At 68.3% G+C, this 55050-nt stretch carries 58 protein-coding genes (2 of these 58 running past the window's edge); 30 read left to right on the top strand and 28 right to left on the bottom strand.

All coding sequences use genetic code 11. The features are described from left to right. From BLS74_RS08040 to BLS74_RS08005, 8 genes are all read left to right on the top strand, one after another. A protein-coding gene (locus BLS74_RS08040) for an ABC transporter permease (RefSeq protein ID WP_093104341.1) crosses the window boundary here: on the top strand, positions 1-1207 show its 3' portion. It extends 707 nt beyond the left edge of the window; only the last 1207 of its 1914 coding nucleotides appear in the window; its start codon lies beyond the left edge, outside the window; its stop codon occupies positions 1205-1207. Next, positions 1204-2007: an ABC transporter ATP-binding protein gene (locus BLS74_RS08035; protein WP_093104340.1), complete on the top strand. Its 804-nt coding sequence runs from the start codon at positions 1204-1206 to the stop codon at positions 2005-2007. Before BLS74_RS08040 ends, BLS74_RS08035 begins: the two co-directional genes overlap by 4 nt. Further along, entirely contained in the window at positions 2004-2738 is a 735-nt protein-coding gene (locus BLS74_RS08030; RefSeq protein ID WP_093104338.1) for an ABC transporter ATP-binding protein, read from the top strand. The genes BLS74_RS08035 and BLS74_RS08030 overlap by 4 nt, the downstream gene beginning before the upstream one ends. A 34-nt stretch (positions 2739-2772) precedes the next feature. Then, entirely contained in the window at positions 2773-3498 is a 726-nt protein-coding gene (gene pncA / locus BLS74_RS08025) for a bifunctional nicotinamidase/pyrazinamidase (protein ID WP_093104336.1), read from the top strand. Positions 3499-3501: 3 nt separating this feature from the next. Continuing rightward, entirely contained in the window at positions 3502-4656 is a 1155-nt protein-coding gene (locus BLS74_RS08020; RefSeq protein WP_093104334.1) for an ABC transporter substrate-binding protein, read from the top strand. Then, entirely contained in the window at positions 4634-5134 is a 501-nt protein-coding gene (locus tag BLS74_RS08015; RefSeq protein ID WP_093104332.1) for a (2Fe-2S)-binding protein, read from the top strand. Before BLS74_RS08020 ends, BLS74_RS08015 begins: the two co-directional genes overlap by 23 nt. 65 nt (positions 5135-5199) lie before the next feature. Continuing rightward, complete coding sequence (locus tag BLS74_RS08010) at positions 5200-8916, top strand: molybdopterin cofactor-binding domain-containing protein (RefSeq protein ID WP_244503811.1); 3717 nt, start codon at positions 5200-5202, stop codon at positions 8914-8916. A gap of 63 nt (positions 8917-8979) precedes the next feature. Continuing rightward, positions 8980-10164 carry a fumarylacetoacetate hydrolase family protein gene (locus tag BLS74_RS08005; protein ID WP_093104331.1) on the top strand — a complete coding sequence of 395 codons (1185 nt, stop codon included), beginning with the start codon at positions 8980-8982 and terminating at the stop codon, positions 10162-10164. Positions 10165-10478: 314 nt separating this feature from the next. Here BLS74_RS08005 and BLS74_RS08000 read toward each other — a convergent pair whose 3' ends face one another. Both BLS74_RS08000 and BLS74_RS07995 read right to left on the bottom strand, forming a co-directional pair. After that, positions 10479-11057, bottom strand: coding sequence for an RES family NAD+ phosphorylase (locus tag BLS74_RS08000; protein ID WP_170855538.1), 579 nt, complete (start codon positions 11055-11057; stop codon positions 10479-10481). Between the two features lie 73 nt (positions 11058-11130). After that, positions 11131-11754: a hypothetical protein gene (locus BLS74_RS07995; protein ID WP_093104327.1), complete on the bottom strand. Its 624-nt coding sequence runs from the start codon at positions 11752-11754 to the stop codon at positions 11131-11133. A gap of 363 nt (positions 11755-12117) precedes the next feature. Between BLS74_RS07995 and BLS74_RS07990 the strand changes: the two genes are divergently transcribed. From BLS74_RS07990 to BLS74_RS07955, 7 genes are all read left to right on the top strand, one after another. Next, positions 12118-12924 (top strand): TorF family putative porin, encoded by an 807-nt coding sequence (locus BLS74_RS07990; RefSeq protein WP_093104668.1) that lies wholly within the window; start codon positions 12118-12120, stop codon positions 12922-12924. Between the two features lie 44 nt (positions 12925-12968). Further along, a complete protein-coding gene (gene glnK / locus BLS74_RS07985; protein WP_093104326.1) occupies positions 12969-13307 on the top strand; it encodes a P-II family nitrogen regulator in 339 nt (112 codons plus the stop codon). A gap of 25 nt (positions 13308-13332) precedes the next feature. Next, entirely contained in the window at positions 13333-14871 is a 1539-nt protein-coding gene (gene amt, locus BLS74_RS07975) for an ammonium transporter (RefSeq protein WP_170855537.1), read from the top strand. A 98-nt stretch (positions 14872-14969) separates the two neighbouring features. After that, the gene (locus BLS74_RS07970; RefSeq protein WP_093104324.1) at positions 14970-15890 is read left to right on the top strand and encodes an SMP-30/gluconolactonase/LRE family protein; all 921 of its coding nucleotides are present in this window, start codon (positions 14970-14972) and stop codon (positions 15888-15890) included. Between the two features lie 29 nt (positions 15891-15919). After that, the gene (gene glcE / locus BLS74_RS07965) at positions 15920-17017 is read left to right on the top strand and encodes a glycolate oxidase subunit GlcE (RefSeq protein ID WP_093104323.1); all 1098 of its coding nucleotides are present in this window, start codon (positions 15920-15922) and stop codon (positions 17015-17017) included. Positions 17018-17028: 11 nt separating this feature from the next. Then, positions 17029-18258 (top strand): glycolate oxidase subunit GlcF, encoded by a 1230-nt coding sequence (gene glcF, locus BLS74_RS07960; RefSeq protein WP_093104321.1) that lies wholly within the window; start codon positions 17029-17031, stop codon positions 18256-18258. Positions 18259-18344: 86 nt separating this feature from the next. Further along, positions 18345-18773, top strand: coding sequence for a hypothetical protein (locus BLS74_RS07955; protein ID WP_093104320.1), 429 nt, complete (start codon positions 18345-18347; stop codon positions 18771-18773). Between the two features lie 13 nt (positions 18774-18786). Here the strand turns inward: BLS74_RS07955 and BLS74_RS07950 are convergent, their stop codons facing one another. From BLS74_RS07950 to lplT, 3 genes are read right to left on the bottom strand one after another with little or no spacing between them, the layout of a single operon-like run. After that, positions 18787-19272 carry a glutathione peroxidase gene (locus BLS74_RS07950; RefSeq protein WP_093104318.1) on the bottom strand — a complete coding sequence of 162 codons (486 nt, stop codon included), beginning with the start codon at positions 19270-19272 and terminating at the stop codon, positions 18787-18789. Further along, positions 19269-20177, bottom strand: coding sequence for a DMT family transporter (locus BLS74_RS07945; protein WP_093104316.1), 909 nt, complete (start codon positions 20175-20177; stop codon positions 19269-19271). Before BLS74_RS07945 ends, BLS74_RS07950 begins: the two co-directional genes overlap by 4 nt. 20 nt (positions 20178-20197) lie before the next feature. After that, entirely contained in the window at positions 20198-21502 is a 1305-nt protein-coding gene (gene lplT, locus BLS74_RS07940) for a lysophospholipid transporter LplT (protein ID WP_093104315.1), read from the bottom strand. Between the two features lie 169 nt (positions 21503-21671). Between lplT and alr the strand changes: the two genes are divergently transcribed. Beyond that, entirely contained in the window at positions 21672-22760 is a 1089-nt protein-coding gene (gene alr, locus BLS74_RS07935; protein WP_093104666.1) for an alanine racemase, read from the top strand. Next, positions 22757-23479 carry a hypothetical protein gene (locus tag BLS74_RS07930; protein WP_093104313.1) on the top strand — a complete coding sequence of 241 codons (723 nt, stop codon included), beginning with the start codon at positions 22757-22759 and terminating at the stop codon, positions 23477-23479. Before alr ends, BLS74_RS07930 begins: the two co-directional genes overlap by 4 nt. A gap of 14 nt (positions 23480-23493) precedes the next feature. Here BLS74_RS07930 and BLS74_RS07925 read toward each other — a convergent pair whose 3' ends face one another. The 12 genes from BLS74_RS07925 to hpaR all read right to left on the bottom strand — a co-directional run bounded on the left by BLS74_RS07925 (position 23494) and on the right by hpaR (position 33583). Next, positions 23494-24471, bottom strand: a complete 978-nt coding sequence (locus tag BLS74_RS07925; protein WP_093104312.1) for a 2-dehydropantoate 2-reductase — start codon at positions 24469-24471, stop codon at positions 23494-23496. Positions 24472-24474: 3 nt separating this feature from the next. Next, positions 24475-25263, bottom strand: a complete 789-nt coding sequence (locus tag BLS74_RS07920) for a class II aldolase/adducin family protein (protein WP_093104310.1) — start codon at positions 25261-25263, stop codon at positions 24475-24477. A 19-nt stretch (positions 25264-25282) separates the two neighbouring features. Then, on the bottom strand, positions 25283-26272 hold the full coding sequence (locus BLS74_RS07915) for a Bug family tripartite tricarboxylate transporter substrate binding protein (RefSeq protein ID WP_093104309.1): 990 nt from the start codon (positions 26270-26272) through the stop codon (positions 25283-25285). Between the two features lie 104 nt (positions 26273-26376). Continuing rightward, positions 26377-27186, bottom strand: a complete 810-nt coding sequence (locus BLS74_RS07910; RefSeq protein ID WP_093104307.1) for an aldolase/citrate lyase family protein — start codon at positions 27184-27186, stop codon at positions 26377-26379. 9 nt (positions 27187-27195) lie between these two features. After that, entirely contained in the window at positions 27196-27999 is an 804-nt protein-coding gene (hpaH, locus tag BLS74_RS07905; RefSeq protein ID WP_093104305.1) for a 2-oxo-hept-4-ene-1,7-dioate hydratase, read from the bottom strand. A gap of 9 nt (positions 28000-28008) precedes the next feature. Beyond that, positions 28009-28413, bottom strand: a complete 405-nt coding sequence (locus BLS74_RS07900; RefSeq protein WP_093104304.1) for a 5-carboxymethyl-2-hydroxymuconate Delta-isomerase — start codon at positions 28411-28413, stop codon at positions 28009-28011. A gap of 11 nt (positions 28414-28424) precedes the next feature. Next, positions 28425-29300, bottom strand: coding sequence for a 3,4-dihydroxyphenylacetate 2,3-dioxygenase (hpaD, locus tag BLS74_RS07895; RefSeq protein WP_170855536.1), 876 nt, complete (start codon positions 29298-29300; stop codon positions 28425-28427). Positions 29301-29302: 2 nt separating this feature from the next. Further along, entirely contained in the window at positions 29303-30760 is a 1458-nt protein-coding gene (gene hpaE, locus BLS74_RS07890) for a 5-carboxymethyl-2-hydroxymuconate semialdehyde dehydrogenase (RefSeq protein WP_093104302.1), read from the bottom strand. Between the two features lie 7 nt (positions 30761-30767). Continuing rightward, positions 30768-31745, bottom strand: coding sequence for a Bug family tripartite tricarboxylate transporter substrate binding protein (locus BLS74_RS07885; RefSeq protein WP_093104301.1), 978 nt, complete (start codon positions 31743-31745; stop codon positions 30768-30770). Between the two features lie 37 nt (positions 31746-31782). Next, positions 31783-32535 carry a fumarylacetoacetate hydrolase family protein gene (locus BLS74_RS07880; protein ID WP_093104299.1) on the bottom strand — a complete coding sequence of 251 codons (753 nt, stop codon included), beginning with the start codon at positions 32533-32535 and terminating at the stop codon, positions 31783-31785. Then, positions 32532-33155: a fumarylacetoacetate hydrolase family protein gene (locus BLS74_RS07875; protein WP_093104298.1), complete on the bottom strand. Its 624-nt coding sequence runs from the start codon at positions 33153-33155 to the stop codon at positions 32532-32534. The genes BLS74_RS07880 and BLS74_RS07875 overlap by 4 nt, the downstream gene beginning before the upstream one ends. After that, positions 33152-33583: a homoprotocatechuate degradation operon regulator HpaR gene (gene hpaR, locus BLS74_RS07870; protein WP_093104296.1), complete on the bottom strand. Its 432-nt coding sequence runs from the start codon at positions 33581-33583 to the stop codon at positions 33152-33154. Before hpaR ends, BLS74_RS07875 begins: the two co-directional genes overlap by 4 nt. A 106-nt stretch (positions 33584-33689) precedes the next feature. On the opposite strand from hpaR, the gene radA reads away from it, so the two are divergent. Both radA and BLS74_RS07860 read left to right on the top strand, forming a co-directional pair. After that, positions 33690-35081, top strand: coding sequence for a DNA repair protein RadA (radA, locus tag BLS74_RS07865; protein WP_093104295.1), 1392 nt, complete (start codon positions 33690-33692; stop codon positions 35079-35081). A 14-nt stretch (positions 35082-35095) separates the two neighbouring features. Then, the gene (locus BLS74_RS07860; protein ID WP_348272417.1) at positions 35096-35584 is read left to right on the top strand and encodes a glycerate kinase; all 489 of its coding nucleotides are present in this window, start codon (positions 35096-35098) and stop codon (positions 35582-35584) included. A gap of 16 nt (positions 35585-35600) precedes the next feature. Here the strand turns inward: BLS74_RS07860 and BLS74_RS07855 are convergent, their stop codons facing one another. Continuing rightward, positions 35601-36581: a recombination-associated protein RdgC gene (locus BLS74_RS07855; RefSeq protein ID WP_093104292.1), complete on the bottom strand. Its 981-nt coding sequence runs from the start codon at positions 36579-36581 to the stop codon at positions 35601-35603. Between the two features lie 123 nt (positions 36582-36704). On the opposite strand from BLS74_RS07855, the gene BLS74_RS07850 reads away from it, so the two are divergent. After that, positions 36705-37640, top strand: a complete 936-nt coding sequence (locus tag BLS74_RS07850; protein ID WP_093104290.1) for a branched-chain amino acid transaminase — start codon at positions 36705-36707, stop codon at positions 37638-37640. Positions 37641-37645: 5 nt separating this feature from the next. Then, positions 37646-37852 carry a zinc-finger domain-containing protein gene (locus BLS74_RS07845; RefSeq protein WP_093104289.1) on the top strand — a complete coding sequence of 69 codons (207 nt, stop codon included), beginning with the start codon at positions 37646-37648 and terminating at the stop codon, positions 37850-37852. On the opposite strand, the gene BLS74_RS07840 is transcribed toward BLS74_RS07845, so the two are convergent. The 9 genes from BLS74_RS07840 to BLS74_RS07800 all read right to left on the bottom strand — a co-directional run bounded on the left by BLS74_RS07840 (position 37818) and on the right by BLS74_RS07800 (position 47003). Beyond that, positions 37818-39077 carry an O-antigen ligase family protein gene (locus tag BLS74_RS07840; protein WP_093104287.1) on the bottom strand — a complete coding sequence of 420 codons (1260 nt, stop codon included), beginning with the start codon at positions 39075-39077 and terminating at the stop codon, positions 37818-37820. The genes BLS74_RS07845 and BLS74_RS07840 overlap by 35 nt on opposite strands. A gap of 151 nt (positions 39078-39228) precedes the next feature. Further along, complete coding sequence (locus tag BLS74_RS07835; protein WP_093104286.1) at positions 39229-40413, bottom strand: ATP-binding protein; 1185 nt, start codon at positions 40411-40413, stop codon at positions 39229-39231. Between the two features lie 11 nt (positions 40414-40424). Continuing rightward, entirely contained in the window at positions 40425-41138 is a 714-nt protein-coding gene (locus BLS74_RS07830) for a response regulator (protein WP_093104284.1), read from the bottom strand. Between the two features lie 81 nt (positions 41139-41219). Beyond that, positions 41220-42848, bottom strand: coding sequence for an NAD(P)/FAD-dependent oxidoreductase (locus tag BLS74_RS07825; RefSeq protein WP_093104283.1), 1629 nt, complete (start codon positions 42846-42848; stop codon positions 41220-41222). A 10-nt stretch (positions 42849-42858) separates the two neighbouring features. Then, positions 42859-43662, bottom strand: coding sequence for a beta-ketoacyl synthase chain length factor (locus BLS74_RS07820; RefSeq protein WP_093104281.1), 804 nt, complete (start codon positions 43660-43662; stop codon positions 42859-42861). Further along, positions 43659-44852, bottom strand: coding sequence for a beta-ketoacyl-[acyl-carrier-protein] synthase family protein (locus BLS74_RS07815; RefSeq protein ID WP_170855534.1), 1194 nt, complete (start codon positions 44850-44852; stop codon positions 43659-43661). The genes BLS74_RS07820 and BLS74_RS07815 overlap by 4 nt, the downstream gene beginning before the upstream one ends. Positions 44853-44934: 82 nt before the next feature. After that, the gene (locus BLS74_RS07810; protein ID WP_139191650.1) at positions 44935-45378 is read right to left on the bottom strand and encodes a type II toxin-antitoxin system VapC family toxin; all 444 of its coding nucleotides are present in this window, start codon (positions 45376-45378) and stop codon (positions 44935-44937) included. Further along, complete coding sequence (locus tag BLS74_RS07805) at positions 45375-45647, bottom strand: FitA-like ribbon-helix-helix domain-containing protein (RefSeq protein WP_093104278.1); 273 nt, start codon at positions 45645-45647, stop codon at positions 45375-45377. Before BLS74_RS07805 ends, BLS74_RS07810 begins: the two co-directional genes overlap by 4 nt. A 24-nt stretch (positions 45648-45671) precedes the next feature. Then, positions 45672-47003, bottom strand: coding sequence for an AmpG family muropeptide MFS transporter (locus BLS74_RS07800; RefSeq protein ID WP_093104277.1), 1332 nt, complete (start codon positions 47001-47003; stop codon positions 45672-45674). Between the two features lie 35 nt (positions 47004-47038). On the opposite strand from BLS74_RS07800, the gene BLS74_RS07795 reads away from it, so the two are divergent. Next, a complete protein-coding gene (locus BLS74_RS07795) occupies positions 47039-47872 on the top strand; it encodes a M48 family metallopeptidase (RefSeq protein ID WP_093104275.1) in 834 nt (277 codons plus the stop codon). Positions 47873-47884: 12 nt separating this feature from the next. On the opposite strand, the gene BLS74_RS07790 is transcribed toward BLS74_RS07795, so the two are convergent. Beyond that, a complete protein-coding gene (locus BLS74_RS07790; RefSeq protein WP_093104274.1) occupies positions 47885-48868 on the bottom strand; it encodes an NAD-dependent epimerase/dehydratase family protein in 984 nt (327 codons plus the stop codon). 113 nt (positions 48869-48981) lie between these two features. Here BLS74_RS07790 and BLS74_RS07785 point away from each other — a divergent pair, with 113 nt between their 5' ends. From BLS74_RS07785 to BLS74_RS07750, 8 genes are all read left to right on the top strand, one after another. Next, a complete protein-coding gene (locus BLS74_RS07785) occupies positions 48982-49425 on the top strand; it encodes a nuclear transport factor 2 family protein (protein ID WP_093104272.1) in 444 nt (147 codons plus the stop codon). Between the two features lie 107 nt (positions 49426-49532). After that, positions 49533-50123 carry an SDR family oxidoreductase gene (locus tag BLS74_RS07780; RefSeq protein ID WP_093104270.1) on the top strand — a complete coding sequence of 197 codons (591 nt, stop codon included), beginning with the start codon at positions 49533-49535 and terminating at the stop codon, positions 50121-50123. A gap of 14 nt (positions 50124-50137) precedes the next feature. Beyond that, positions 50138-50509, top strand: coding sequence for an Atu4866 domain-containing protein (locus BLS74_RS07775; protein ID WP_244503791.1), 372 nt, complete (start codon positions 50138-50140; stop codon positions 50507-50509). Between the two features lie 84 nt (positions 50510-50593). Continuing rightward, positions 50594-52324, top strand: a complete 1731-nt coding sequence (gene atzF / locus BLS74_RS07770) for an allophanate hydrolase (protein WP_093104661.1) — start codon at positions 50594-50596, stop codon at positions 52322-52324. After that, positions 52321-53322, top strand: coding sequence for an ABC transporter substrate-binding protein (locus tag BLS74_RS07765; protein WP_093104269.1), 1002 nt, complete (start codon positions 52321-52323; stop codon positions 53320-53322). Before atzF ends, BLS74_RS07765 begins: the two co-directional genes overlap by 4 nt. Positions 53323-53324: 2 nt before the next feature. Further along, on the top strand, positions 53325-54155 hold the full coding sequence (locus tag BLS74_RS07760) for an ABC transporter permease (protein ID WP_093104268.1): 831 nt from the start codon (positions 53325-53327) through the stop codon (positions 54153-54155). Then, positions 54152-54985 carry an ABC transporter ATP-binding protein gene (locus BLS74_RS07755; RefSeq protein ID WP_093104266.1) on the top strand — a complete coding sequence of 278 codons (834 nt, stop codon included), beginning with the start codon at positions 54152-54154 and terminating at the stop codon, positions 54983-54985. The genes BLS74_RS07760 and BLS74_RS07755 overlap by 4 nt, the downstream gene beginning before the upstream one ends. Further along, positions 54982-55050: the 5' end (the start) of an AtzG-like protein gene (locus BLS74_RS07750; RefSeq protein WP_093104264.1), read on the top strand. Its footprint extends 138 nt past the window's final position; the window shows 69 of its 207 coding nt (coding positions 1-69); its start codon is at positions 54982-54984; its stop codon lies off the right edge, out of view. The genes BLS74_RS07755 and BLS74_RS07750 overlap by 4 nt, the downstream gene beginning before the upstream one ends.

Below are 55050 nucleotides of genomic sequence, written 5' to 3'. Positions count from 1 at the left end.
GGGCGGCATGGGCTCGATTCCCGGCGCCTACGCGGCCGCGCTGCTGATCGCCGAGATCAAGGCGGTCTGCATCTGGCTCGGCGTGGTCGATGTCTTCGGCATCAGCGTCTCGTTCTCCAAGCTCACGCTGGTGGTCGACTTTCTCGTGATGGCGGTGGTGCTGGTGTGGCGCCCCTGGGGCCTGTTCGGCCGGCCGCAGGCGCCGAGCCGTTATGTGGGCATGCAGGAGGAGCCGCTGCGCCGCCCGAGCAGGGCTTACCTGATCGCGGCCGCCGTGTTCGGCCTCGTGCTCGCAGCCATGCCCTTCATCACGGCCGACTCGCCCTACACGACGGTGTTGATGATCGACCTCATGATCGCTGCGCTGTTCGCGACCAGCCTGCACTTCATCATGGGCCCGGCCGGCATGCATTCCTTCGGCCATGCGGCCTACTTCGGGCTCGGGGCCTATGGCGCCGCGCTGCTGGTGCGCGCGAGCGGCATGCCGATGGAGCTCGCGCTCGTCGTCGCGCCGCTGGTGGCGGCGGCCGGCGCCTTCGTCTATGGCTGGTTCGCGGTGCGTCTGTCGGGCGTCTACCTCGCGATGCTCACACTCGCGTTTGCGCAGATCACCTGGGCCATCACCTACCAGTGGGACACTTTCACCGGCGGCAGCAACGGCCTCACCGGTGTCTGGCCGGCGGCGTGGCTCTCGGACAAACGCGTGTACTACTGGCTCACGCTCGCACTGGTGGCGATCGGCGTGCTGTGGCTGCGCCGCGTGCTGTTCTCGCCCTTCGGCTATGCGCTGCGCGCCGGGCGCGACTCGACGCTGCGGGCCGATGCGATCGGCATCGACGTCAAGCGCATGCAGTGGGTGGCCTTCGTGATCGCGGGCACCGCGGCGGGCCTGGCCGGTGCGTTGTATGCGTTTTCCAAGGGCAGCATCTCGCCCGAATCGCTGAGCGTGGGCAAGTCGGTCGACGGGCTGGTGATGGTGCTTTTGGGCGGCATCCAGACGCTGGCAGGTCCGGTGGTGGGCGCCGTCACCTTCACCTGGCTGCACGACACGGTGGCGCGCAACACCGACTACTGGCGCGCGATGCTGGGCGGGATCATCCTGCTGCTCGTGCTGCTGTTCCCGCAGGGGATCGCGGGCTTCACCAAGCAGCTGTTCGATCGGCGGCGCGGCGGCGCGGCCGGCAAGCTGAAGGAGGCCGAAGCATGAGCCTCCTCAAAGTTTCGGAACTCGGCAAATCCTTCGGCGGCGTCAAGGCCGTCGACGGCATCAGCTTCGACCTGGCGCCGGGCGAACTGCTCGCGCTGATCGGCCCCAACGGCGCCGGCAAGTCCACCACCTTCAACATGGTCAACGGCCAGTTGAAGGCCGATCGCGGATCGATCCTGCTCGACGGCCAGGAACTCGTGGGCCGCAAGCCGCGCGAGATCTGGCGCATGGGCGTGGGCCGCACCTTCCAGATCGCCGAGACCTTCGCCTCGCTCACGGTGGTCGAGAACGTGCAGATGGCGCTGCTCTCGCACGACCACAAACTTTTCTCCACCTGGCGCCGCGCCGCCGATCACAAGCGCGACGAGGCGCTGGCGTTGCTCGACCAGGTCGGCATGAAGGCGCAGGCCGACCGGCCCTGCAGCGTGCTCGCCTACGGCGATGTCAAGCGCGTCGAGCTCGCGATCGCGATGGCCAACAGTCCCAAGCTGCTGCTGATGGACGAGCCCACCGCCGGCATGGCACCCAAGGAGCGCAACTCCCTGATGGCATTGACCAAGCAACTGGTGATCGACCGCGGCATGGCGGTGCTCTTCACCGAACACAGCATGGACGTTGTGTTCGCGTACGCCGACCGCATGATCGTGCTGGCGCGCGGGCGCCTCATCGCGCAGGGCAAGCCGCTCGAGATCCGCGACCATCCGAAGGTGCAGGAGGTGTACTTCGGCAGCGGCAAGACCTTCGAGAAGATCGCCGAAAAGGCGGCCGCGGTGAACGCGGCGATAGGAGAGGCGGCATGAGTTCGCATGAGCAGTTGTTGGAAGCCAACGCCCTGTGTGCCTGGTACGGCGCCGCGCAGATCCTCTATGACGTCGACCTCGAAGTGCGACGCGGCGAAGTGGTCGCGCTCATGGGCCGCAACGGCGCCGGCAAGTCGACCACGCTCAAGGCGCTGATCGGCATGCTGAGCAAGCGCCGCGGCGCGGTGCGCTTCCTGGGCCACGACATCTCGAAGAGCGAGCCGCACCACGCGGCCAAGCTGGGCCTGGGCTTCGTGCCCGAGGACCGGCGCGTGTTCACCGACCTCACGGTGATGGAGAACCTCGAAGTCGGCAAGCAGGCCGCGCGCCGCTGGGCCGACGGCAGCGACGCGCCGCTGTGGACGCCCGAACGCCTGTTCAAGCTCTTCCCCAACCTCGGCGAGATGCCGAACCGCCCAGGCGGCCGCATGAGCGGCGGCGAGCAGCAGATGCTGACCGTGGCGCGCACGCTGATGGGCAACCCCTACCTGGTGCTGCTCGATGAGCCCTCCGAAGGCGTGGCGCCCGTGATCGTGGAACAGATGGCCAACATGATCCTCGAGCTCAAGGCGCAGGGCGTGAGCATCCTGCTGTCGGAGCAGAACATGCACTTCGCCGAACTCGTGTCCGACCGCGCCTACGTGCTCGAGAAGGGACAAATCCGCTACCAGGCGTCGATGGCCGAACTGGCCGCCAACGACGAGGTGCGCAGGGCGTACCTGAGCGTCTGATCACAGGATTATTTCAACCCGAGGAGCGCACACCATGCACAACACGCACCGCAGAACCTTTCTTCAGTCCGCCGCAGCCCTGGGGCTCGCGGGACTTTCGGCGCCGCTCATCGCTGCGGCGAAGATCAAGCCGGCGGCCAACGCGGCTCTGATCGTGGTCGATGTGCAGAACTGCTTCGTCGACGGCGGGACGCTGCCGGTCAAGGGCGGGGCCGAGGTGGTGCCGGTGATCAACAAGCTCTCCACGGCCTTCGAGAACATCGTCGTCACGCAGGACTGGCACACGCAGGGCCACGCCTCCTTCGCGAGCGCGCATCCGGGCCAGAAACCCTTCAGCAGCATCAAGCTGGCCTACGGCAACCAGGTGCTGTGGCCCGACCACTGCGTGCAGGGCACGGACGACGCGGCGCTGCACAAGGACCTCAAGCTGCCGACCGCGCAGGTGATCATCCGCAAGGGCTTCCACAAGGGCGTCGACAGCTACTCGGCGTTCGAGGAGGCCGACCGCAAGACCGCGACCGGCCTGGCCGGCTACCTCAAGCAGCGCGGCATCAAGACGGTGTTCGTGAGCGGCCTGGCCACCGACTTCTGCGTCGCCTGGACCGCGCTCGACGCGCGCAAGCACGGCTTCGAGGCCTACGTGATCGAGGACGCGACGCGCGCCATCGACCTCAACGGGTCGCTGGCTGCGGCCTGGAAGCAGATGGCGGCCAAGGGCGTCAAGCGCATCCAGTCCACCGACATCGAAGTGGTGGCCTGAGCGATGGCCCGCATCTCCCAACGCGCCGCGGCGGCGTGCTGCGCTGCCGCGCTCGCCTTCTTCTCGACCTTCGCGCACGCCGCCGAAAACGGCGTCACCGACACCAGCATCCGCATCGGCCAATCGGCCGTCTTCAGCGGCGTGGCGCAGGATTTCGGCAACGACTACCGTGCCGGCATCAAGCTCTACTTCGACCGCGTGAACAAGGGCGGTGGCGTCAACGGCCGCAAGATCGAGCTGCTCTCTTACGACGATGCCTACGAGCCCCAGCGCACGGCAGTCAACACGGCCAAGCTGATCGACGAGGACAAGGTGTTCGCGCTGATGGGTTTTGTCGCCACCGGCAACCTGGTGGCGGCCATGCCGCTGGCCGACAAGGCCGGCGTGCCGATGTTCGCGCCGCTGGTGGGCACCACCTCGTTCCGCACCAAGCTCAATCGCAACCTGTTCCATGTGCGCGCGGGCTACGACCTGGAGCTGCGCAAGATCATCAGCCACCTGTCGACCATCGGCATCCACAACATCGCCGTGGTGTTCCAGGACAGCGCCTTCGGCAAGTCGAACCTCGCGACCTGCGAGCAGCTCGCGGCCGAATACAAGGTCAAGGTGGTGCAGGCGCTGCCGATGGCCATTGCGGCGACCGACGCCAAGGACATCGGCGAGAGCCTGGCCAAGGCGAAGCCCGGCGCGGTGGTGATGATCATGGCCGGGCGCATGAGCGAGGTCTTCATCCGCGACTACCGCGCCGGTGGTGCGGCTGCGCCGCTCTACACGCTCTCGGTCGGCATCACCGACGCGGCCGGTTCGGCACAGCGCCTGGGCGGCAAGCTCGAAGGCCTGGTCACCGCCAGCATCGTGCCGCCGCCGCAGTTGGTGCGCGTGCCGATCGTGGCCGACTACCGGCGCGACCGCGCGGAGTTCGGCGAGAAGATCGACAGCTACACCGCGCTCGAGGGCTATATCGCCGCGCGCGTGTTCGTCGAAGGGCTCAAGCGCGCCGGCCGCCACCTCACGCGCGAGAGCTTCGTCACGGCCCTCGAGAGTCTGGGCGACACGCGCATCGGCGAGTTCCCGGTGGCCTACGGGCCGAAGAACCACAACGGCTCGACCTTCGTCGATCTGGAGATGTACACACGTGACGGACGCCTCCAGCGCTGAGACTTTCGCCCTGCAGGTCAACGGGCGCGCGCACGCGCTCGCGGTGCCGCGCGAGGCATCGCTCCTGCATGTGCTGCGCAACGACCTGGGCCTGAACGGTCCCAAGTACGGCTGCGGCCTGGGCCAGTGCGGCGCCTGCACCGTGTGGGTCGATGGCGTGGCGGCGCGGGCCTGCGTGATTCCGGCGCATGGGGTTGCGGGACGGGCCATCACCACGCTTGAAGGGCTGGGCTCGCGGGAGCAATGGCATCCGGTCCAGCAAGGTTTCGAGGACGCGCAGGCCGCGCAATGCGGCTACTGCTTGAACGGCATGGTGATGCAGGCGGCGGCGCTGCTCGCGCGCGAGCCGCATCCGAGCGATGCGCAGATCAGGAACGAGCTCTCGGGCAACCTGTGCCGTTGCGGCACGCATGTCGAGATCATGGCGGCGGTGCAGCGTGCGGCGCAGCTGATGGTGGCAAAGGACGCCGACTCGTGAGCAACCGTGCCGCCGGGCCGCCCCAAGGCGCGGTAGCCCCCTCGGGGGGCGGCGAGGACACGAGAGTGCCGAGCCTGGGGGCACCATTTCGCGCCGAGCTGCCGCGCAACCGCAGCGACTTCCTCCATGCCGAGGGCGTGCTCGTCGTGGTGCGCGAGACGCCACCCGCGCCGCCGGTCGCCAACGGCCAGCCGGCCACGGTGTCGGGCAATCCCGCGGAAGGGCCCGAGATCCTGCTTGCGCTGTGGGACGACGGCAGCGTGACCGCGCTCAACGGCCATGTCGATCTCGGCACCGGCATCCAGACCGCGCTGTCGCAGATCGTCGCCGAAGAGCTCGATGTGCCGCTGGCGCAGATCCGCATGGTGCTCGGCGACACCGCCCGCGCGCCGAACCAGGGCGCGACCATCGCCAGCGCCTCGCTGCAGATCCATGCCGCACCCTTGCGGCTCGCGGCGGCGCAGGCACGCGCCTGGCTTCTCGCGCAGGCTTCGGAACGCTTCGGCGTGCAGCCCTCACTGCTCGCGGTGCGCGAGGGCCGCATCCATGCGGGCGACGACCCCGCGTTCAGCGTCGGCTTCGGGGAGCTGGTGGCGGGCGTGCGCACCGTGCTCCAGCTCGACGGCGGCGCCCGCCTCAAGGATCCGAAGGACTACCGCATCGTCGGCAGCCCGGTGGCGCGCGTCGACATCCCGGCCAAGCTCGCGGGCGAGTTGGTGTTCGTGCACGACATGCGCGCGCCCGGCATGCTGCACGGCCGCGTCGTGCGCCCGCCCTATGCGGGCGCGGACCACGGCGACTACATCGGCAACACGCTCGAATCGGTGGACCAATCCTCGATCGCCCACATCCCCGGCATCCGCGCCGTGGTGGTGATCCGCGACTTCGTCGGCATCGTCGCCGAGCGCGAGGAGCATGCCGAGCAGGCGCTGCGCGAACTGCGCGTGATCTGGAAGCGCTGGCCCGGCCTGCCTTCGCTCGACGATCTCGAAGGCGCGATCCGCGCCAACCCCGCCACGCAGCGCCTGCTGGTCGACGAAGGTGATGTCGAGGGCGCGCTCGCCCATGCGGCCGAGTCGATGCCGCGCACCTACGTCTGGCCCTACCAGATGCACGCATCGATCGGCCCCTCGTGCGCGCTCGCGCATTGGCAACCCGAAGGCGAAGGCGGCGATGTGCAACTGCGCGTGTGGGCCGGCTCGCAGAACCCGCATGTGCTGCGCGCGGATCTGGCCAAGCTCATGGGCGTGGACGATGTCGCGGTCGATGTGGTGCGCATGGAGGCGGCCGGCTGCTATGGGCGCAACGGCGCCGACGACGTCGCGGCCGATGCCGCGCTGCTCGCGCGCGCGGCCGGCGTGCCGGTGCGGGTGCAGCTCACGCGCGAGCAGGAGCATGCGTGGGAGCCCAAGGGTGCCGCGCAGCTGATGCAGGTGAAGGGCGGGCTCGATGCCGAAGGCGGCGTTGCGGCTTACGACTTCGAGACCTCGTACCCGTCGAACGGCGCGCCCACGCTGGCGCTCTTGCTCACCCGCACCATCGAGCCTGCGGCCCAGGCCTTCGAGATGGGCGACCGCACCGCGCGCCCGCCCTATGCGTACGGCAACCTGCGCGTCAAGGTCAACGACATGGCGCCGATCGTGCGCGCCTCGTGGCTGCGCGGCGTGTCGGCGCTGCCGAGCTCCTTCGCGCACGAGTCCTACGTCGACGAACTGGCCACCGCGGCCGGCGTCGACCCGGTCGCGTTCCGCCTGCGCCACCTGAACGATCCGCGCGCGGCCGAGCTGGTGCGCGAGACCGCGCAGAAGGCCGGCTGGCGCATGCGCACCGGGCCGCAGGAGGATGCCGACGGCGGCCTCGGACCCGGTGGTGACGTGCTCTTCGGGCAAGGCTTCGCCTACGCGCGCTACGTGCACAGCAAGTGGCCAGGCTTCGGCGCGGCATGGTCGGCCTGGGTGGCCGATGTCGAAGTCAACCGCAAGACCGGCGAGGTGCACGTGCGCCGCGTGGTGGTGGGGCACGACGCGGGGCTGATGGTCAATCCGGCCGGGGTCGAACACCAGATCCACGGCAACGTGATCCAGACCACGAGCCGCGCGTTGAAGGAGCGCGTGCAGTTCGTGCCGCAGAGTGCGCCCAACCCGGGCGTGGTCGCGAGCCGCGAATGGGGCAGCTACCCGATCGTCAATTTCCGCGACGTGCCGGTGATCGAGGTCATGCACATGCAGCGGCCCGGCGAGCCGCCGCTCGGAGCGGGCGAGTCGTCCTCGGTGCCTGGCACGGCGGCGATCGCAAATGCGATCTTCGATGCGACGGGGGTGCGGTTCAGGGCGCCGCCGTTCACGCCGGAAGTGGTGCGTGCTGCGCTGAACCCGTCTTCACTCCCTCCCCCTTTGGGGGAGGGTAGGGGTGGGGGCAACCCAGCGTTCGATGGTGGCGTCGTCGTGCCCCCATCCCAGCCTTCCCCCAGAGGGGGAAGGAGCAAGGCAGCCAGTGCGATCGCCCTCGTCATCGGCGGCCTCGGCGTCATCGCCGGCCTCATGGGCTGGCGCTCGACGATCGCCCCCGTCACCCTCAGCGCCCCCGTCTACAGCCAATCCACCATCGAACGCGGCCGCACGCTCGCCGCCATCGGCGACTGCGCCGTCTGCCACACCGCGCCGGGCGGAACGCCCAACGCCGGCGGCCGTGCGATGGAGACGCCCTTCGGCACCATCTACACCACCAACCTCACGCCTGATGCCGAGACCGGCCTGGGCCGCTGGTCCTTCAGCGCCTTCCAGCGCGCGATGCGCGAGGGCATCTCGCGCGACGGCCACCATCTCTACCCGGCCTTCCCCTACACCGCCTTCGCGAAGACCAGCGACGACGACCTGCAGGCGCTCTATGCCTACTTCATGTCGCTGCCCGCGGTGCGCGCGCCCACGCCGGAGGCGGGGCTCAAGTTCCCCTTCGGCCTGCGGCCGCTGATGGCAGGCTGGAACGCGCTCTTCCACGATCCGGCGCCAATGCAGCCGGCGTCGCAGCAAAGCGCCGAATGGAACCGCGGCGCCTACCTCGTCAACGGCCTGGGCCACTGCGGCGCCTGCCACACGCCGCGCAATGCGCTCGGCGCGGAGCAGGGCGGCAGCGCTTTTCTTTCGGGCGCGATGGTCGAGGGCTGGGAAGCGCCGGCGCTCACCAGCCTCTCGAAGGCGGCTGTGCCCTGGAACGCCGAGGCGCTCTATCGCTACCTGCGCAACGGCCACAGCCCGCGGCACGGCATGGCTGGTGGCCCAATGGCCGAGGTGGTGCGCGAGTTGGCGGCAGTGCCTGATGACGACATCCGCGCGATGGCCACTTACCTCGCTTCCTTCAATCCGGCCGCCAGCGATGCCGAAGCGAGCGCGCAGGCGCAGCGCGCGGTCGCCGCCGCGGCCGCCGGCCAGGGCCAGTTGCTAGGCTCCGCCCAGCGCATGTTCGACGGCGCCTGCGCCGCCTGCCACCACGACGGCAACGGGCCGACCCTGCTGGGCGTGAACACGCCGCTCGCGCTCAACAGCAATCTCACAAGCGAGCGGCCGGACAACCTGCTGCGCACCATCCTCGACGGCGTGCGCGAGCCGGCCTCGCGTGAGATCGGCTTCATGCCGGCCTTCGGCGAAGCGCTCGACGATGCGCAGATCGCCGAGCTGGCCGGCTACATGCGCGCGCGCTTCGCGCCGCAGGCTACAGCCTGGAAAGACCTGCCGCAGAGCGTCGCGCGCGTGCGCGCGGCGGGGCAGGCCCACACGGCACGCTGACAGTCCCGTACGATCGCCCATGCAGAGGCCGGCTCATCGGCCCGTTCATTCTGGAGACCTTGCATGCCCCCGATCCTCTCGCCCGCCACCAGCCTGCCTCGCGATGCCGAGCGCGCCACCCTGATCGGACGCCTCTGGCAGCCCGGGCTCGGGCCGACGCTGGTGGCCGTGCACGAAGGCGGCCTGCACGACCTCACGCGCATCGCGCCCACCGCGAGCCACTTGCTCGAGCTCGACGATGCCGTGGGTGCCGTGCAGCAGGGCCTGCGCGACAACATCACGCCCCGCATCGCCGCGCTCGACGCGGTGCTGGCCAACAGCGACGAGGCCGGGCGCGATCCCGGCCAGCCCTGGCTGCTCGCGCCCTGCGATCTGCAGGCCGTCAAGGCCAGCGGCGTGACCTTCGTCGCCAGCCTGCTGGAGCGCGTGATCGAGGAGCAGTCGCGCGGCGATGCGTCCAAGGCCGAAGCCATCCGCGCCGCGCTCGGCGGCGTGCTCGGCGACAACCTCGCGGGCATCGTGCCCGGCTCGCCGCAGTCGGCGCAGGTCAAGGAGGTGCTGATCGCGCAGGGCGCCTGGTCGCAGTACCTCGAGGTCGGCATCGGCCCCGATGCCGAGATCTTCACCAAGGCGCCGGTGCTGGCCTCGGTGGGCACCGGCGCCGACATCGGCATCCATTCGGGTTCGGTCTGGAACAACCCCGAGCCCGAGGTGGTGCTTGCGATCAACAGCCGCGGCCAGACGCTGGGCGCCGCCTTGGGCAACGACGTCAACCTGCGCGACTTCGAAGGCCGCAGCGCGCTGCTGCTCGGCAAGGCCAAGGACAACAACGCTTCGTGCGCGATCGGCCCCTTCATCCGCCTCTTCGATGCCCACTTCGGCATCGACGAGGTGCGCCGCATCACGGTGGCGCTGCGCGTCGCGGGCCCTGAAGGCTTCGTGCTCGAAGGCGAAAGCTCGCTCTCGCTGATCAGCCGCGATCCGCTGGACATCGTGTCGCAGGCGATCGGCCCGCACCATGCCTACCCCGACGGTCTGGTGCTCTTCCTCGGAACCATGTTCGCGCCCACGCAGGACCGCCACGGTCCGGGCCAGGGCTTCACCCATGTGGTCGGCGATCGTGTGACCATCTCGGCGCCCGAGCTCGGCGCGCTGGAGAACCGCGTCGTGCATTCGGACCAGGCAGCGCGCTGGTCCTTCGGCATCGGTGCGCTGATGCGCAACCTGGCGGGGCGCGGGCTGCTCTGAACAGTGCTGCAGTGATCGGGGCCACCTGCCAGTCTGCAACGGGCACCGAAACGAGGGTGTACGCCGTGACGTACCAGCTAAAGAGGTGAATTTCAATGGTGCGAGCGTTGTAGGGCCAGCCCAAATGAAGAAGCTGCATTGAATCGAGTGGGCTCGCGTACGCGAGCCACTGGGGCATTTGGCTGAAGGCGCGCCTCAGGCGTGTGGCTGGCCAATCGGGCAGGGCGGCCGGCCGCGGCGTGGATTGTTTCCGTCGATGGGTTCGAACGCGGTGATGGGTGTCCCGACGTGCCTGGCGCGCCTGGCAGGCCTCGTCAGATGCAGGGGTAGGCCCCGGCACCCATCTCATCCAGCAGTTCGATGACAAGGTCCTCGTGCGCCTGCAGCGGCTGTGAACTGCCATCGTCGACGACGTCCGACGGGTTCATCCGATCCCCGAAGAGCATGATCACCTCGCACTGGTTGTCCCGCTTGGACATCCACCGCAATCCTTGGGCGTCCGGCATGTTCTGCCAAATCCATAGCGCCCATTCCTGGGTCCTGGGGTAGTCGTCCTTCTCGCCCTCGAAGAGGTCGATCGGCTTCAGGCCGGCGGCCTGGAGACCCATGGTCGTCATGTTGACCAGCCGGACCGCCTGCGCACGAATGCGGCTCAGGTGAAGGTTGGCGCGGTAGTCGCGCTCAAGGTCATGCAGGTAGCCAGCCGACGGGGTGGGGACGTCGTGCAGGACGATCTCCGCAATGGCTCGGCGCTCACTCTTGGCCGCATAGATCGTCGGAATCGGCTTTTTCGAGACCGGATTGAAAAGGGGGCTGAATCGAGCGTTGCCGAGCTCCGAAGCGTTGAAGGCGGCCGGCGCGTACTTCCCCGTGGTTGCGTCGTACGGATGCACGCGATACCAGACTCCAGCCTTATGCGGCAGGGTGCGGAGCGACTTTGGCGGAGGAGGCAGGAGAGGTGCTGGGCTAGCCATGCACCGCACCCACCTTGTGGTCTTCCGCGGCGGCCACGACGGCATCCGGGGCGCTCGCAATCACCTCGCGCGGACGCTTTCCGCCCAGGGACGAATTGGTGGACTCGAACCATGCCGCAACCCGGAAGGGCGAATAGTCGTCCAGGACCGCCAGGATCTTCTTGACCGCCGGCAAGGGCTGCCAGGTCGCATCGAAAATGTAGGCCGGGTAGATTTTCTTGCCGCGGTGGTCGATGCCGAAAATGCGCCCGCTCTGCTGCCAGCGGCTCACGGCCGCGTGCGGGTTTGCTGCCTTCGCGTCAAGCCGCTGTCCAATTTCGGCGGCCGAGTTCCACTCGGTGCCCTGCAGGACGGCGTCGATGGCGCGCTTCTCGAGATCGATGCGGGTGGCCGCCGGGCGCCTGGGCTCAACCTCATCCACCAACTCCTGGATCGATTGACGCTCCAGCTCGTTGATCGCCTCGCGCACATGGAGGGTCAGCTTCTTGTCCCTGGGCCCGGTGAGGGTCCGGGAAAGCTCGCTGATGATGAGGCGGCTTGCTTCACGCATGCTGTCGATGCGCGCCACGAGCGCCTGGACGGCATCATGCGGTTCTTTGGCGGAGGTTTGGTTCATGACAGCTCCGTGAGATTCGTGAGACGATTTTGCTCCTCACGTTTCTCGCGCGCAAGAAGCCCTGCCTCCGGGCCGATGGCTCCCGTCATCGGCCAGGCCGACCAGCGTAAAGCTGGGCAGCCCCGTTGGCCAGATGCACCTCGACCGTGACATTGGCGGCTTCCAGGCCCAGCAAGGCATGACCTTGCACCAAAGACAAGCTCATTCTTCTCCATTTCCCCAAGATGGTGCGCCCATCTTTTGCTCATTGTTGCAATGTGCACCTGTCCAGGCCCTTCTCAGTGCGGAACGGTCGGTTTGGCACGCTCCCTGCTTTGAGATGGCTTCCATTCCATTCCAAAACCTCCGAGGAGTCTCTCGATGATGCACCGTAAAACCGCCTCTGCCCTGGCCGTTGTCTCGCTGGCTGCCATGCCCCTGATCGCGAGCGCCCAGCTCACGGGCAATGTTGCGCTCACCAGCAACTACAAGTTCCGCGGTCAGGATCAGGACGTGCTCGGTAGCAACGGCTTCGCCAAGACCAAGGGCTTCAAGCCCGCCATCCAGGGCGGCTTCGACTACGCTTTCGGCGAGAGCGGCTTCTACGTCGGTAACTGGAACTCCAGCGTCAACTGGCTCGCCGGCAACGACATCGAGAGCGACATCTATGGCGGCTACAAGTTCAAGGCCGGCGTGTTCGACCTCGACTTCGGCGCGCTCGCCTACGTCTACCCGGGCAACGCCCGCGGCAACACCACCGAGCTGTACGGCGCGGCCACCTATGCCAACGAGGCCATCGGCGCCTTCACCTTCAAGTACTCCCACACCGTCTCGAAGGACTACTTCAACTACGCCGGCGAGCGCGACGGCTCGGGCCTGAAGGGGCGTAACACCGGCTACTTCAATCTCGCCTACACCAAGGAGATCGTGCCCAAGGTCACGCTGAAGGCCGCGCTGGGCTACACGCACATGAGCAGCGACATCCGCAGCCTGGGCTACAAGAGCTACGTCGACTACAACGTGGGCGCTTCCTATGACTTCGGCAACGGCCTGTCGCTGGCCGGCTCGGTGCAGGGCGCCAACAAGAAGAGCTCGTACCTGCTGGTGTCCGGCCCCGACCTGGGCTTCGGCGCACCCACCTGGTCGCCCAACAAGGCGCGCTTCATCGTCACGCTGACCAAGACGCTCTGATCCATACAGCCGCGCAGACCTGTTCCATCCAAAGGAGAAACATCATGAAGCTGGTCACAGCCATCATCAAACCGTTCAAGCTCGACGAGGTGCGCGAAGCGCTCTCGGCGATCGGTGTGCAAGGGATCACCGTGACGGAGGTCAAGGGCTTCGGTCGCCAGAAGGGCCACACCGAGCTCTACCGCGGCGCGGAGTACGTGGTCGATTTCCTGCCGAAGGTCAAGATCGAGGCCGCCGTGGCCGACGAGCTCGTCGAGCGCGTGATCGAAGCCGTCGAAAGCGCCGCACGCACCGGCAAGATCGGCGACGGCAAGATTTTTGTCTACAACCTGGAGCAGGTCGTTCGCATTCGTACCGGAGAAACAGGCCGCGAAGCTCTTTGACTTCAAGGCACGAAAGAAAATCGACATGAAAAAATTGCTCGTCTCTCTCGCGCTCGGCCTGAGCGTGCTCGCTGCCGGCACCGCCGGCTTTGCCCAGACGCCGCCGGCGGCGCCCGCGGCTGAAGCGCCCGCAGCCTCGGCGCCGGCCGCCGCGCCTGCTGCAGCCCCCGCTGCCGCACCGGCCGCGGCCGCACCCGCCGCCGAAGCCGCAGCTGCGCCGGCCGCCGCGCCGGCACCCTCGTTCAACAAGGGCGACACCAGCTGGATGCTGCTGTCCACGCTGCTCGTCATCATGATGACCATCCCCGGCCTGGCGCTGTTCTACGGCGGCCTGGTGCGCAGCAAGAACATGCTGTCGGTGCTGATGCAGGTCATGGTCACCTTCTCGATGATCGTGGTACTGTGGCTCATCTACGGCTACAGCCTCGCCTTCACCGAGGGCAACTCCTTCATCGGTGGATTCGACCGGCTCTTCATGAAGGGCGTCTTCGATTCGGCCGCCGGCACCTTCGCGCCGGGCGCGACCTTCAGCAAGGGCGTCTATATCCCCGAGCTGCTGTTCGCCGCCTTCCAGGCCACCTTCGCCGGCATCACCTGCTGCCTGATCGTGGGCGCCTTCGCCGAGCGCATCAAGTTCTCGGCCGTGCTGCTCTTCATGGCGCTGTGGTTCACCTTCAGCTACGCGCCGATCGCGCACATGGTCTGGTTCTGGATGGGCCCGGACGCCTATGCCAGCAAGGATGTGGTCGATGCCATGAACGCCAAGGCCGGCCTCCTCTGGCAGTGGGGCGCGCTCGACTTCGCGGGCGGCACCGTGGTGCACATCAACGCCGCCGTCGCCGGCCTGGTCGGCGCCTTCCTGATCGGCAAGCGCATTGGCTACGGCAAGGAATCCTTCACGCCGCATTCGCTCACGCTCACCATGGTCGGCGCCTCGCTGCTGTGGGTCGGCTGGTTCGGCTTCAACGCCGGCTCCGCGCTCGAAGCGGGCACCAGCGCCGTGCTGGCCTTCATGAACACCTTCTCGGCCACTTCCGCTGCCGTGCTCGCATGGTGCATCGGTGAAGCGTTGATGAGGGGCAAGGCCTCGATGCTGGGCGCCGCCTCGGGTGCTGTCGCCGGCCTGGTGGCCATCACGCCGGCCGCCGGCAACGTCGGCCTGATGGGCGCGATCGTGATCGGCTTCGTCGCCGGCTTCGCCTGCCTCTGGGGCGTCAATGGCTTGAAGAAGATGCTCGGCGCGGACGACTCGCTCGACGTGTTCGGAGTCCACGGCGTGGGCGGCATCGTCGGCGCGCTGCTCACCGGCGTGTTCAACACCCAGGCGCTCGGCGGCCCCGGCCTGGTGGGCGACTGGGTCACGGCCAGCGTGGTGTCCAACGGCATTGGCGCCCAGGTCTGGATCCAGCTCAAGGCCGTGCTGCTGACCATCGTGTGGTCTGGCGTGGTGTCCTTCATCGCCTACAAGATCGTCGACCTCACCATCGGTCTGCGCGTGAGCGAGGAAGAAGAGCGCGAAGGCCTCGACATCTCGGCCCACGGCGAAACCGCCTACAACCGCTGAAACGAAACGGATCATTTCAAGCAAGCAAGGTCTCCCTTGGATGTTCGGCCCGCGAGCGCTTCGGCGCGAGCGGGCTTTTTTTCGCCTAAGCTGGCGCCATGTGGACCACGCTCGACGACAGCCTCTGCCAGCTCGGTGAATCCCCGTTCTGGCATCCGCACGAACGCTCGCTCTACTGGCTCGACATTCCGGGCCGCGCCGTGCTGCGAACCCGCGGCGAGATCGGTGGCCACACGGTCGAGCGATGGCGTCTGCCCGCCGAGCCCGGCTGCATGGCGCCGGCTGCGAGCGGCGGCCTGGTGATCGCGCTGCGCGACGGCATCTACCGGGCACGCGAATGGGGCGGCCCGCTCTCGGTCATCGTGAACGTCGACCATGACGTGCGCACCATGCGCTTCAACGACGGCAAGTGCGACGCATGGGGCCGCTTCTGGGCCGGCACGCTGAACGAGGCCAAGGACCGGCCGAACGCTGCGCTCTACTGTCTCGACGCGCAGAGCGGCGATGCGCCGCAGCTCACGCAGATGGCGAACGAGGTCACCACCGGCAACGGCCTGGCCTTCTCGCTCGATGCCACGACGCTCTACTGGGCCGACACCGCGGCACACCGCGTGCGCGCCTGGGACTGGGCGGCGGAGGCCAATGCGCTCTCGCGCCCGCGCGTGTTCCGGCAGTTCGATGCCAAACCCGAGGGCTGGACGCCCGAGTCGCCGCTGCGCTACGAAGGCCGGCCCGACGGCGCCACCATCGACGCCGAGGGCCATTATTGGGTTGCAATGTTCGAGGGCGGCCAACTGCTGCGCTTCGCGCCTTCGGGCGAGCAGGTGGATGCGCTTCCCACACCCGTGCAGTGCCCCACCATGCCTTGCTTCGGCGGCGACGATCTGCGGACCCTGTTCGTCACCAGCGCGCGGCGCGGCCGGCCGGCCGACGAGCTCGAACAGCGTCCTGCGTCCGGCCAGGTGCTCTCGATGCGTGTGGAAGTGTCAGGACTGCCCGTCCATTTCTTCACTGATTGAAGGGCATTGCGGGCTGTACGATCGGCCGCATGGATCCAGCCCTTCGCCAGATCGTCGAGCGCATCCGCGCCGCAGCCGTCGACGGCGCGCTTTTGCGCATCCGCGGCGGCGGCACCAAGGACTTCTATGGCGAACCGCCGCAGGGCGAGCCGCTTTCCACCGCCGCGCTCTCGGGCATCACGAGCTACGAGCCGAGCGAACTGGTCGTCACCGTGCGCGCCGGCACACCGCTGGCGCAGCTCGAAGCCCTGCTGGCCGAACAGGGCCAGTGCCTGCCATTCGAGCCGCCGCATTTCGATGAAGGCGCAACGGTCGGTGGCATGGTCGCGGCGGGCCTGAGCGGCCCGGCGCGGGCCAGCGTCGGTGCGGTGCGCGACTATGTGCTGGGCGCCACCTTGATCAACGGCCGCGGCGAACTGCTCAGCTTCGGCGGCCAGGTCATGAAGAACGTCGCCGGCTACGACGTCTCGCGCGTGCTGGCCGGCTCGCTGGGGACGCTGGGCGTCATCGCCGATGTCAGCCTCAAGGTGCTGCCCGTTCCGCCCGCCGAAGCCACCCTCGCATTCGAATGCAACCAAGCCGATGCGCTGCGCCTGCTCAACGGCTGGGGCGGCCAGCCCTTGCCGCTCAACGCGAGCCGCTGGCTGGAAGAGGGCGATACAGGCCGGCTCTGGCTGCGATTGCGCGGCGCGGTGGCGGCGGTGGCGGCCGCCTGTGCCCACCTCGGCGGAGAGCGGCAAGACCCCGCGCAGGCCCAGGCCGAATGGCAGGCTGCGCGCGATCAACGCCTGCGATGGTTCGGCGCGCGCGCCGCGCGCGATCTGTGGCGCCTGTCGGTGCCGCAGGCCGCACCGGTCCTGGCGCTCGAGGGCTCGCCCCTGATCGAATGGCATGGCGCACAGCGCTGGTATCTGGCGTCGCCCGACGAGGGCCCGAAACTGCGCGCGGCAGCCCGCGCGGTCGGCGGGCATGCGACGCTGTTCATGCCCTCGGCCGAGCGTGGCCACCGCGTGCTCGGCCGCTTCGACGCGCTGAGCCCGCCGCTCGCGCGCATTCACCGTGCGCTGATGCGAGAGTTCGACCCCCACGCCGTCTTCGATCGCGCACGGCTCTACCCCGCGGACTGACGCGTAGCCTCATGCAAACCGAACTCGCTCCCGAATTCCAGGGCACCGCCGACGGCCGCGAAGCCGAGGCGATCCTGCGCAAGTGCGTGCACTGCGGTTTCTGCACCGCCACCTGCCCGACCTACCAGCTGCTCGGCGACGAGCTCGACGGCCCGCGCGGACGCATCTACCTGATCAAGCAGGTGCTCGAAGGCAAAGCGCCGACGCGCAGCACGCAGCTGCATCTGGACCGCTGCCTCACCTGCCGCAACTGCGAAAGCACCTGCCCGAGCGGCGTGCAATACGGCCACTTGGTCGACATCGGCCGCAAGATCGTCGACGAGAAGGTGCCGCGTCCGGCCATGGAAAGCGCGCTGCGCTGGACCTTGAAGGAGGCGCTGCCTTCGCCGCTCTTCGGCCCCGCGATGAAGCTGGGCCAGTCGGTGCGCGGCCTGCTGCCGGCCAAGCTCCGGGCCAAGGTGCCGGCGCCTCAACCGGCGGGCGTTTGGCCCATGCGCACGCATGCGCGCAAGATGCTGATGCTGGCCGGCTGCGTGCAGCCCTCGATGGCGCCCAACATCAACAGCGCCACGGCGCGCGTGCTCGACGCGGCCGGCATCGAGGCCGTGATCGCGCCCACCGCGGGCTGCTGCGGTGCGGTGAAGTTCCATCTCAACGACCACGACGGCGGCAAGGCCCAGATGCGCGCCAATATCGATGCCTGGTGGCCCTACGTCGAAGGCGGCGTGGTGGAGGCGATCGTGATGAATGCCTCGGGCTGCGGCGTCACCGTGCGCGAGTACGGCCACATCCTGCGCGAGGACCCGGCCTATGCGGCGAAGGCCGAACGCGTCAGCGCGCTCACGCGCGACCTGAGCGAGCTCTTGCCCGAACTCGTGCCGCTGTTGAAAGAGCGCGTCAACGCGCCGCCCGGCGTCGTCGCCTACCACCCGCCCTGCACGCTCCAGCATGGACAGAAGCTGCGCGGCGGCGTCGAAGCGAACCTGCGCGCACTGGGCTTCGACGTGCAGATCGCGATGAACGAATCGCACCTGTGCTGTGGCTCGGCCGGCACCTACTCGGTACTGCAGCCCGAATTGGCCTACCCGCTGCGCGACCGCAAGCTTGGCCACCTGAACCAGTTGAATCCCGAGACCATCGTCTCGGCCAACATCGGCTGCATCACGCATCTGCAAAGCGGCAGCGAGATCCCGGTGCGGCACTGGGTGGAACTGCTCGACGAGGCGCTTTCGGCGGCTTGATCGCACACGCCGAGGGGCTGTGGTCCGACCCTCCGGCGCACCGCTGGGCGCGACCATCTCCCATCGTTCATTTCGGGAGCTTGTCGATGCATACCTCCTTCCAATCCCTTCTTCTGCGCGGCGCCGTCGTCTGCGCGTGTGCCGCTGCGCCATGGATGGCGCAATCCCAGTCCGTGGACGCCACGGCCATGCCGGCCATGAAGGTGCAGGGCAGCGCGCGCTTCGCGTGCGGCGGCATCGGCTCGGACGAATCCACCGCGATGCGCGCGGCGATGAAGGACCATCCGCTGTCGCTGCTGTTCGCGCGCGCGGACGGTGCCTACCTGGCCGAGATCGCGGTGACGATCAAGGATGCCAATGGCGCGACGGCGCTCGCGATGCGCGCGTCGGGGCCGGTGTGCCTGATCGACCTTCCCGCCGGCCGCTACACCGTCGAGGCAGCCACCGAAGGCATGACGAAGAGCCAGACCGTAACGCTCGGCCGCGGTTCGAAGACCGCGGACTTCCGATTCTGACGGTGCCCGGCGCTCAGGCCGTCAGTGCCGACTCGATGTCGCGCGTCATCGAGGCCGGCGTGTCGAGCGGCGCGTAGCGCTTGATCACCCGCCCGTCCTTGCCGACCAGGAACTTGGTGAAGTTCCATTTGATCGCGGTGCTGCCCAAGAGGCCCGGCGCTTCCTTGGTGAGCCATTTGTAGAGTGGCGTGGCACCGGAACCGTTGACCTCGATCTTCTCCATCATCGGAAAGCTCACGCCGTAGTTCTGGACGCAGAAGGCGCCGATCTCCTCGTTGCTGCCCGGGTCCTGGTTGCCGAACTGGTTGGAGGGAAAACCGAGCACCGCGAGGCCCTTGTCGGCGTACTTTTCGTGCAGCGCTTCGAGCCCCTCGAACTGCGGGGTGAAGCCGCACTTGCTGGCCGTGTTGACGATCAGCAGCACCTTGCCCTTGTACTTGGAGAGCGGCACGGCCTTGCCGTCGATCTGCCGGGCCTCGAAGTCGTAAACGCTGGTCATGGCATGTCCTTCAGGAGGGAAGTGCGTCGATCATCCTCGCCGTTGGGCGTTCGCGCAAACGACGACCACAGCGCCGCCAGCACGATCAACCCACCGCCGATCCAGATGCGGGTGTCCATGGTGCCCGCGCCGAGCGCCACCGACGAGACGCTCGCGAACAGCACTTCCGACAGCATGATGACCGCAGTGGCGCTGGCCGTGAGGCGCGCGGCGCCGTACTGCAGGCAGAAGTTGGCGAAGACGAAGCCCGCACCCAGCAAAGCGGCCCAGCCCAGCCAGCCGGGCGCGGCCGCGAGTGGCGGCGGCGCCGCGATGGCGCCGAGCGCGGTGCCGGCCAGCGCGGTCGCGCCGGCCACCAGCGCACAGCCGCCGAACACGGCAAGCGCGCGCGACTCGGCGGCTGCTGCGCGCAGCCGGCGCAGCAGGATATTGGTCACCGAGAAGCTGAAGCCTGCCGTGACGCCGAGCCAGTCCGCGAGGCTTGCGGGCACCGGCCAGTCGACCTCGGGCGTCTTGAGCACCACCGCCACGCCCACCAGCGCCAGCGCCACGCGCGCGAGCACCGCGGGCGTCGGGCGCTCGCCGAGAAAGATCCAGGCCAGCAGCACGCTCCACAGCGGCATCAGATAGAAAAGCAGCACCACGCGCACCACATCGCCCGCTGTCACCGCCCAGTTGAAGCACAGGTTGGTGAGGCCGGCTGCCAGCCCGAGCAGCACCAGGGCCGGATGCACGGAGAAAGCCTGCCACGCATGCCGGCGCAGCCACCCCATCGCCACGAAGATCAGCACATAGATCAGTGCCGTGGCCCAGACCGGATGCAGGCCGTGGGATGCGATCTGGCGGAAGGGGAACCAGGAAACGCCCCACACGAAGGCGTTGAAGACGAGCGCGAGTGCCGGCAAAACAGTCAGGCCCGGTCAGGTCAATGGTGTTTGTCGCTGCGTGCGATGGCGAGGAGGTGCTCGACCTCCTCGGGGTATTGGCGCAGGTTGTTCTTGTGCCAGCGCTTGATGAGCCACATGAAACCGGCCACCACGAGCCCGAAGGCGGTGATGGCCCAGTAGGCCGAGAGGCCGAAGCCGGTGCAGGCGCTATAGAACGCGCCGAGGATCAGAATGCTGGCGTTCTCGTTGAAGTTCTGCACCGCGATTGAACGGCCGGCGCCCATCAGGTTATGGCCGCGGTGCTGCAGCAGCGCATTCATGGGCACCACCAGGAAGCCCCCGAGTCCGCCCAGCAGAATCAGGAACGGCACTGCCACCCAGAGGTTGCCAATGGCGTTCATCCCGATCAGCAACAGGCCCATGCTGATGCCCAGCGGGATCACGCGGGTCGCCATGTCGAGCCGCATGCGAAGAGAAGCGACGATCGCGCCGATCGCGGTGCCGATCGCGACCACGCCGGTCAACGCGGAGGCTTGCGCCGTGTTGTAGCCGAGCGCCAGCGAGGCCCAGGCCAGCACGATGTACTTGAGATTGCCGCCCGCACCCCAGAACAAGGTCGTCGTCGACAGCGAGATCTGGCCGAGCTTGTCGCGCCAGAGCCGCGAGTTGCAGTGCCAGAAATCGGGCAAGAGCGCGGCCAGATTGCGCACGAAGCCGTGCTGCGGATTGGCGCGCAGCGGCCGCATCTCGACGCCGGTGTGGGGGATGCGGGTGTTGAACCAGGCGGCCAGCATGTAGACGAAGATCAGTGCCGCGATCGCGGCCTCGGGTGCCGTGTCGATGCCGGTGTCCACCACGGGCAGGTCGATCGCGAGCAGCTGGGTCGACAGCGCATGGCCCACCAGCTGCCCGCCGAGCACGATGCCCAGGATGATCGAGGCGATGGTCAGGCCCTCGATCCAGCCGTTGGCCTTGACCAGTTGGGAGGCCGGCAGCAGCTCGGTCAGGATGCCGTACTTGGCCGGCGAATAGGCTGCGGCGCCCAAGCCGACGACTGCATAGGCCAGCAGCGGATGCGTGCCGAACAGCATCATCAGGCAGCCCACCACCTTGATCGCGTTGCTGATGAACATGACCCGGCCCTTGGGCAAGGCATCGGCGAAGGCACCGACCAGCGGCGCCAGCGCGACATAGAAGATGGTGAAGATCGGCACCAGCGCCGCGCGCTGCCACTCGGGCGCGCCGTTGCTCCGCATGAGTTCCACCGCTGCAACGAAAAGCGCGTTGTCGGCCAGCGACGAAAAGAACTGGGCCGACATGATGGTGTAGAAACCGCGCTTCATCGATGGGCTGGCTGGCCAGAGAATGGGGCTGCTGGCGATAGTGGAAAAAGGCCGCGGTACTGGCGGAATGCGCGGTTATAGCATGGGGGTGCAGTGTCAAAATGACGCCACACGCCGGCTTTTGCGGCGTGGTCGTGCGAATGTTTTCAGCTCAGCCATCGGGTTCATCGTGCCTCGTCCCATCCTCGCCACCATCCATACCGCGGCCTTGCGCCACAACCTCGATCGCGCCCGCCGCTCGGCGCTCGAAGCCCGCGTCTGGGCCGTCGTCAAGGCCAATGCCTACGGGCACGGCATCGAGCGCGTGTTCGACGCCTTTCGCGGCGCCGACGGCTTCGCGCTGCTCGACCTGGCCGAGGCGGAACGCGTGCGCGCGCTCGGTTGGCGCGGGCCGGTGCTGCTGCTCGAAGGCGTGTTCGAGCCGCGCGACCTCGAACTCTGCTCGCGGCTCGATCTCTGGCACACGGTGCACTGCGACGCGCAGATCGACATGCTGGCCGCCCACAAGACGCAGGTGCCGCAGCGCGTGTTCCTGAAGATGAATTCGGGCATGAACCGGCTGGGCTTCACGCCCGAGCGCTTCCGCTCGGCCTGGACGCGCCTGAACGCGCTGCCGCAGGTCGACGAGATCTCCTTGATGACGCACTTCAGCGATGCCGACGGCAGTCGCGGCATCGACCACCAGCTCGAGGTGTTCGAGCACACCACGCAAGACCTGCCGGGCGAACGCTCGATCGCCAACAGCGCCGCCACGCTGCGCCACGCGAGAATCGCGCGGGCCGACTGGGTGCGCCCCGGCATCCTGCTCTACGGCAGCGCGCCCGACTTCCCCGAACACGACGCGGCGCACTGGCAGCTGCAGCCGGCGATGACGCTTTCCACGCGGCTGATCTCGGTGCAGACCTTGAAGGCCGGCGACACCATCGGCTACGGCTCCCGCTTCACGGCCGACGGGCCGCTCAACGTCGGCGTGGCCGCGGTCGGCTATGCCGACGGCTATCCGCGCCACTGCGACACCGGCACGCCGGTGCTGGTGAACGGCGTGCGCACGCGCATGGTGGGCCGCGTCAGCATGGACATGATCACCGTCGATCTCACGCCGGTGCCGGATGCCGCTCTCGGCAGCGAGGTCACGCTCTGGGGCCGCGCCTCGAACGGCACGCTGCTGCCCATCGACGAGGTCGCGCAGGCCGCCGGCACGGTCGGCTACGAACTCATGTGCGCCGTCGCGCCGCGGGTGCCAACGGCTGTCGATTGAAGGTCCTTTCCAACTGGCGCTCGGTACGCCTCTGGGAAACGCAGGTCGAGCGCGACCTGCATCGCAACTACCACCTTCGCACGCACGGCCTCCTGATCGGCAGCTTCACGCTGCTCCTGATGTGGCTGGTCTCGTACCTTCAGATGCACGCCGGTGTCGACTCGCTGGCGCTGCGCTATTTCGTGACGCTCGGCGTCGGCTACCTGGGCTACCTGCTGGTGCTGCGCTGGTGGGCGGCGATGCTGGTGCGGCAGAACAAGCAGCTCAACCTCGATGTGCCGGACCCCGGCATCGGCGACTGGCCTTCGGGGCAGAGCGCGATGGCCGATCTCGATGCGGGCGGCGTCGGCGACTTGGCGGGCGGCGCGCTCGAGGCCGCGGCCGGGGCCGACGAGGGCGCGGTCATCGTGGTGCCGGTGGTCGCGATCTTCCTGATCGGGGTGGCGATCGTGTTCGGTGCCGGCGCGCTGGCGCTGCTCTACTTCGGCTCGGAGGCGCTGCTCGCGGTGGCGATCGAAGTCGCCTTCTCCTATGTGTCGGCCCGTGCCGCGGTGCGTGTGGCCCGCGAGGGCTGGCTCACGGCGGCGGTGCGGCTGACCTGGAAGCCGCTGCTCGGCGCCTTGTTCTGCGCCGTGGTGCTGGGCGCGGTGCTGGACCGCTTCATGCCGCAGGTGAACTCGCTGCCCGAGGCGGTGCGCGTGCTGCTGAAGAAAGGCTGAGGCAGCGCCTCAGCTCAATAGAGGCCGAGCTGCCGCGCGCGCAGGCGCGCCAGGCCCAGCAGTGCGTCGGTGAAGGGCGTTTCCACCTTGGCGAGCTGCCCCAGCTCGCGCACCACCGACACCAGCGCATCGAGCTCGACCGCACGGCCGGCCTCGACGTCCTGCAGCATCGAGGTCTTGAAGGCGCCCAGCTTGCGCGTGACCGCGTGCCGGTCTTCGGGGCTCTCGGCGATCGGGATGCCGATGCGCGCGCCGATCTCCTTGGCCTCGAGCATGATGGTCGAGATGAAGCCGCGCACCAGGTCGTCGCCGAGGATCAGGTCGGTGGTGGCGCCCGTGATCGCGCTGATCGGGTTGACCGTCATGTTGCCCCAGAGCTTGTACCAGACGTCCTTCTGGATCTGCGCGGAGAGACGGGCCTCGAAGCCCGCCTGCTTCAGCAGCGCCTCGAGCCGCGTCGCGCGCGGCGTCGCCTCGCCCGAGGGCTCGCCGATGATCAGCCCGTTGCCGAAGTGATGCCGCACCACGCCGGGCGCATCGAGCGAACAGCTCGCATGTACCACGCAGCCGATCACGTGCTGCGCTGGAATCGCCTCGCCGATCTTTCCGCCCGGGTCCACGGCCTGCAATCGCGTACCGGCCAGGCTGCCGCCGAAGCCGCCCTGCAGGAACCACCAGGGCACGCCGTTCATCGCGGTCAACACGATGGTGTCGGGGCCGAGCAGCGGCGCGATCTGCGCTGCCACGGCCTGCAGCGCCGGCGCCTTGACGGCAATCACCACCAGGTCCTGCTCGCCCAGCGTCGCGGGGTCGGCCACCGCATTCACCGGCACGCGCGTGCGCTGCTCGCCGCGCATCACGAAGAGCCCGTCGCGCTGCAGCGCTTCGAGCGTCGCGCCGCGCGCGACCACGTTGAGCCGGTTGCCCGCCTGCGCGAGGCCGGCGCCGATCCATCCGCCGATCGCGCCGGCGCCGTAGATGCAGACTTTCATGGTTCAGTGCTTGTAGGAATCGTCGATGCGGTCGACCTGGCGCACCAGCGCGTCGAACACGTCCTGCCCGCCGCCGTGCTTGGGATTGAACTGCAGCGCGTCGCGCGTGCACTTGCGCGCGATGTCTTCCGGCACCGGAATCGCCGCGCCCATGGAGAAGGTCGCCATCTGGATCTCGCAGGCGCGCTGCAGGGTCCAGAGAATCGCAAACGTCTGCGGCAGCGTCTGGCCCCAGGCCAGCAGACCGTGGTTGCGCAGGATCACGGCCGGCTTGTTGCCGATGCTCTTCAGGAGCCGCGGCCCTTCGTCGGCATGGATCGTGATGCCCTCGAAGTCGTGGTATGCCACCATGTCGTGCAACTGCGCGGTGTAGAAGTTGGTCTGCGCGAGGCCGCCCTGCAGGCAGGCCACGGCCACGCCGGCTGTGGTGTGCGTGTGCATCACGCAGTGGGCATCGGGCAGGCCGTCGTGGATCGCGGCATGCACCGTGAAGCCGGCCGGGTTGACCGGATGCGGCGAGCCGTCGAGCACCTTGCCCTGCAGATCGATCTTGACCAGGTTGCCGGCCGTGACCTCGCTGTAGTGCAGGCCGAAGGGATTGATCAGGAACTGCTTCTGGCCACCCGTCACGCTGTCGGGCAGCCGCACCGTGATGTGGTTGTAGATCATCTCGGTCCAGCCCAGCATCGCGAACACGCGGTAGCAGGCGGCGAGCTGCAGGCGCGCCTCCTGTTCGTCGGGATGGATGGCGGAGCGGGCCGGCGTGGCCGGCGCAGCGAGATGGGAGTTCATAAGCAGTTCCTTTTCATGTCTAGCCTTCAGCGGTGAAGCCGACCTGCTTGACGATCGGCGCCCACTTGGCGGTGTCTTTCTTGATCAGCTCGGTCAGCTCTGCGGGCGTCGAGGACATGGCTTCGAGGCCGAAGGTCGACAGGCCGTCGATCACTTCCTTGGTGGCCAGCGCCGTCTTCATCGCGCCGTTCAGGCGTGCCACCACTTCGGGCGATGCCTTGGCGGGCAGAAAGAACGCGAACCACTCGCTGTGCGCCATGTCCTTGATGCCCTGCTCGCCGAAGGTCGGCACCTCGGGCGCGAAGCGGCTGCGCTTGCTGCCCGAGACGCCGAGGATGCGCACCTTGCCCGTCGGCAGGTGCTGCGAGATGTCGCCGATCGGTCCCGACACGGCGGAGATGTTGCCGCCCAGCAGGTCGAGCATCGCCGGCTGGGTGCCGCGGTAGGCCGCATGCTTGAGTTCCACGCCGGCGCTCTTGCCCAGCAGCGCGCCGATGAAGTGCGGTGTCGAGCCGGCGGCCGGCGAGCCGTAGTTGGCGCCGGTCGGATTGGCCTTGGCCCAGACGAGGAACTCCGGCACCGTCTTCACGCTGGCCGGCACGGCCGGGCCGACCGCGAAGCCGAAGTCGAAGATGCAGGCGACCGTCACCGGCGTCAGGTCGACGAGCGGCTCGTACGGCAGCTTCTTGTAGATGTGCGGGTAGATGGTGAGGATCGAGGTCGGCGTCTGCAGGATGGTCGCGCCGTCGGCCGGCTGGCTCTTGACGTAGGTCACCGCGATCTGGCCGCCGGCGCCGGTGCGGTTCTCGACCACGGCCGCGTTGGCGTAGCCCGGCGCCAGCTTGGTGGCGACGCGGCGGCACAGCGTGTCGGAAGTGCCGCCGGCGGCAAAGCCGGTGATGAGCTTGGTGGTCTCGATCTGCTGCTGCGCGAAGGCTTGCTGGCCGATGCTCGCGAGCAGTGCCGAGGCGCCGGTGGTTTGCAGCAGGTGGCGGCGGGTGAAATTCATGGTGGCGATGTCTCCAAGGTGAGTGGCGCCTCGGGGTTGGGGCGCACGGTGAGCGCGTATTCTTCCAGCAAGCCGCCGCGCCGCAGCTCCGCGTTTACCTCCAATCAGTAGGTCTTGCTCGCCGGCAGCGCCTGCGCGTTGTCCTTGAAGCGCGAGGCGAGCGCACTGGTGCTGCGCGCCAGCAGATTGGTGTCGAGGCCGACCGCGACGAAGAGGGCGCCGAGTTCGAGGTACTTGCGCGCCTGCGCCTCGTCGGGCGTCAGGATGCCGGCGGCCTTGCCGGCGCGGTTGATGCGCGCGATCGCATCCTCGATCGCCGCCTGCACCTCGGGGTGGTCCGGATTGCCGACGTGACCCAGCGATGCCGAGAGGTCCGCTGGGCCGATGAAGACGCCCTCGATGCCGTCCACGGCCGCGATGGCATCCAGGTTGGCCAGCGCCTCGCGCGTCTCGGCCTGCACCAGCAGGCAGACCTGCTCGTTGGCTTCCTTGGCATAGGCCGGGTAGCGGCCCCAGCGCGAAGCGCGCGCACCGCCCATGCCGCGGATGCCGTGCGGCGGATAGCGCATCGCGCGCGCGATCGCCTGCGCCTGCTCGGGCGTGTCGACCATCGGCACCAGGATGGTTTGCAGGCCGAGGTCCAGGTACTGCTTGATCAGCGCCGTGCCGACGTCGCCATGGCCGACCGGGACGCGCGCGATCGCGTTGGCGCCGGGGTAGGCGGCGATCGCCTGCGCCTGCTGCAGCACGCTGCGCAGGCCGTTGGGCGAATGCTCGCCGTCGATCAAGAGCCAGTCGAAGCCGGCGCCGGCGCAGATCTCCGCGCAGTAGGCATCGGCGAGGCCGAGCCAGAGGCCGATTTGCACGCGCTTCTCGGCGAGGGCTTGCTTGAAGGGGTTCGTGGGGGTTTGCATGGTCGGCTTTCAGGTGAAGCGGAACGAGATCGAGCCCAGGGGGCCGTAGTCCGCATGGAAGGTATCTCCGGGCAGTCCGGTGGTCGGACGCGTGAACGAGCCGCCGAGCACCACCTCGCCGGGCTCCAGGCATTCGCCCCAGGGCGCGAGCTTGTTGGCGAGCCAGGCCACGCCGGTGGCCGGGTGGTTGAGCACGGCGGCGGCCACGCCCGATTCCTCGATCACGCCGTTCTTGTAGAGCAGGGCGCTGACCCAGCGCAGGTCGACCGCGTCGGGCTTGACCGGCCGTCCGCCGGTCACGATGCCGGCGTTGGCCGCGTTGTCGGCGATGGTGTCGAAGACGCGGCGCGGCGCCTTGGTCTCGCGGTCGAACTGCTCGATGCGCGCATCGATGATCTCGATCGCTGGCACCACGTAGTCGGTGGCCGCGAGCACGTCGAAGATGCTCACGTGCGGCCCCTGCAGCCGCCTGCCGAGCACGAAGGCCAGCTCGACCTCGATGCGCGGCGCGATGAAGCGCGTGAACGGGATGTCGCCGCCCTGCTCGAAGAACATGTCGTCCAAGAGCGTGCCGTAATCGGGCTCGGTGATCTGGCTGGACAGCTGCATCGCGCGCGAGGTGAGGCCGATCTTGTGGCCCTTGACCACGCGTCCTTCGGCCAGCTTGGTCTTCACCCATTCGCGCGAGATCGCGTAGCCGTCCTCGACCGTCATCTCGGGAAAGCGCCGGGAGAAGTGCTGCAGCTGCACGCGCGACTTCTCGCTTTCGTGCAGCTCGGCGGCGAGCTGCTGGATGATCTTCTTGTCGAGCATGCGTGGCGGCTATTTGTTGAAGAGAGGATGCAGGTTGCCGCACTTGCCGTCGTAGACCTGGCCGGGCGCTTCGTCGATCTGCAGCGTGATGCCGACGTGCCGCTTCGCGAGCAGCGGCTCGAAATGCGTCTTCACCCTTTCCAGCAAGGCGTCGCCGATGCGCTTCTTCACTGCTTCGCTGCGTCCCGTCGCCATGCGCACGTTGAGGTAGACGAAGGCGTAGTCGCCCTTGCCGTCGGCCACCGCATGGTGCGCTGCCGGAAAGGCCAGCACGCGCGTGCCGCCGGTCGGATAGACCTGCCGGCCCTCGTCGTCGCGCTGTTCGAGCATGGCGTCGGCCATCGTGCGGCACAGCGCCGTCATGTCGGTCTCGCGCTCGATGTTTGGGGTGTAGAGGATCACCAGATGCGGCATCTTTCTTTTCCTCAGGCGGTGGCCGGTGCAGGCAGCGGCGTGACCGGAAAGATCGCATTGATCTGCCCCGTCCCCGAGCTGCCGAAATAAGGCGTGACGATCTCCACCGGCGCCGTGTAGCGGTCCCAGCCCAGCAGGCCGAGCAGCATGGCCGTGTCGTGCATGTCGCCTTCGCCCCAGCACTTGTCGGCATACATCGGCAGCATGCCGACGAAGGTCTTCCATTCACCGGCTTCCCAGAGCTGGACCACGCGGCGGTCGACCTGCTCGAGGAAAGGATCGTAGACCTTGTGCATGAACTCGGGCGCGCGGCCGTTGTCGGCGAAATGATGCGACAGCGAGCCGCTGGCGAACACCGCCACCGTGCCCTCGTAGCGTTCCTCAATGGCGCGCCGCACCGCGAGGCCGAAGCGGCCGGATTCGTGCAGGTCGTGCCAGTCGCACCAGCCGCTGATGCTGATCACCTTGTAGTGCTGATCGGCGTTCATGTAGCGCATCGGCACCAGCGTGCCGTATTCGAGTTCGAGCGTGGTGTCGCTGTGGGCGCGGCTCTTCACGCCCATCTCGTTGGCCACGTCGGCGATCAGGTGGCCCAGCGCCGGGTTGCCCGGGTAGGCGTAGGGCATGTTCTTGATGAAGTGCGGCAGCTCGTTGCTGGTGTAGGTGCCGCCGAACTGCGGGCCGCAGTTGATGTGGTATTCGCTGTTGACCTGCCAGTGCACGTCGAAGACCACGATGGTGTCCACGCCCAGTTCGCGGCAGCGGCGGTCGATTTCCTTGTGGCCGTTGATCGCCGCCTCGCGGCAGCCGAAGTTCGGGCCGGGGAATTCCGACAGGTACATCGACGGCACATGCGTGATCTTGGCTGCGAGTGCGAGCGTGCCCATGGTCAGACTCCCCAGTGAGGGATGTGATGCGAACCCAGCGAGACTGCGACGTTCTTCGGCTCGCAGAAAACCTCGTAGCTCCACGTGCCGCCTTCGCGCCCGGTGCCCGAGGCCTTGGTGCCGCCGAAGGGCTGGCGCAGGTCTCTGACGTTCTGGCTGTTGACGAAGCACATGCCGGCTTCGACCGCGGCCGCGACGCGGTGCGCGCGGCCGATGTTCTCGGTCCAGACGTAGCTGCTCAATCCATATTGGATGTCGTTGGCCAGGCGGATCGCATCGGCCTCGTCCTTGAAGGGAATGAGGCAGGCGACGGGGCCGAAGATCTCGTCCTGCGCGATCTTCATGCGGTTGTCGACATCGGCGAAGACGGTGGGCATCACATAGTTGCCTTTCCTCACGCGGTCCGGCAGTTGCGGCGCTTCGAGCCCGCCGCACAAAAGCGTCGCACCTTCCTTCGGGCCGAGCTCGATGTAGCTGCGCACCTTGGCCAGGTGGGCCTGCGAGATCATCGGGCCGACGATGGTCGCTTCATGAAGCGGATCGCCGACCGCGATGCGCTTCGCGCGCTCGGCGAACCTCGCGGCGAAGTCGGCATAGATCGACTGCTGCACCAGGATGCGCGAGCCGGCCGTGCAGCGCTCGCCGTTGTTGCTGAAGATCATGAACACGGCCGCGTCGAGCGCGCGCTCGAGGTTCGCGTCCTCGAAGATCACGAAGGGGCTCTTGCCGCCGAGCTCCATGCTGAACTTCTTCAGGCCCGCACTCTTGACGATGCGGTTGCCCGTGGCCGTGGAGCCGGTGAAGGAGATGGCGCGCACATCCGGATGCGCCACCAGCGGCTCGCCCGCGTCCTTGCCGTAGCCGTGCACCAGGTTCAGCACACCGGGCGGGATGCCGGCCTCGAGCGCCAGCTCGCCGAGCCGCGCGGCCGTGAGCGGCGAGAGCTCGCTCATCTTGAGCACCGCGGTGTTGCCGAAGGCCAGGCAGGGTGCGACCTTCCAGGTGGCGGTCATGAAGGGCACGTTCCACGGCGATATCAGCGCGCACACGCCGACCGGATGGAACAGCGTGTAGTTGAGGTGTGTCTCGGTCGGGTAGGTGTGGCCGTCGACGCGCGTGCACATCTCGGCGAAGTAGTAGAAGTTGTCGGCCGCGCGCGGCACCAGCTGCTTGCCGGTCTGCGCGATGACCTGGCCGCAGTCGTCGGTCTCGGTGCGCGCGAGCTCGGGCACGTGGGCGGCGATCAGGTCGCCCAGCTTGCGGATCAGCTTGGCGCGCTGCGGCGCGGGCATGCCGGCCCATTTGGGAAAGGCTTCCTTGGCGGCCGCGACGGCCGCGTTCACTTCGGCTTCGCCGCCCGCGGCGACCTCGGCCAACACCTCCTGCGTGGCCGGGTTGACGGTCTGGAAGTAGTCGCGGCCGGCGACCGGCTTGCCGTCGATGAGGTGGTCGATCTTCATGAGGGTCCTAGTCCAGCTTGATGTCGCGTGCCTTGATCAGCGCGTGCCACTTCTTGCGCTCCGCCTCGGTGTAGCGGGTCATCGCGGCGGCGTCGGCGGGGGTTGCATCCCATCCGGCGTCGAAGAGCTTCTGCCGCACGCCGGCGTCGCTCACCGCCTTCTGCAGCTCGGCGCCGAGCCGGGCCTGCACGTCCTTGGGCGTGGCCGCCGGCGCGACGAGGCCTTGCCAGGCATAGGCCTCGACGCCCGCGTAGCCGAGCTCTTTCGCCGTCGGCACGTTGGGCAGTTGCGGCATGCGTTCGGCCGACAGGGCGATCAGCGGCGTGATCTTGCCGGCCTTGACCGCGCTGACGCCGCTGGGCAGGTCGAGCACGATCAGCGGCACCTGCCCGGCCATCAGGTCCTGCATGGCCGGCGCGCCGCCCTTGTAGGGCACGTGGAGCAGGGAGACGCCCGCCTCGCGCTGGAACAGCTCGAGCGCGAGGTGGTGCGGGCTGCCGTTGCCGGGCGTTCCGATACTGTACTTGCCCGGCGAGCGCTTGAGCTCGGCGAGCAGCGCCTTGGCGTCGGCGAAGCCGGCATTGGGGCCGGCCGTGATGACCAGCGCCGAGCGGCCCATCATGGCGAGCAGCGCAAAGTCCTTCTCGGGGTCGTAGGGCAGCTTCTTGTAGAGCGCGGGGTTGTAGACCAGCACGCCGTTGTCGGCCGAGAACACGGTGTAGCCGTCGGCCGGTGCGCGGGCCACGTGCTCGGACGCGATGATGGCGCCGGCGCCCGGGCGGTTGTCGACCAGTACTGGCTGGCCGAGCTGCTGCGACAACTGGGCGCCGGCGGTGCGCGCGAGGAAATCGGTGCCTCCGCCGGCCGGGTAGCCGACCACCCAGCGCACGGGCTTGTTCGGATAGGGCTGCGCTGCAGCGCCGGCGGCGAGGACGGACGCGCCCAATGCCACCAGGGCCGTCGCCAGCCAGGACTTCTTGACCATGTCGTCTCCTTCGTGATGTGTTCTGGGCGATGCGGGCTCAGGCCGCACCGATGGTGTTGGAGAGCGCGCCGATGCGCTCGATCTCGGTCACGATCACGTCCCCGGGCTGGCAGTCGACCACGCCGTCGGGCGTGCCCGTGAGGATCAGGTCGCCGGGCGAGAGCGTCATGAAGCTCGAGAAATATTCGATGAGGAAGGGCGCGTCGAAGATCATGTCCTTCGTGTTGCCCGACTGCGTGAGCTTGCCGTTGACGGTGGTCTTGAGCGCGAGCGCCATCGGGTCGGGCACGTCCTTCGCGTCCACGAGCCAGGGGCCGATCGGCGTGCAGGTGTCGCGGTTCTTCACGCGCAGGTTGGGGCGGTACCAGTTCTCGAGGTAGTCGCGGATCGCATAGTCGTTGGCCACCGTGTAGCCGCCGATGAAGTCGTAGGCGTCGCCCTGCCGCACCTTGCGCGCGGTCTTGCCGACCACGATCACCAGCTCGCATTCGTAGTGCATGAACGAGACGCCGGCCGGGCGGTAGGTGATCTGGCGATGGCCCGTGAGCGTGCTCTCGCCCTTGACGAAGACCAGCGGCTCCTCGGGTGCCTTGAACGCCAGTTCCTTCGCATGGTCGGCGTAGTTGAGGCCGAGCGCGAGGATGGTGCGCGGCCGCGGCGTCGGTGCGAAGGGCGGCAGCCACATCACCTCGTCGAAGCCGACCGCGCGGCCGTCGGCGAGCAGCAGGCGGCCGTCGCGCTCGGTCGCCTCGTGCTCCGCGCCTTCGAAGGTGACGCGCGCGTGCTTCATGGCTGTTCTCCCACCAGTGTGTTGACCAAGGTTTCGAAACCCGGCGCGCTGATCTCGATGCGGTCGCCGAGGCGCGCCAGCGGACGGCCGGCATCGCAGCCGAGCATCAGCACGTCGCCGTGTGCGAGCGTCATGAAGGCGCCGACCTCGGACAGCAGTTGCGCCGCGCTGCGCACCGTCTGCGAGAAATCCACCGACTGGCGCAGTTCGCCGTTGATGCGCACTTCGAGACTGAACTGCGCCGGGTCGGCGACCTCCTGCGCATCGCGCATGGCAGGCCCGATGCCGAGGAAGCCGTCCACGCACTTGAACTTGACGGGCGGGCGGAAGAAGCTCGCATGCGGGATCGACAGGTCGTTCATCAGCATGAAGCCTTCGACGTCGCTGTCGGCGCCGATGACCATGCCGATGGTGGCGCCGACTTCGACCTCGGGCACCTTGGCCGGCACGGTGATGGCGCTGCCATGCGGACTCCAGGTGTTGGCCGTCTTCACGTAGAGCACGGGCGCTTGCGGCGGCGCCTTGTAGGGCGGCTGGCTCATCTGCGGCGCCAGCGCCTCGACTTCGGCGCGGAAGTTGAGCAGCACGCCGTAGACCGTGCCGGTGGGCATGAAGCTCATGGCTGCTCCAGTTCGATCACTTCGTCGAGCAGCACGTAGAGCTGCGACAGCTTCTGCTTGCCCAGGGACTTTTCCATCCAGTCGTAGTGCGCCTCGATCGCGCGCGAGAGCTTGCTCACCATGCGCGTGCCCTTGGCCGTGGCCTCGACCACGGTGCGGCGCTGGTCCGCCGGATCGCGCTCGCGACGGATCAGGCCGTCGCGCTCCATGCGCGAGAGCACGCCGGTCAGGCTGGGGCCGAGGATGAAGGCCTCGCGTGCGACGCGGCCGGTCTCGACCACGCCGAGCTCGCCAAGCACGCGCAGCACGCGCCATTGCTGATCGCTCAGGCCATGCTCGCGCAGGCTGGGCCGCGTGTGCGCCATGACGGCTTCGCGCGCCTGAAGCAGCAGGCGCGGCAGATTGCGGTGGACAAAGGGGGTGCTCATGAAGGTCTTGATTATTTAACATGTTAAATTAATTGCAAGTGCCTTCCGGGCGGGCTTCGGCGGGGTTTTCCCTGAGCCGGGCTGACGCCCTCCCTACACTCGGGCAATGGCCAAGGAAAAAACCCTCTTCGTGTGCTCCGAATGCGGCGGCACCAGCCCCAAGTGGCTCGGCCGCTGCCCCAGCTGCGGCGCCTGGAACACGCTGATCGAACAGGTGGCCGGCCCCGCGGGCGGCAGCGCCAATAACCGCTTCGGCGCGCAGTTCGCGGCGCTCGCCGGCTCGGCCGAGCTGGCCACGCTGTCCGAAATCGAGGCCACCGACATCGAGCGCACGCCTACCGGGCTCGACGAGCTCGACCGCGTGCTGGGCGGCGGCATCGTCGACGGCGGCGTCACACTGATCGGCGGTGACCCGGGCATCGGCAAGTCGACGCTCTTGCTGCAGGCGGTCGACGCGCTGCAGCGCGCCGGCCGCAACGCGATCTACGTCACCGGCGAAGAGAGCGGCGCCCAGGTGGCGCTGCGCTCGCGGCGGTTGGGCCTCCCGCAATCGCAGGTGCAGGTGCTGGCCGAGATCCAGCTCGAGAAGATCCTCGCCGCGCTCGACGCCACGCGGCCCGCGATCGCGGTGATCGACTCGATCCAGACCGTCTACTCCGACCAGCTGACCTCGGCGCCGGGTTCGGTGGCGCAGGTGCGCGAGTGCGCGGCGCACCTCACGCGCTTCGCCAAGGCCAGCGGCACTGCGGTGGTGCTGGTGGGCCACGTGACCAAGGAGGGCGCGCTGGCCGGCCCGCGCGTGCTGGAGCACATGGTCGACACGGTGCTTTACTTCGAAGGCGACACGCACTCGAGCTTTCGGCTGGTGCGCGCCATCAAGAACCGCTTCGGCGCGGTCAACGAGATCGGCGTGTTCGCGATGACCGAGCGCGGCCTGAAAGGCGTGACCAACCCGAGCGCGATCTTCCTGAGCCAGCACGCCGAACCGGTGCCCGGCAGCGTGGTGCTGGTCACGCTCGAAGGCACGCGGCCGATGCTGGTCGAGATCCAGGCGCTGGTCGACAACGGCGGGCCGAGTCCACGGCGCCTGTCGGTCGGGCTCGACCGCGACCGGCTCGCAATGCTGCTCGCAGTGCTGCACCGCCATGCGGGCGTGGCTTGCATGGACCAGGACGTGTTCGTCAATGCGGTCGGCGGCGTGCGCATCAGCGAGCCGGCGGCCGACCTGGCCGTGATGCTCGCCATCACCTCCAGCCTGCGCGGCAAGCCCTTGCCCAAGGGCTTCATCGCCTTCGGCGAAGTCGGCCTCGCCGGCGAGGTGCGGCCGGCGCCGCGCGGCCAGGAGCGCCTGCGCGAGGCCGCCAAGCTGGGCTTCAGCGTAGCGGTGGTGCCCAAGGCCAACGCGCCGCGCAAGGGCGCGAAGGAGATCGAGGGGCTGACCATCCACCCGGTGGACCGCATCGAGGAAGCCATGGACGTGGTGCGGCAGCTGCACTAGCCCGGGGCGTGACAATACCGCTCATGAATTTCGGCAAAGTCCTCGTTCCGCTCGCCGGCCTCGTGCTGCTCGGCCTCGCCTATCGCGCCTATGGATGGGCCGGCGTCGCGCTCGCGGGCGGCGCCATCGTCATGTTCCTGCTGATGCATTTCAACCGCACCATGCAGGTACTGAAACGCGCCGCCGACCGACCCATCGGCACGGTCGCCAGCGCGGTGATGCTCAACGCCAAGCTCAAGCCCAAGGCGACACTGTTGCACGTGATCGCGATGACGCGCGCGCTCGGCGAGCAGCGTTCGCCCAAGGACGCGCAGCCAGAAGTTTTCCGCTGGACCGACGGCGGCGGCTCCTGGGTCGATGCCACCTTCGCGAACGGCAAGCTGAGCGAGTGGAAGCTGGTGCGGCCCGAGGTGCCGGACGAAGACGCGTCGCAGCAGGCCGACGCGCCGAGCGCCGACGCCGTCAAGCCTGGCGCGACCGACGCGCTGCGGCCGCCGTTTTAGGGCCTGTTAACAGGCCCTAAAACGGCGCCGATTCGTCGGCGAGCTCTTCGGCCTTGGACTCTGCCGGCGCAGGCGCCGCATCGGCCGCCGCCCCGCCCAGCTTCATCTCCCCGCCCAGCGCCTCGATCAGCTCCGGCACCAGCTGGCCGAGCTCGCCGGTCGCGATCGCGGCGTCGGCATCGAAGTTGTCTTCCTTGCCCGAGGCCGGCGCATCGTCGAGCGTGCCTTCGAGGAACACGAGCTTGCGCAGCTGCAGCCCCTCGGTCAGCTCGAAGGACACGCGGTCGTCCCAGGTCATCGCGAGCCGGGTCGGGCGCTTGCCGTCGGCGATATGCTGGCGCACCTCCTCGATGTCCAGCGGGTGCTTGGCATAGCGCACCACGGCCTTCGACTCGTCGCTGGCCTTGAGCTCGCACTCGCGGTCGATGGTGAAGCCGGCCGGCGGCTCCTGGGTCGAGAGCCAGTCCGACATGGCGGCGGCCGGCTCGATCTGCGTGTTGATCTGCGCAACGGCAAAGCCTTCCAGCGCCTTCACCAGGCTGGTCACCACCTCGTCGGCGCGCGCGACATTGCTCGCATTGACCACCAGCCGGCGGGCCGCCGGGTCGATCCACACCGCGATGCGCGCGTGGCGTGTGAAGGCCAGCGGCAGCAGCTCGTGCGTGACGTCTTCCTTGAGCTCCTTCTTTTCCTTCTTGCCCGGCTTGCGCCCGGTGGTGGCCTCGATCTGCGCGGCGCGCTCCTCGACCTTGCGGCGCACCACCGAGGCCGGCAGCGTCTTGCTTTCGATCATGTATTCGAGCAGCCACTGGCCGCCGATGGATTCGACCAGCGGGCCGTGCTCTTCGCCGCGGGGCTCGACCCAGCCGGCGGATTTTTCCTGCGAGGGGCTGCAGGGGACGAAACGCAGCGGGTCGAGGGCCTGCTCGACCTGGCCGTGCGACTGCGACCACGATGCTTCGATGCGGTAGACGATGACGTTCTTGAAGACGGACACTGAAACGAACCCTTTTCTGGCTGACTGATTGGCAAAGCCGTGCATTGTCGGCGGGACGAAGTCGGTCGTCGCCGTAAAATCGCAAGCTTTTGCGACATACCCCTTCCCCAAAGGACAAAGAACATGAGCGCGCTCCCCGCACTGGACGATCGTGACGGCAAGATCTGGATGGACGGTGATCTCGTGGACTGGCGCGACGCCAAGATCCACGTGCTGAGCCACACGCTGCACTACGGCTGCGGCGCTTTCGAGGGGGTGCGGGCCTACAAGACGGTCAACGGCACCGCGATCTTTCGCCTGGCCGAGCACACCGAGCGCCTGTTCAACAGCGCCAAGATCCTGCGCATGAAGATCCCGTTTTCGCCCGAGCAGCTGAACGAGGCGCAAAAGCAGGTGGTGCGCGAGAACAAGCTCGAGAGCTGCTACCTGCGCCCGCTGGTGTGGATCGGCTCCGAGAAGCTCGGCGTCAGCCCCAAGGGCAACCGCATCCACGCCATGGTCGCGGCCTGGGCCTGGGGCGCCTACCTCGGCGACGAAGGCATGAAGCGCGGCATCCGCGTCAAGACCTCGAGCTACACGCGCCACCACGTCAACATCACGATGACGCAGGCCAAGGCGGTCAGCAACTACAGCAACTCGATCCTCGCCAACATGGAGGCGCTGGACGACGGCTACGACGAGGCCCTGCTGCTCGACGCGAGCGGCTTCGTCTCCGAGGGCGCGGGCGAGAACATCTTCGTGGTCAAGGGCGGCGTGGTCTACACGCCCGACCTGTCGGCCGGCGCGCTCAACGGCATCACGCGCAACACCATCCTGCACATCTGCAAGGATCTCGGCATCGAGGTGGTGCAGAAGCGCATCACGCGCGATGAGGTCTACATCGCCGAGGAAGCCTTCTTCACCGGCACCGCGGCCGAGGTGACGCCGATCCGCGAGCTCGACCGCATCGAGATCGGCATCGGCTCGCGCGGTCCCGTCACCGAGAAGATCCAGAGCGCCTTCTTCGACATCGTGAACGGCCGCAATCCCAAATACGCCCACTGGCTCACGAAGGTCTGACGACAATGTCCAATGCTGTGATCGAACTGCTGGCCACGGACCTGAACCACCAGGGCGGCGTGTTCTGCCCGAACCCCAAGGCCGACATGAAGCTGTGGAGCGCGCACCCCAAGGTGTATCTCGACGTGGCGCGCAGCGGCGAGGCCAAGTGCCCTTATTGCGGCACGGTCTACCGGCTCAAAGCGGGCGAGGCTGTGGCGCATCGCCATTGAGGACGGGTGGGCTCCGGCGCAGTATCAATCCGCGCCATGAATCCCCCGGCTCCTGCGCGAGCCGCAGGTAGATCGTCGCCACCCACAGCAGGCTGAGTCCGATCTGCGCATCGCGCAGCGCCGAATTGGCGTTGGTGGCGATCAGGAGGATCAGCTGCGCGACGAAGGCATAGCGCCCGATCAGGTCGTCGCGCCGCCAGGCCAGCCAGATGCCGGTCAGGATGATGAGGAGCAGGCTCAGCGCGCCCGGAATGCCGGTCTGCGAACCCATCCACAGGAAGTCGTTGTGCGGCATGTTGTAGTCGGCCAGGAGCTTGGGGCCGCGCAGGTGCCACTGCTCGGTCCAGCCGCCGATGCCCCAGCCCGCGAACGGGCGGTCGATGATCATGCGCCCCGTGTCGCGGTACATGTAGTAGCGCACCACCCAGCTGCCTTCGGACACCGCGCCGCCTTGCGCCGCTTCGATCTCGTGCACGCCGAGCTCGAACTTGCGCTGTACCGCCGGTGAACTCCACAGGCCTGCGGCCACGAGGGCCCCGCCCAGGATCATCGCGAGCATGAGCACGCCAAGCCTTCGCCGCCACTGGTGCAGGCAAGCGGCCGGAATGACCAGCAGCATCGCCAGCAGCGAGGTGCGGGAATCCAGCTTGAAAAAGATGATCATCACCACGGCCAGCGTGATCGCGAATGCGGGTACGGCCTGCCAGCGATGGCGTTCCGACAGTGCGGCGAGCCCGAACACGGCCGCCGTCGCACCCACGACGGTGAACAGCAGGGCGTTGCTGATGGACTTGTTGCCAACCGGCATCACCACGCCGCGCCAGGCTTCCACGATCTGGAAGCCGAACGCGTGGTGCGCCGCGATGATCGCGATGTTCACCAGCGCCATCAGCAAGAAGCCCCGCAGCGCCCACAGGGCTTCCTCGCGCGTGAGGGCGAGCGCCATCAGCAGCGTGGCCGCGATGCGCAGCCCGTGCACCAGGTTCGACGGCGTTTGCGGGTAGTAGGGCCCGAGCGCCAGCACCACCAGCGTCCACACCACGTAGACGATGACCGGCCACCACATCGGGTTGCTGCGCAGGCGGACGGCGCGTTCGCGCCAGTCGCCGGCCGCCAGCAGCGCGACGAGCAGCAGGAAGAAAGCGAGGTAGGGGACGCCGACCGGCATGAACACCGTCAGCCCCCAGAACATGGCTGCGGGGCGGACGATTTGCGATCTCTGCATGGGGGCGGATTTTAGGTGCCGCCGCCGCACCGTTTCCTGACCTGGACGGTCAGCTTCGGCGGCCGCCGCCGGGCCGCCCCAAGGCGGGGCGCGCCTCCCCCTCGGGGGGTGGAGTTACACGAAGCGAAGCGCAGTGAAAAGCCGGGAGGCCTTAGTTCGGGAGTGCGATGACGAAGCTGGCGCCGCCGCCGGGGCGGTCTTCGCAGCGCACGCTGCCGCCATGGCGTTCGGTGATCGATTTGACCAGCGCCAGGCCGAGGCCCACGCCGCCGTTGCGCTCGCTGGCGCCCGGCAGCCGGTAGAAGGGTTCGAAGATGCGATCACGCAGCGCGGCCGGCACGCCGGGGCCGCGATCGTTGACGCGGATCTCGGCGGCGCTGCTGGTGCTGTCGAGCTGCACGCTGATCTCGCCGGCCCCGTAGCGCCGCGCGTTCTCGAGCAGGTTGCGGATCGCGCGCCGCAGCAGGCGGGGCACGCCGCGCACCGTCAGCGCGTCGCTGCTGGCGTCTTCGGCCACGTCGAGCTCGGCATCGACGCGCGCGCACTCTTCGGCAGCCAGGCCGGTGAGGTCGACCGTTTCGACCGTGCCCATGTCAGCTTCCTTGGCGTCGAGCCGGCTCGCGAGCAGGATCTCGTCGATCAGCTGGTCGAGCTCGGCGATGTTGCGCGCAATTTCCTCGCGCGCGGCCTCGCTCGGCCGCTCGCCCATCAGTTCCAGTCCCATGCGGATGCGCGTGAGCGGCGAGCGCAGCTCGTGCGAGGCATTGGCCAACAGCGACTTGTGCGAGCGCACCAGTTGCTCGATGCGGGCCGCCGCCCCGTTGAATCGATTGGAAAGATCGGCCACTTCGTCCTGCCCTTCTTCGGCGACGCGCACCGACAAGTCTCCTTCGCCCCAGCGCTGCACGCCGCGTTGCAGCGCCTCGAGGCGCTTGGTGAGCCGGCGCACGATCGGGTAGACGCCCAGCGCCACGGCGACGCCGACCAGTGCGACCATCCAGCCCAGCCCGAAAGGCGTGCGCCAAGCCGTCAGCCCGCTGGTGCCGCTCGGGCGCGGGCGCGGCGCCACGCGCAGCGAGAGCGCGCGGCCGTCCTCGAGCGTGACGTCGAATTCGAGCCCCTGGCCGGGCACGCGCACGGCGCTGCCGGTGCCGATGGCGTGGTCCTGGTTGTTGAGCACCACAACCTCGCGCGGCACGGCCGACAGCCGCTCGCGCTCGTTCTCGGCCGCCTCGCGCACGATCCAGTTGGCGGTGAGGGTGAGGATGACGACGCCGGCCACCACCGCCAGCCAGATGCGGACGTAGAGGTGGCGCCGGTAGAGATTGCGCAACATCTGGGGCTGTCCTAGTCCTGCTGCTTCGCGAACACGTAGCCCACGCCGCGCACGGTGAGGATGCGCTTCGGATTCTTGGCGTCGACTTCGATCGCCGCACGGATGCGGCCCATGTGCACGTCAATCGAGCGGTCGAAGGCCTCGAGCTCGCGGCCGCGCACGGCTTCCATGATCTGGTCGCGTGTGAGCACGCGGCCGGCGCGCTCGGCCATCGCGACCAGCAGGTCGAACTGGTAGGAGGTGAGGTCCGCCGGCGCCCCGCCGACCGTGACCGTGCGCGCGTTGCGGTCGATCTCCAGCGTGCCGAAGCGCATCACGGTGGCGGCCGCCGCCGCGCTCGTGCTTTCGCTGCGGCGGCGCAGCACGGCGCGGATGCGCGCCAGCAGCTCGCGCGGCTCGAAGGGCTTGGGCAGGTAGTCGTCGGCGCCGATCTCCAGGCCGATGATGCGGTCCATCGGGTCGCCCTTGGCGGTCAGCATCAGCACCGACACCTTGGCCAGCCCGTTGGGCAGGGCCCGGATCCGGCGGCAGACCTCGAGGCCGTCGGTGTCCGGCAGCATCAGGTCGAGGATCACGAGATCGGGCGAGCGCTGCTGCAGCAGCTCGAGCCCGCTGGCGCCATCCGCGGCGTGGCTGAAGCCGAAGCCCGACTGGGTGAGGTATTCGCCCACCATCTGCGCCAGGCGGGCGTCGTCTTCGATCATCAGGAGTTGGGGGGTGCTCATGGTTGTAGGTTCTCCCTGTGGCGCCAAGCTGGCTTGAACGCTCCGTAAAGTTGGCGTAAACCTCGAAGCGACTGGTATCGATCAGTTCGGCGCGAAGAGCATGGAGGCGGGCGCCGGGCCAGGCGAGGCGGCCGTCATTTTCTCGGCTAGCACGGCGCGCAGGGCGAGGCCGTCGAGGCCCGGGTGCTCCCGGGTGGCGCGCAGCAGGATCTCGCCGGCCAGCGCACGCAGCTGTTCGACCGAGGCCCGCATGCGTGTCCGAAAGGCTTCGTCGTCGAGCCGGTCGTTGAGGCTGCGGTTGAGTTCGGCAAACCACGGCAGCGCGGCCTGGTCCAGCATCACGGCCGGATTGCGCTTCGCGCTCACGGCCGACCATGCGCGCAGGAAGTCCTGCGCCGCGAAGTTGAGCCGCTGGCAATGCTGGAGCTCGTCGCGCAGGCTGCCCAGCAGCGCGAGGTCGGTCAGCCGCTGCTGGAAGAAGATCTGCGAAAGCACGCCCCAGTAGTAGGTGTAGTCCCAGATCACCTTCACCGGCAGCACCTCCGGGTCGCCGAAGAGCGGGTACTGGTCGGTGTAGAGCGCGAGCGTGCTTTCGTAGAAGGAGTGGTAGATCTGGTCGTAGAGCTGGGCGCGCGCATCCACCGAGCGCCCGGCGCGGTCGTGCGCGATCAGGTCGGTGATGTAGGTGTTGCTCATCGCGATGAAATCGCTGCCCGGCGAATAGAAGGGGTCGAGGAAGAGCCCCGCTTCGCCGGTCAGCGCCCAGCGCTGGCCCGAGAACACCTGCTTGCAGCCGTACGAGAAGTCGCGGAAGAAGGCGAAATCCTGCAGCAGATGGCGCTTGCCGTCGAGTTCGTCGAAAAGGCGCGGCTGCCAGGTCCGGAACCACTCCATCGCCTTGTCGAAGCTGTCGATGGTTTCCATCGGATGCAGCCGCGGGTCGGCCACGATGCCGACCGAGTGCGAACCCGAGGCCAGCGGAATCAGCCAGACCCAGTAGCCGGCGCCGACCAGGTGGTTGGTCGAGAGCCACCGCGCCTGCGGCTCGCAGCGCGCTCGCCACTCGGCGTTGTCGGACCAGTCGTCGATGGTGATGCGCTCGCCGATGCGGAACCACACGGCATTGCAGTCGTGCGCATTGGGCTCGGCCAGCCCGAGCTTGCGCTTGAGCATGCCGGCGCGCCCGCAGGCGTCGATGAGCCAGCGCGCGTGGACGAGGTGGGTTTCGCCGTCCTGCGTCCAGTTGAGCCGGTGCGGCTCGCGCGGGTCGTCGGCCAGCTCGATCCGGCGCACCAGTGCGCTGTCGACGAAGCGCACGCCGCGGCGCGTGGCTTCCTCGGCCAGGTAGTTCTCGAAGATGCCGCGGTCGATCTGGTAGCTCGGCACCGCGAGGTAGCGGCTCGCGCCGATCTCGGTCACCTGGTCGATGTCGCGCCGGCCCTCGCTGAAGAAGAAGCGGAAGCCGAACTTGCGCAGCTGGGCGCCGTGCATGTGCGGTTTGAGGCCCAGCACCGTGTCGAAGTAGTGCGCGCCGATCTCGACCGAGGATTCGCCCACCTTGTGCGCCGCATGCGGCACCGGATGCGCGCGGCGCTCCAGCACCACGATGTCGATGTCGGCGAAGCGCCGCTTGAGCTGCAGCGCGAGTGTGAGCCCCGCCAGTCCCCCGCCCATGATCACGACATCGTGCCGGCGAAGGATGGGGTTCATGGCGGCTTCCTCAGCCCTGCGGTTCGAGCCGCAGTTGCAGCGACAGCGTGGCCGACAGCGGCAGGGCGAGCGCCTCCGGCTTGCCGCGCGCCAGGGTTTCGAACAAGGGCAGCGCGTCGGCCATCGCATTGGCCTTCAAGGCGCGCGCCGCATCGGAAGGCGGGCGTGGCGCGGCCGGCGCGCCGCTCGCGAGCGACCATTCGAAGGAGGCCACCGTGCGTTCGGTGCGCGCAGGTGCGAGCACCAGCGCCACGGCCAGCAGCTCGCGGCTGGTGACCACCGAGGCGAGCGCGCCCACGGCGGGCACGTCGAAGCCGGCCAGAAGCACCGCCTCCTGGTCGGCCGCGCACTGCGCCGCGGCCTCGAGCAGGGCGGTCGCAAAGCTGCTTTCGTAGGCCGACACCGAATTGCTCGCCGCCATGCAGCCGGTGCCGATGGTCCAGTAGCCCACCGCTGCGTTGTGCACCGAGTTGTGGAACTTGATCGGCGACAGCAGCTTGGGGTCGCTGGCGAGCGTGCTGGACATGTAGTCGTTGATGCCGAGGTCGCCGTGCGCCGAGGCGAACACGCAGGGCAGCTGCGCGGCGTCGCGGCCCGAGGCGGCGATCGCGGCCGCCGCAACCTCGAGCGCGAGCGCCACCGTGTCGGGCGCGCGCCGCCGCTCGGCCGGCGCCAGCAACTGCGGCGAAGGCCGCTTGGCCAGCGGATCGGCCGGCTGCGCCTCGCCGCGGAACACGGCGCGTGCGGTCTCCCAGCCCGGCAGGGTCGGCGCCCAGAAGGCCGGGCCTTCGATGTAGAGGGTCGGCGTCTTCATGCGCGGGCCCCCTTGCCGAACACCAGCGAGCAGTTGTTGCCGCCGAAGCCGAAGGAATTGGAGAGCGCGTAACGCACCTCGCCGTGCGCGGGCTGCAGCCTGATCTGCGGGCCGCATTCGGCATCCAGCGTGGTGGTGTTGACGGTGCCCGGCTTCAGCCCGCGTTCGATGGCCAGCAGGCTGATCACCGCCTCGACGATGCCGGCCGCGCCCAGCGTGTGGCCGGTGAAGCCCTTGGTCGAACTCGCATGCGTGCCTGCTGGAAAGCGGCGCGCCACCAGCGCGCCCTCGACCTCGTCGTTCTTCATGCTGGCCGTGCCGTGCATGTTGATGTAGTCGATGGCGTCGGGCGCGAGGCCGGCGCGCGCCAGCGCATCGTCGAGCGCGCGCTCCGCGCCCAGGCCTTCGGGATGGGGTGTGGACATGTGGTGGGCGTCGCTCGCCTCGCCGTAGCCCAGCAGTTCGAGCCTGCCGGCGCCGCGCTCGAGCAGCGCGAAGCCCGCGGCCTCGCCCAGGCTGATGCCGTTGCGAGTGGCGTCGAAGGGCCGGCACGGCTCGGGCGAGACCAGCTCGAGCGAATTGAAGCCGAACAGCACGCTGCCGCACAGCGTGTCCACGCCGCCGACCACGGCCGCGTCGACCAGGCCCAGGCGGATCAGCCGCTCGGCCGAAGCGAAGACCTTGGCGCTCGACGAACAGGCAGTCGAAATGGTCTCGGCCGGGCCTTCGAGCCCGAGCGCCTGCTGCACGAACATCGCGAGCGAATGGGGCGTGTGGACCAGGGGCCGCCGTTGATCGGCCGGGAAGCCGCCGTCGGCGTCGAGCTGCGTGTAGGCCAGTTCGGTCTCGCCGATGCTCGAGGTGGAGGTGCCGAGCACCAGCGCGATGCGCGCCGCGCCGTAGCGCTCGCGCGCCGCCGCCACCGCTTCGATAAAGCTGTCGGCCTGCAAGCCGAGCCAGGCCAGGCGGTTGTTGCGGCAATCCCAGCCGGCCAGGTCTTCGGGCAGCCGGAGCGATTCGAGCCCGTCGACGCGGCCGATCCAGGTCGGAAGCGGCGTGGCGCCGAAATCGTTGGCGCGCAGGCCGCTCTTCGATTGTTCGAGGGCGGCTACGAGGGCTTCCTTGCCGATGCCGACGGCCGAGGTCGCGGTGAAGGCGCTGATCTGAAGAGGAGAAATGCGGGAGGGCACGGTGCTGGGGAAAGGGGTGGGATGGACGTGGCGCAAGACTACCAGTTGGTTGCCGGATCGCGATGTCGGTCAATCCCCCGGCTCAAGGCGCGCCGTTGAGGTGCGCCTGGGCAGCGGCGGCAAGCTTCGGGTCGAACGTGGCGAGCGGCGCCCGGAGCTCGGCCGCGAGCCACAGGTAGGCGGCGTCATAGACCGAGATCTGGTAGCGCTGCGCCAGCTCGTATTGCCCGGCGATGTCGACCGGGTGCAACTGAATGTCGTCGGCGTGGTAGTCGCCCAGCGCGAGCGCGACGGAGTCCGCAGGCCAGTCCTGCCGCAGCTTCTTGAGCGCGACGCTCGCGATCTCGTGATCGAGCAGATTCGGCGCGTGCAGGCTGTGGCCGACCAGGCGCGCCAGCGCGGCATCGCGCATCGGCTCGTCGAACAGCACGGCGCTGAGCGCGCTGCAGTCGACCACCATCGGCGGCCGGATCAGGTAGGGCACCGGCGGTTCGGCGGCGCGGGGAGCGGGGGCCGGCGCCCTCACCGGACGTCCCGTTCGGTGCGAATGATGTCGACCGCGTCGGGGCCGTGGGCGATGGGCTGCGGGAAGCGGGCGCGGTGCTCGGCCGCGATCTGTTCGATGGACTTGCTCGCGCACTGAAAGGCGTGGGAGGGCACGGGCTTCGGCTCCCCGGCGGCCTGTTCGATGATGGCCATCAGCTCGCCTTGCAGCGAGCGGTGGTTGCGTGCGGCGCGTTGCCGCAGGCGCTCGGCGATATCGTCAGGAACGCCTTTGATCGACAGATTGGCCACTCGAATGCCTCCGAAATGGAGTCATTATGGCGCCGATTTGAAGGCTCGAGAGGCCAGCGCCACCAGCAGCAGCACCGGCGCACCCAGCGCCGCGGTGCCGATGAAGAAGGCGCTGTAGCCGTAGTGGTCGACGAAGACGCCCGAGTAGCCGGCAATGAACTTGGGCAAGAGCAGCATCAGGGAGCTGAACAGCGCGTACTGCGTGGCCGAGTAGCTGATGTTGGTCAGGCTCGACAGGTAGGCAATGAAGGCGGCCGATGCAATGCCGCCGGCCAGGTTGTCGGCCGAGACCACCAGCACCAGGCCGGTGAGGTCGTGCCCGCGCGTTCCTAGCCAGGCGAACAGCAGGTTGCTCGCGGCGCTCAGCACCGCGCCCAGCATCAGCACGCGCATCACGCCGAAGCGCATCGACAGCACGCCGCCGACGAAGGCGCCGGCCAGCGTCATCACCACGCCGTAGATCTTGCTGACCGTCGCCACCTCGTCCTTGGTGAAACCCATGTCGACGTAGAAGGGGTTGGCCATGATGCCCATCACCACGTCGCTGATGCGGTAGACCGCGATCAGCGCGAGGATCAGCGCGGCCTGCCACTTGTAGCGGCGGATGAAGTCGGCAAAGGGCTCGATCAGCACGCTTTGCAGCCACTCGGCCGCGTTCTTCGCCTTCGGCAGCGCCACGCGCACCGGCTCGGGCGACAGCAGCACCGTGATCACGCCCACCGCCATCGAAGCCGCCATCACGAGGTAGGCGGCCTTCCAGGCGCCGTTCTGGTAGCCCGCGGCGCCGGCGATCTCGGCCCAGGCCGCGATCCACAGCACGCCGGCGCCGGCCCAGATCATCGCCAGCCGGTAGCCGGTCTGGTAGGCCGCCGCCAGCGCGGCCTGCTTGCGCGTGGCGGCCGATTCGATGCGGAAGGCGTCGAGCGCGATGTCCTGCGTGGCCGAGCCGAAAGCCACCAGCAGCGCGCACCAGACGAGCGGCGCGAGCCCGGCGCGCGGGTCGTTGAAAGCCATGCCGACGATGCCGGCGATCACTATCGCCTGCGCCAGCAGCAGCCAGCCGCGGCGGCGCCCGAGCAGCGTGGTCAGCGGCGGGATCGGCAGCCGGTCCACCAGCGGCGCCCACACCCACTTGAAGCCATAGGCCAGGCCGACCCAGCTCAGGTAGCCGATGGTGGTGCGGTCGATGCCCGCCTCGCGCAGCCGGAAGCTCAGCGTGCCCAGCACCAGCAGCAGAGGCAGGCCCGCGGAGAAGCCCAGCGCGAGCATGCGCAGCGTGGCCGGTTCGAGATAAACCTTGAGCGCGTCGCGCCAAGGCAGGGCAGGAGAGGCTTCGTCAGCCGGGGGTGCGGACATGAATGAGGGTCTTTGGACTCTCTTATTATTCCCGCATGTGTTTGCGCTGCACTTCTCGCTCCGGAACCTGGCAAGCCCGCCGCGCATTTCTGCTGGCTGCGGGCGCGGCCGCGGTGACACCGGCGCTCGCGCAGGTCGAGGTCGGCAAGTCCTCGGTGGCGCGCAACCTGGTGCCGGCCGAGAACGTCGAGCAGGCCGGCGTGCAGCAATACGGCGAGCTGATGGCGCAGGCCAGGGCCAAGGGTGCGCTGGCCGGCGAGGGCAATGCTCAGCTGCAGCGCCTGCACGCCATCTCGGCACGCATCATCCCGTTCGCAGCGCAATGGAACGAGCGCGCCGCGCGCTGGAAGTGGGAGCTCAATCTGATCGGCAGCAAGCAGATCAACGCCTTCTGCATGCCGGGCGGCAAGATCGCCTTCTTCACTGGCATCCTCGACCAGCTCAAGCTCAGCGACGACGAGGTCGCGATCGTGATGGGCCACGAGATGGCGCATGCGCTGCGCGAGCATGCGCGCGCCCGCCTGGCCAAGAGCGCGGGCACGGGCGCCGCGCTGTCGATCACGGCCCAGCTGCTGGGCCTCGGGCAGGCCGGCGACCTTGCGGCGCGGGCCGGCACGCAACTGCTCACGCTCAAGTTCAGCCGCAGCGACGAGACCGATGCCGACCTGGTCGGGCTCGAACTCGCCGCGCGCGCCGGCTACGACCCGAAGGCTTCGATCTCGCTGTGGAACAAGATGGCGCAGGCCTCGAAGAACCAGGGCGGGCTGAACTTTCTCTCGACACACCCGAGCGGGCCGGACCGCATCGCCAAGCTCGAGGCCAACGTGCCCAAGGTCGAAGGGCTCTACCGCGCGGCGAAGCGCGGCTGAGCTGTCTTCGAGCTATTCCACCGGATAGGGGCCGTCCGCGAAGACGGTCGCGTGGTAGCCCTTGGAGCCGATCGCCTGCGCCAGCGCGCTGCGATGGTCGCCACCGGTGCGAAGGCGTTCGATGACCGCCTGGAAGTCGTGGCGCGGTTGCCAGCCGAGCTCGGCGCGTGCGCGATCGTTGACGTAGACGCGGTCGATCTCCGGGAACATGCGCCACCCGCGCCGCGCGTACTCGGCCTCGAACTGCGGCACGTGGCGTGCCACCACCGCGGGCAGGTCGGTGCGCAGCGTCGGCAAGTCCTCGCGCGTGAAGGGCGAGCTCGCGCTGATGATGTAGCGGCCGAAGCCGATCCCGGCCGCGCGGTCGATGGCGAGCAGGTGCGCCTCGACCACGTCCTCCACGTCGACCCGGCGATGCAGGAACTCGTTGACCTTCGCGTTCGCGTCCTCGTAGCGTTCGCGAACATGCCGCTGGTCATCCTCCTCGGGAAAGAAGCGCGAGGTCCGCAGCACGATGCAGGGCAGCCCCTGCTGGCGCTGGAACAGTTCGCACAGGTCCTCGGCCGCGACCTTGGTGGCGCCGTAGATGTTCTTCGGCACCGGCGCCACGTCCTCGGTGACCCAGGCCGCCGGCGCGCCCGGCGGCGGCGTCAGCGCACGGCCGAAGGCGCTGGTGGTGCTGGTGAAGACGAAGGCGCCGACGCCTGCGGCTGCCGCTTCTTCCAGCAGGTTCAGCGTGCCCGTGATGTTGGTGTCGACGAAGTCCTGGCGGCTGTGCGTGGCCACGTGGGGCTTGTGCAGTGTCGCGGTGTGGAGCACGGCATCGACGCCCCGCATGCAGCGGGCCACGAGCGCGCGGTCCGCGATCGAACCGACATGGCGTGTGTACGGCGACGCCAGCGCGTCGATGCCGACTGCCTCGTGCGTCGTGGCCTGCAGGCTGCGCATCAGCGCCTCGCCGAGGTGGCCGGAACTGCCGGTCACGAGAATCTTCACGGTAGACCTTTCATGAATTCTTGCGTTCGGATGATGATGTCCGGATATGGCCGGGCAAGTGCACCGCACTTCGCGATCATCGCTGCGTCATTACAACGAAAGCGAGCCGATCCATGACCGACGCAGAGATCCAGGATTTCATCACCCAATTCGCCGCCGCATGGGCCGCGAGGGATGGCGAGGCCTTTCTCGCGCTCTGGCATCCGGACGGGGTGCTGCGCACGCCGCTGGTCGATCGCCCCATTGCCGGCAAGGAGCTCGGGCGCCTGAACGACGTGCAGCGGGAGGCCACGCCCGACCTCGTCTGGCAGCTCCTGGACTGGAGCTCGCGCGGCGACATCGTGATCATCGAATGGCAGTGCACGCGCCAGGTCGGCGGCAAGCGCTTCGACTGGCGCGGTGTCGACAAGTTTCGGCTGAGGGACGGCAAGATCGCCGAGGAGCGCGTCTACATGGACACCGCGCTGCTGCGCGCGTTGCGCTCCGGCGTCGACCCGGAGCCGATCAGGCAGGCCGCTGGCCAGGGCGTTGCGTTCGAGCCGCTGTCCGTGCTCTGAAGCTGCGCCTTGCAGGATCAGGCAAGAAGCGCGGGCGAATCGGCTACCGCCTCATGCTCCCTCGTTCCTAGACTTCGTTCCACTCCCCCGCAGCCAAGGAACGCAACATGTCAGGAATCGAAGGAAAAGTCGTCGCCATCACCGGCGCGAGCAGCGGCATCGGCGAAGCCACCGCCAGGCTCCTGGCACAGCGCGGCGCGCGCGTGCTGCTCGGGGCCCGCCGCATCGGCCGGCTGAATGCGCTCGCCAATGAGATCGTCGAAGCCGGCGGTTCGGCGCGCTACCAGGCGCTCGACGTCACGCGGCGCGCCAGCATGCAGTGTTTCATCGACGAGGCGACCGAGGCTTTCGGCCGCGTCGACGTGATCGTCAACAACGCCGGACTCAAGGTCGACGAGTGGGACCGCATGCTCGACGTCAACGTGCGCGGTGTGCTGCACGGCATCGCCGCCGGCCTGCCGCGCATGCGCGCGCAGGGCTGCGGGCAGTTCGTCTATTGCGCCTCCAGGTTCGCGGTGCACGCGATCTCCGAACGGCTGCGCCAGGAGGCGGGCGGCGACATCCGCGTCACCGTGATCTCGCCGGGCCTGACCGAGTCGCCCACGGCCATCGCGCGCGCCATCGCCTTTGCGATCGAGCAGCCGGAGGACGTGGACGCCAGCGAAATCATCGCGCGCCCGACGGCGAGCCCCCACTGAAAAGGAGCCCGACCATGCACAGCCATCTGCTTCTGCTCGGCCTCGCCATGGGCGTCATGACGGCGCCGCCCGCCGACGCGCAACGCGCCCCCGACTCGATTCAAGGACCCAAGGCAATGACGACCACCGACAACCGATCGAACGACCAGAACGCCTACGCCGGCATGTGGGTGACCAAGGACGGCTACATCCGCCACGAGCTCCTGCCCGGCGGACGCTACGACGAGGCGCGCGGCAATCGCAAGAGCGCCTATCAGGGCCGCTATGTGCTCGCCGGCGATCACATCGACTACGTGGACGACACCGGCTTCACCGCCGACGGCGAGTTCCGTGACGGCGTGCTCTACCACGCGGGCATGGTGCTGTACCGCGAGCACAAGCGCTAGCCCAACCAGGACAGCGGCCTTGCGCCGCATTCCGCTGGCACGCCATTTGCATCTCGTCTTGTACACAAGACAGGATGCTTGATGATGGTGCATGAAAAGGCCTCGCTTCGCGGCGAGGTGTCAGACCAAGTGAACGGAGGGGCCGCGCAGGCATGGATCGCGCGGCTCGACCCGCCGTTGTCCGGCGCGGCCGAGGGGCCGCTCACCGGCCTCAGCTTCGCCGCCAAGGACAACATCGACGCTGCCGGCATGCCGACCACGGCGGCCTGTCCTGCCTTCGCCTATACGCCGGCCACCCACGCGCATGTGGTGCAGCGGCTGCTCGATGCCGGTGCAAGCCTCGCCGGCAAGACCAATCTCGACCAGTTCGCCTGCGGCCTGAACGGCACCCGTTCGCCCTATGGCGCCGTGCCCAACAGCTTCGATGCGCGCTACGTGTCGGGCGGCTCGAGCTCCGGCTCGGCCTACGTGGTCGCCACCGGCCAGGTCGACTTCGCCCTGGGCACCGACACCGCGGGCTCGGGCCGGGTGCCGGCCGGGCTCAACAACATCGTCGGCATCAAGCCCTCGCGCGGCCTGATCAGCGCGCGCGGTGTGGTACCGGCGGCGCAGAGCGTCGATTGCGTGTCGATCTTCGCAAGGACCGTGGGCCTGGCCGCGCGCGTGCTGCAGGCGGCGATGGGCTTCGATGCCGAAGATCCCTATTCGCGCGAGTTGAAGCTCGCCGCCGAACCCTTGCCCGCGGGCTTCCGCTTCGGCCTGCCCTCGGCGCCGCGCTTCTTCGGCGATGCGCTGTCGGCGGTCGCCTTCGAACGCGCCGTCGCGCAGATGCAGGCCCTGGGCGGCACGCCGGTGGCGATCGACTACGCGCCGCTGGCCGAAGCCGCCGCGCTGCTCTACGACAGCGCGCTGGTCGCCGAGCGCTATGCCGCCGTCCGCGGCTTCTTCGACGCGCATGAAAGCGAAGTGATCGAGCCGGTGCGCGGCATCCTGGCCGCGGGCCGGCGCTACAGCGCGGCCGACTTCGTCGATGCGCGCGCGAAGCTGCACGCACTCGGCCAGCGCGCGGCCGCGATGTGGCGCGACATCGACGTGCTGCTGGTGCCCACCGCGCCCGCGCACTACACGACCGACGCGATGCAGGCCGCGCCGGTGGCGCTCAACCGCAACCTGGGTGAATACACCAACTTCGTGAACTTGCTCGACTATGCGGCGATCTCGGTGCCGAGCAGCCTGCGCGAGGACGGCCTGCCCTTCGGCATCACACTGATCGGACGCTCGGGCAGCGACTTCCAGCTGGCCGAACTGGGCCAGCGCTTCCACCACGCCACCGGCGTGCCGCTGGGCGCGACCGGTGCACCGCTGCCCGCGCCCGAGGCGCTGCCGCTGATCGCGGCCGAGCCTATGGTCAGGCTCGCGGTGGTCGGCGCACACCTGTCGGGCATGCCGCTGAACGGCCAGCTGACGGAGCGCGGCGCCACGCTCGTGGCGCAGACGGCGACCGCGCCGCACTACCGCCTCTACGCCTTGCCCGGCACGGTGCCGCCCAAGCCCGGACTGGTGCGCGTGCCGGGCACGAAAGGTGCGGCGATCGCGGTCGAGGTGTGGCAGATGCCGCTCGCGCACTACGGCTCCTTCGTGTCGCTGATTCCGGCGCCGCTCGGCATCGGCACCCTGGCGCTGGCCGACGGCAGCAGCGTGCAAGGCTTTCTCTGCGAAGGGCTGGCGCTCGAAGGCGCCGAAGACATCACGCATCTGGGCGGCTGGCGCCGCTACATCGAGTCCCGCAAGGCAACGACAAGGAGTGTTCCATGAGCATCGTCAACTCGATACCCGCCGCGTCGCGACGACGTGTGCTGCAAGCCGGCGCCGCGGGCATCGCCGCGCTCGCCGCGCCCTCGCTGGTGCTGGCCCAGGCCGCGCCGAAGATCCGCATCGGCTATTGGCCGGTGGCGGCGGGGCTGCCCTTCTTCGCGGCCATCGATCGCGGCTACTTCAAGGAAGCCGGCCTCGAGGTCGAGCCGCTCAAGTTCGCCGGCGCGCAGCAGGTGATGGAAGCGATGCTCTCCGGCCGCTCCGACGGCAGCTCCAACGGCACCGGCTCGGCCAACCTCGCCATCGGCGAGATCGCGCAGCCCGGCCTGTTCAAGATCTTCTGCACCAACCCGAGCAACGCCAAGTTCGTGCTCGACGAGTTCATCGTCGCCAAGGACAGCCCGATCAAGACCATGGCCGAGCTCAAGGGCAAGAAGGTCGCCTCCGGTCCCGGCATCCAGAACATGACCTTGTGCAAGACGATGCTGGAGCGCGCCGGCGCCACCGGCGCGATGGTCTCCGAACTGCCGATCGGCCAGCACGTCGCATCGCTGGTCGCAGGCCAAGTCGATGCCTGCTACACACTGGAGCCCACGGGCACGGTCGGCCGCATGAACGGCACCACGCGCGTGATCGAGGCCGGCGTTGTCGCCAAGTACATCCTCGGCGACCCGATGGCGCCGTGGCATGGCGGCGCCGCCAGCCTGACCACCGAATTCATCAAGAAGAATCCCGAAGCGGCAAAGAAATTCATCGCCGCCTACGCGCGCGGCGTCGAGCTGGTGCGCACCAAGCCCGGGGACGCGCGGCAACACATGAAGGGCTACACCGCGATCGAGGGTGCGCTCACGGCCGAGGTGCCGCTGGCTTCGTACATGCTCTACAACGAGTTCAAGCCCAGCGACGTCGCCTACTTCCAGAAGTTCTACGACCTGTTCACCGAGAAAGGCATCTTCGAGAAGAAGGTGCCGGTGGACGGCTTGCTCTACAAGGGCTGATCATGGCCACCACGAGCACCAGCCCCGCGGCTGCCACGCCATGGACCGCCGGCGCCGCGGCCGCTGCCGCGCCGAAGAAGTCGTCATGGAGCAAGTGGCTACCCGCCATCGGCCCCATCGTGCTGTTCATCCTCTGGGACCTGGTGGTGCGGCTCGGCTTCATCAAGCCGATCCTGCTGCCGACGCCGGCCGACACCATCGCGGCGCTGGTCACCGGCCTGGCGGGCGGCCCGCTGCTGATGGATTTCGCGGTCACGGTCTGGCGCACGCTGCAGGCCTTCCTGATCGCGGCGGCCATCGGCGTGCCGCTGGGCGTCTTGCTCGGCAGCAACGAGAAGGCCTATCGCAGCGTCGAGTTCCTGATCGACTTCTTCCGCTCCACGCCGTCGTCGGCGCTGATCCCGCTGTTCCTCCTGATTTTCGGCGTGTCCGACGTCAACAAGGTGGCCATCGCGGCCTTCGGCGCGCTGCTGATCGTGGTGTTCAACAGCGCCTACGGCGTGATCAACGCGCGCAAGCAGCGCGTGATGGCAGCGCGCGTGATGGGCGCCTCGCGCTGGCAGATCTTCAAGGACGTGCTGGTGTGGGAGAGCCTGCAGCCTTCTTTCGTCGGCCTGCGCTCGGCAGTCTCGATGGCGTTGGTGATCGTGATCGTGGCCGAGATGTTCATCGGTTCCGACAACGGCCTGGGCCACCGCATCATCGATGCGCAGCAGGTGCTCAACGTCAAGAGCATGTACGCGGCGATCCTCGCGGCGGGCGCGCTGGGCTATGCGCTCAACATCCTCTTCCTGCTCGCAGAACGCCGCATCGTGCACTGGAGCGGAAGATGAGAGCTGCCACCGACACCGTCATCAACGGCCCGGTGTATGCCGATGTGCCGAAGCCCGTCTTCGCGCCCGGCCCGGCCGGCACACACATCACGATCCGCGGCCTCACCAAGTACTTCGCAGGCTGGCCGCTGTACGAGAACTTCGACCTCGACATTCCGAAGAACCGGATCGTCTCGGTCTTCGGGCCCAACGGCTGCGGCAAGTCGACCCTGATCAACATGATCGCGGGGCTGATTCCGATCGACTCGGGCGAGATCCTGTTCGACGGCAAGTCGCTGAAAGACACCAAGATCGGCTACGTGTTCCAGAACTACCGCGAAGCGATGTTCCCCTGGATGCGCACCATCGACAACATCGCCTACCCGCTCAAGCTCGAAGGCCGCTCCAAGGCCGAGGTCGACCGGCGCATGGCGGAACTGGTCGCTTCCTTCGACGTCAAGTTCGATCTGCACCGCTATCCGTACGAGCTCTCGGGCGGCCAGCAGCAGACGGCCTCGATCATGCGCGCGCTGGCACCGAATCCCGAGGTGCTGTTCCTCGACGAGCCCTTCTCCGCGCTCGACTTCGAGATGACGCTCTTCATCCGCGAGAAACTGCAGGAAGTCTTCATGCAAACCGGCACCACGATGCTGCTGGTCTCGCACGACCTGGAAGAGGCGGTGTACCTGGCCGACCAGGTGCTGCTGCTCACCAAGCGGCCGACCCGGGTGGCCGAGATCCTCGACTACGCCGATGCGCGCCCGCGCACGCTGGAGACGCTGAGCGCGCCGAGTTTCATCAGCACCAAGAAGCTGAGCCTCGAGATCTTCCAACGCGAGGTGAGACGATGACACCCAGGCAGATCGAGGCTTACGTCGATGCCGCGGCGGCCGCGCTCGATCTGAAGCTGCGGCCC

Origin of the sequence: Variovorax sp. CF079 (genome assembly GCF_900101545.1) — a bacterium.
GTDB lineage: Bacteria > Pseudomonadota > Gammaproteobacteria > Burkholderiales > Burkholderiaceae_C > Variovorax.
This window is presented reverse-complemented; position numbering and strand designations above follow the sequence as displayed.

Coding starts and splice junctions, on each gene's coding strand:
- BLS74_RS08035 (WP_093104340.1), top strand. CDS start 1,204: ATGAGCCTCCTCAAAGTTTCGGAACTCGGCAAATCCTTCGGCGGCGTC.
- BLS74_RS08030 (WP_093104338.1), top strand. CDS start 2,004: ATGAGTTCGCATGAGCAGTTGTTGGAAGCCAACGCCCTGTGTGCCTGG.
- pncA (WP_093104336.1), top strand. CDS start 2,773: ATGCACAACACGCACCGCAGAACCTTTCTTCAGTCCGCCGCAGCCCTG.
- BLS74_RS08020 (WP_093104334.1), top strand. CDS start 3,502: ATGGCCCGCATCTCCCAACGCGCCGCGGCGGCGTGCTGCGCTGCCGCG.
- BLS74_RS08005 (WP_093104331.1), top strand. CDS start 8,980: ATGCCCCCGATCCTCTCGCCCGCCACCAGCCTGCCTCGCGATGCCGAG.
- BLS74_RS07995 (WP_093104327.1), bottom strand. CDS start 11,754: ATGAACCAAACCTCCGCCAAAGAACCGCATGATGCCGTCCAGGCGCTC.
- BLS74_RS07990 (WP_093104668.1), top strand. CDS start 12,118: ATGCACCGTAAAACCGCCTCTGCCCTGGCCGTTGTCTCGCTGGCTGCC.
- glnK (WP_093104326.1), top strand. CDS start 12,969: ATGAAGCTGGTCACAGCCATCATCAAACCGTTCAAGCTCGACGAGGTG.
- amt (WP_170855537.1), top strand. CDS start 13,333: ATGAAAAAATTGCTCGTCTCTCTCGCGCTCGGCCTGAGCGTGCTCGCT.
- BLS74_RS07970 (WP_093104324.1), top strand. CDS start 14,970: ATGTGGACCACGCTCGACGACAGCCTCTGCCAGCTCGGTGAATCCCCG.
- glcE (WP_093104323.1), top strand. CDS start 15,920: ATGGATCCAGCCCTTCGCCAGATCGTCGAGCGCATCCGCGCCGCAGCC.
- glcF (WP_093104321.1), top strand. CDS start 17,029: ATGCAAACCGAACTCGCTCCCGAATTCCAGGGCACCGCCGACGGCCGC.
- BLS74_RS07955 (WP_093104320.1), top strand. CDS start 18,345: ATGCATACCTCCTTCCAATCCCTTCTTCTGCGCGGCGCCGTCGTCTGC.
- BLS74_RS07950 (WP_093104318.1), bottom strand. CDS start 19,272: ATGACCAGCGTTTACGACTTCGAGGCCCGGCAGATCGACGGCAAGGCC.
- lplT (WP_093104315.1), bottom strand. CDS start 21,502: ATGAAGCGCGGTTTCTACACCATCATGTCGGCCCAGTTCTTTTCGTCG.
- BLS74_RS07925 (WP_093104312.1), bottom strand. CDS start 24,471: ATGAAAGTCTGCATCTACGGCGCCGGCGCGATCGGCGGATGGATCGGC.
- BLS74_RS07920 (WP_093104310.1), bottom strand. CDS start 25,263: ATGAACTCCCATCTCGCTGCGCCGGCCACGCCGGCCCGCTCCGCCATC.
- BLS74_RS07915 (WP_093104309.1), bottom strand. CDS start 26,272: ATGAATTTCACCCGCCGCCACCTGCTGCAAACCACCGGCGCCTCGGCA.
- BLS74_RS07910 (WP_093104307.1), bottom strand. CDS start 27,186: ATGCAAACCCCCACGAACCCCTTCAAGCAAGCCCTCGCCGAGAAGCGC.
- hpaH (WP_093104305.1), bottom strand. CDS start 27,999: ATGCTCGACAAGAAGATCATCCAGCAGCTCGCCGCCGAGCTGCACGAA.
- BLS74_RS07900 (WP_093104304.1), bottom strand. CDS start 28,413: ATGCCGCATCTGGTGATCCTCTACACCCCAAACATCGAGCGCGAGACC.
- hpaD (WP_170855536.1), bottom strand. CDS start 29,300: ATGGGCACGCTCGCACTCGCAGCCAAGATCACGCATGTGCCGTCGATG.
- hpaE (WP_093104302.1), bottom strand. CDS start 30,760: ATGAAGATCGACCACCTCATCGACGGCAAGCCGGTCGCCGGCCGCGAC.
- BLS74_RS07885 (WP_093104301.1), bottom strand. CDS start 31,745: ATGGTCAAGAAGTCCTGGCTGGCGACGGCCCTGGTGGCATTGGGCGCG.
- BLS74_RS07880 (WP_093104299.1), bottom strand. CDS start 32,535: ATGAAGCACGCGCGCGTCACCTTCGAAGGCGCGGAGCACGAGGCGACC.
- BLS74_RS07875 (WP_093104298.1), bottom strand. CDS start 33,155: ATGAGCTTCATGCCCACCGGCACGGTCTACGGCGTGCTGCTCAACTTC.
- hpaR (WP_093104296.1), bottom strand. CDS start 33,583: ATGAGCACCCCCTTTGTCCACCGCAATCTGCCGCGCCTGCTGCTTCAG.
- radA (WP_093104295.1), top strand. CDS start 33,690: ATGGCCAAGGAAAAAACCCTCTTCGTGTGCTCCGAATGCGGCGGCACC.
- BLS74_RS07850 (WP_093104290.1), top strand. CDS start 36,705: ATGAGCGCGCTCCCCGCACTGGACGATCGTGACGGCAAGATCTGGATG.
- BLS74_RS07845 (WP_093104289.1), top strand. CDS start 37,646: ATGTCCAATGCTGTGATCGAACTGCTGGCCACGGACCTGAACCACCAG.
- BLS74_RS07840 (WP_093104287.1), bottom strand. CDS start 39,077: ATGCAGAGATCGCAAATCGTCCGCCCCGCAGCCATGTTCTGGGGGCTG.
- BLS74_RS07835 (WP_093104286.1), bottom strand. CDS start 40,413: ATGTTGCGCAATCTCTACCGGCGCCACCTCTACGTCCGCATCTGGCTG.
- BLS74_RS07830 (WP_093104284.1), bottom strand. CDS start 41,138: ATGAGCACCCCCCAACTCCTGATGATCGAAGACGACGCCCGCCTGGCG.
- BLS74_RS07825 (WP_093104283.1), bottom strand. CDS start 42,848: ATGAACCCCATCCTTCGCCGGCACGATGTCGTGATCATGGGCGGGGGA.
- BLS74_RS07820 (WP_093104281.1), bottom strand. CDS start 43,662: ATGAAGACGCCGACCCTCTACATCGAAGGCCCGGCCTTCTGGGCGCCG.
- BLS74_RS07800 (WP_093104277.1), bottom strand. CDS start 47,003: ATGTCCGCACCCCCGGCTGACGAAGCCTCTCCTGCCCTGCCTTGGCGC.
- BLS74_RS07795 (WP_093104275.1), top strand. CDS start 47,039: ATGTGTTTGCGCTGCACTTCTCGCTCCGGAACCTGGCAAGCCCGCCGC.
- BLS74_RS07785 (WP_093104272.1), top strand. CDS start 48,982: ATGACCGACGCAGAGATCCAGGATTTCATCACCCAATTCGCCGCCGCA.
- BLS74_RS07780 (WP_093104270.1), top strand. CDS start 49,533: ATGTCAGGAATCGAAGGAAAAGTCGTCGCCATCACCGGCGCGAGCAGC.
- BLS74_RS07775 (WP_244503791.1), top strand. CDS start 50,138: ATGCACAGCCATCTGCTTCTGCTCGGCCTCGCCATGGGCGTCATGACG.
- atzF (WP_093104661.1), top strand. CDS start 50,594: ATGGTGCATGAAAAGGCCTCGCTTCGCGGCGAGGTGTCAGACCAAGTG.
- BLS74_RS07765 (WP_093104269.1), top strand. CDS start 52,321: ATGAGCATCGTCAACTCGATACCCGCCGCGTCGCGACGACGTGTGCTG.
- BLS74_RS07760 (WP_093104268.1), top strand. CDS start 53,325: ATGGCCACCACGAGCACCAGCCCCGCGGCTGCCACGCCATGGACCGCC.
- BLS74_RS07755 (WP_093104266.1), top strand. CDS start 54,152: ATGAGAGCTGCCACCGACACCGTCATCAACGGCCCGGTGTATGCCGAT.